Source organism: Paenibacillus solani, assembly GCF_050475945.1.
Classification (GTDB): domain Bacteria; phylum Bacillota; class Bacilli; order Paenibacillales; family Paenibacillaceae; genus Paenibacillus_AQ; species Paenibacillus_AQ solani_A.
The window spans coordinates 865,073-922,743 of the sequence record NZ_JBCMXJ010000005.1; the positions used below are offsets into that span (position 1 = coordinate 865,073).

At 45.4% G+C, this 57,671-nt stretch carries 60 protein-coding genes (2 of these 60 running past the window's edge); 5 read left to right on the plus strand and 55 right to left on the minus strand.

Annotation, left to right across the window (positions count from 1 at the left end; all coding sequences use genetic code 11):
• The 3 genes from ABEQ74_RS05805 to ABEQ74_RS05815 form a co-directional block, all read right to left on the minus strand.
• On the minus strand, positions 1-1,516 hold the 5' portion of the coding sequence (locus ABEQ74_RS05805; RefSeq protein WP_430120332.1) for an ABC transporter substrate-binding protein. It extends 98 nt beyond the left edge of the window; the window shows 1,516 of its 1,614 coding nt (coding positions 1-1,516); the start codon lies at positions 1,514-1,516; the stop codon falls past the left edge of the window.
• Between the two features lie 122 nt (positions 1,517-1,638).
• The gene (locus tag ABEQ74_RS05810) at positions 1,639-3,474 is read right to left on the minus strand and encodes a sensor histidine kinase (RefSeq protein WP_430120334.1); all 1,836 of its coding nucleotides are present in this window, start codon (positions 3,472-3,474) and stop codon (positions 1,639-1,641) included.
• Positions 3,452-4,993, minus strand: a complete 1,542-nt coding sequence (locus tag ABEQ74_RS05815; protein ID WP_430120336.1) for a response regulator transcription factor — start codon at positions 4,991-4,993, stop codon at positions 3,452-3,454. The genes ABEQ74_RS05810 and ABEQ74_RS05815 overlap by 23 nt, the downstream gene beginning before the upstream one ends.
• 174 nt (positions 4,994-5,167) lie before the next feature.
• On the opposite strand from ABEQ74_RS05815, the gene ABEQ74_RS05820 reads away from it, so the two are divergent.
• Together ABEQ74_RS05820 and ABEQ74_RS05825 are read left to right on the plus strand one after the other, a co-directional pair.
• Positions 5,168-6,145 (plus strand): ABC transporter permease, encoded by a 978-nt coding sequence (locus ABEQ74_RS05820; protein WP_430105239.1) that lies wholly within the window; start codon positions 5,168-5,170, stop codon positions 6,143-6,145.
• Positions 6,146-6,164: 19 nt separating this feature from the next.
• A complete protein-coding gene (locus tag ABEQ74_RS05825; RefSeq protein WP_430120338.1) occupies positions 6,165-7,058 on the plus strand; it encodes a carbohydrate ABC transporter permease in 894 nt (297 codons plus the stop codon).
• A gap of 247 nt (positions 7,059-7,305) precedes the next feature.
• On the opposite strand, the gene ABEQ74_RS05830 is transcribed toward ABEQ74_RS05825, so the two are convergent.
• From ABEQ74_RS05830 to ABEQ74_RS05935, 22 genes are all read right to left on the minus strand, one after another.
• On the minus strand, positions 7,306-9,600 hold the full coding sequence (locus ABEQ74_RS05830; RefSeq protein ID WP_430120340.1) for a helicase-related protein: 2,295 nt from the start codon (positions 9,598-9,600) through the stop codon (positions 7,306-7,308).
• Positions 9,600-10,529, minus strand: coding sequence for a hypothetical protein (locus tag ABEQ74_RS05835; protein ID WP_430120342.1), 930 nt, complete (start codon positions 10,527-10,529; stop codon positions 9,600-9,602). The genes ABEQ74_RS05830 and ABEQ74_RS05835 overlap by 1 nt, the downstream gene beginning before the upstream one ends.
• 251 nt (positions 10,530-10,780) lie before the next feature.
• On the minus strand, positions 10,781-13,132 hold the full coding sequence (locus ABEQ74_RS05840; RefSeq protein WP_430120344.1) for a glycoside hydrolase family 95 protein: 2,352 nt from the start codon (positions 13,130-13,132) through the stop codon (positions 10,781-10,783).
• A gap of 141 nt (positions 13,133-13,273) precedes the next feature.
• On the minus strand, positions 13,274-15,883 hold the full coding sequence (locus tag ABEQ74_RS05845; RefSeq protein WP_430120346.1) for a carbohydrate-binding protein: 2,610 nt from the start codon (positions 15,881-15,883) through the stop codon (positions 13,274-13,276).
• A gap of 20 nt (positions 15,884-15,903) precedes the next feature.
• Entirely contained in the window at positions 15,904-17,964 is a 2,061-nt protein-coding gene (locus tag ABEQ74_RS05850; protein ID WP_430120348.1) for an alpha-galactosidase, read from the minus strand.
• 283 nt (positions 17,965-18,247) lie between these two features.
• Positions 18,248-18,610: a hypothetical protein gene (locus ABEQ74_RS05855; protein ID WP_430120350.1), complete on the minus strand. Its 363-nt coding sequence runs from the start codon at positions 18,608-18,610 to the stop codon at positions 18,248-18,250.
• Between the two features lie 412 nt (positions 18,611-19,022).
• Positions 19,023-20,033: an LCP family protein gene (locus ABEQ74_RS05860; RefSeq protein ID WP_430120352.1), complete on the minus strand. Its 1,011-nt coding sequence runs from the start codon at positions 20,031-20,033 to the stop codon at positions 19,023-19,025.
• A gap of 28 nt (positions 20,034-20,061) precedes the next feature.
• The gene (locus ABEQ74_RS05865; RefSeq protein WP_430120353.1) at positions 20,062-20,676 is read right to left on the minus strand and encodes an undecaprenyl-diphosphatase; all 615 of its coding nucleotides are present in this window, start codon (positions 20,674-20,676) and stop codon (positions 20,062-20,064) included.
• Positions 20,677-20,723: 47 nt separating this feature from the next.
• Complete coding sequence (locus ABEQ74_RS05870; protein WP_430120354.1) at positions 20,724-21,848, minus strand: FtsW/RodA/SpoVE family cell cycle protein; 1,125 nt, start codon at positions 21,846-21,848, stop codon at positions 20,724-20,726.
• Between the two features lie 216 nt (positions 21,849-22,064).
• Positions 22,065-22,604 carry a hypothetical protein gene (locus ABEQ74_RS05875; protein WP_430120356.1) on the minus strand — a complete coding sequence of 180 codons (540 nt, stop codon included), beginning with the start codon at positions 22,602-22,604 and terminating at the stop codon, positions 22,065-22,067.
• Between the two features lie 60 nt (positions 22,605-22,664).
• Positions 22,665-24,074 (minus strand): sensor histidine kinase, encoded by a 1,410-nt coding sequence (locus ABEQ74_RS05880; RefSeq protein ID WP_430120358.1) that lies wholly within the window; start codon positions 24,072-24,074, stop codon positions 22,665-22,667.
• Positions 24,075-24,077: 3 nt separating this feature from the next.
• Positions 24,078-24,797, minus strand: a complete 720-nt coding sequence (locus ABEQ74_RS05885) for a response regulator transcription factor (RefSeq protein WP_430120360.1) — start codon at positions 24,795-24,797, stop codon at positions 24,078-24,080.
• 552 nt (positions 24,798-25,349) lie between these two features.
• Positions 25,350-26,036 carry a methyltransferase domain-containing protein gene (locus ABEQ74_RS05890; RefSeq protein WP_430120362.1) on the minus strand — a complete coding sequence of 229 codons (687 nt, stop codon included), beginning with the start codon at positions 26,034-26,036 and terminating at the stop codon, positions 25,350-25,352.
• A 29-nt stretch (positions 26,037-26,065) separates the two neighbouring features.
• The gene (locus ABEQ74_RS05895) at positions 26,066-26,350 is read right to left on the minus strand and encodes a hypothetical protein (protein ID WP_430120364.1); all 285 of its coding nucleotides are present in this window, start codon (positions 26,348-26,350) and stop codon (positions 26,066-26,068) included.
• A 32-nt stretch (positions 26,351-26,382) separates the two neighbouring features.
• On the minus strand, positions 26,383-26,895 hold the full coding sequence (locus ABEQ74_RS05900; RefSeq protein ID WP_430120366.1) for a hypothetical protein: 513 nt from the start codon (positions 26,893-26,895) through the stop codon (positions 26,383-26,385).
• Between the two features lie 18 nt (positions 26,896-26,913).
• Positions 26,914-27,795: an alpha/beta fold hydrolase gene (locus ABEQ74_RS05905; protein WP_430120368.1), complete on the minus strand. Its 882-nt coding sequence runs from the start codon at positions 27,793-27,795 to the stop codon at positions 26,914-26,916.
• A 39-nt stretch (positions 27,796-27,834) separates the two neighbouring features.
• The gene (locus ABEQ74_RS05910; protein ID WP_430120370.1) at positions 27,835-28,305 is read right to left on the minus strand and encodes an HAD family hydrolase; all 471 of its coding nucleotides are present in this window, start codon (positions 28,303-28,305) and stop codon (positions 27,835-27,837) included.
• A 157-nt stretch (positions 28,306-28,462) separates the two neighbouring features.
• Positions 28,463-28,945 carry an NUDIX domain-containing protein gene (locus tag ABEQ74_RS05915; protein ID WP_430120372.1) on the minus strand — a complete coding sequence of 161 codons (483 nt, stop codon included), beginning with the start codon at positions 28,943-28,945 and terminating at the stop codon, positions 28,463-28,465.
• 127 nt (positions 28,946-29,072) lie between these two features.
• Positions 29,073-29,612 carry a YfiT family bacillithiol transferase gene (locus ABEQ74_RS05920; protein WP_430120374.1) on the minus strand — a complete coding sequence of 180 codons (540 nt, stop codon included), beginning with the start codon at positions 29,610-29,612 and terminating at the stop codon, positions 29,073-29,075.
• Between the two features lie 26 nt (positions 29,613-29,638).
• A complete protein-coding gene (locus tag ABEQ74_RS05925) occupies positions 29,639-30,103 on the minus strand; it encodes an NUDIX hydrolase (protein ID WP_430120376.1) in 465 nt (154 codons plus the stop codon).
• Positions 30,104-30,427: 324 nt separating this feature from the next.
• Positions 30,428-30,901, minus strand: coding sequence for a DinB family protein (locus tag ABEQ74_RS05930; protein ID WP_430120377.1), 474 nt, complete (start codon positions 30,899-30,901; stop codon positions 30,428-30,430).
• A 42-nt stretch (positions 30,902-30,943) separates the two neighbouring features.
• On the minus strand, positions 30,944-31,615 hold the full coding sequence (locus ABEQ74_RS05935) for a class I SAM-dependent methyltransferase (protein WP_430120945.1): 672 nt from the start codon (positions 31,613-31,615) through the stop codon (positions 30,944-30,946).
• A 369-nt stretch (positions 31,616-31,984) separates the two neighbouring features.
• On the opposite strand from ABEQ74_RS05935, the gene ABEQ74_RS05940 reads away from it, so the two are divergent.
• A complete protein-coding gene (locus tag ABEQ74_RS05940) occupies positions 31,985-33,193 on the plus strand; it encodes an S-layer homology domain-containing protein (RefSeq protein ID WP_430120379.1) in 1,209 nt (402 codons plus the stop codon).
• Positions 33,194-33,390: 197 nt separating this feature from the next.
• Here the strand turns inward: ABEQ74_RS05940 and ABEQ74_RS05945 are convergent, their stop codons facing one another.
• On the minus strand, positions 33,391-33,834 hold the full coding sequence (locus ABEQ74_RS05945; protein WP_430120381.1) for a GNAT family N-acetyltransferase: 444 nt from the start codon (positions 33,832-33,834) through the stop codon (positions 33,391-33,393).
• Positions 33,835-33,977: 143 nt separating this feature from the next.
• Entirely contained in the window at positions 33,978-34,835 is an 858-nt protein-coding gene (locus ABEQ74_RS05950) for a creatininase family protein (RefSeq protein WP_430120383.1), read from the minus strand.
• Between the two features lie 346 nt (positions 34,836-35,181).
• Between ABEQ74_RS05950 and ABEQ74_RS05955 the strand changes: the two genes are divergently transcribed.
• A complete protein-coding gene (locus tag ABEQ74_RS05955; protein ID WP_430120385.1) occupies positions 35,182-35,442 on the plus strand; it encodes a hypothetical protein in 261 nt (86 codons plus the stop codon).
• Positions 35,443-35,612: 170 nt separating this feature from the next.
• On the opposite strand, the gene ABEQ74_RS05960 is transcribed toward ABEQ74_RS05955, so the two are convergent.
• The 21 genes from ABEQ74_RS05960 to ABEQ74_RS06060 form a co-directional block, all read right to left on the minus strand.
• Positions 35,613-36,302, minus strand: coding sequence for a stalk domain-containing protein (locus ABEQ74_RS05960; protein WP_430120387.1), 690 nt, complete (start codon positions 36,300-36,302; stop codon positions 35,613-35,615).
• A gap of 69 nt (positions 36,303-36,371) precedes the next feature.
• Positions 36,372-37,583, minus strand: a complete 1,212-nt coding sequence (locus ABEQ74_RS05965) for a WD40 repeat domain-containing protein (protein ID WP_430120389.1) — start codon at positions 37,581-37,583, stop codon at positions 36,372-36,374.
• A gap of 177 nt (positions 37,584-37,760) precedes the next feature.
• Positions 37,761-39,296 carry a sensor histidine kinase gene (locus ABEQ74_RS05970; protein WP_430120391.1) on the minus strand — a complete coding sequence of 512 codons (1,536 nt, stop codon included), beginning with the start codon at positions 39,294-39,296 and terminating at the stop codon, positions 37,761-37,763.
• Complete coding sequence (locus tag ABEQ74_RS05975) at positions 39,293-39,991, minus strand: response regulator transcription factor (protein WP_430120393.1); 699 nt, start codon at positions 39,989-39,991, stop codon at positions 39,293-39,295. Before ABEQ74_RS05975 ends, ABEQ74_RS05970 begins: the two co-directional genes overlap by 4 nt.
• 146 nt (positions 39,992-40,137) lie before the next feature.
• Positions 40,138-40,623 carry a histidine phosphatase family protein gene (locus ABEQ74_RS05980; protein WP_430120395.1) on the minus strand — a complete coding sequence of 162 codons (486 nt, stop codon included), beginning with the start codon at positions 40,621-40,623 and terminating at the stop codon, positions 40,138-40,140.
• 75 nt (positions 40,624-40,698) lie between these two features.
• Positions 40,699-41,151: a GNAT family N-acetyltransferase gene (locus ABEQ74_RS05985; RefSeq protein ID WP_430120397.1), complete on the minus strand. Its 453-nt coding sequence runs from the start codon at positions 41,149-41,151 to the stop codon at positions 40,699-40,701.
• A gap of 43 nt (positions 41,152-41,194) precedes the next feature.
• Positions 41,195-41,704 (minus strand): DUF6886 family protein, encoded by a 510-nt coding sequence (locus ABEQ74_RS05990; protein WP_430120399.1) that lies wholly within the window; start codon positions 41,702-41,704, stop codon positions 41,195-41,197.
• 33 nt (positions 41,705-41,737) lie between these two features.
• Entirely contained in the window at positions 41,738-42,181 is a 444-nt protein-coding gene (locus tag ABEQ74_RS05995; RefSeq protein WP_430120401.1) for a GNAT family N-acetyltransferase, read from the minus strand.
• Complete coding sequence (locus ABEQ74_RS06000) at positions 42,178-42,471, minus strand: hypothetical protein (protein WP_430120403.1); 294 nt, start codon at positions 42,469-42,471, stop codon at positions 42,178-42,180. Before ABEQ74_RS06000 ends, ABEQ74_RS05995 begins: the two co-directional genes overlap by 4 nt.
• A gap of 40 nt (positions 42,472-42,511) precedes the next feature.
• Complete coding sequence (locus ABEQ74_RS06005; protein WP_430120405.1) at positions 42,512-43,324, minus strand: class I SAM-dependent methyltransferase; 813 nt, start codon at positions 43,322-43,324, stop codon at positions 42,512-42,514.
• A 41-nt stretch (positions 43,325-43,365) separates the two neighbouring features.
• Complete coding sequence (locus ABEQ74_RS06010; protein ID WP_430120407.1) at positions 43,366-44,133, minus strand: Nif3-like dinuclear metal center hexameric protein; 768 nt, start codon at positions 44,131-44,133, stop codon at positions 43,366-43,368.
• A 72-nt stretch (positions 44,134-44,205) separates the two neighbouring features.
• Complete coding sequence (locus ABEQ74_RS06015; protein ID WP_430120947.1) at positions 44,206-45,108, minus strand: phosphotransferase family protein; 903 nt, start codon at positions 45,106-45,108, stop codon at positions 44,206-44,208.
• A gap of 133 nt (positions 45,109-45,241) precedes the next feature.
• A complete protein-coding gene (locus tag ABEQ74_RS06020; protein ID WP_430120409.1) occupies positions 45,242-45,694 on the minus strand; it encodes a hypothetical protein in 453 nt (150 codons plus the stop codon).
• Positions 45,695-45,799: 105 nt separating this feature from the next.
• A complete protein-coding gene (locus ABEQ74_RS06025; protein WP_430120411.1) occupies positions 45,800-46,345 on the minus strand; it encodes an NUDIX hydrolase in 546 nt (181 codons plus the stop codon).
• Positions 46,346-46,467: 122 nt separating this feature from the next.
• Positions 46,468-47,043, minus strand: coding sequence for a hypothetical protein (locus ABEQ74_RS06030; protein WP_430120413.1), 576 nt, complete (start codon positions 47,041-47,043; stop codon positions 46,468-46,470).
• A gap of 42 nt (positions 47,044-47,085) precedes the next feature.
• Positions 47,086-47,223, minus strand: a complete 138-nt coding sequence (locus ABEQ74_RS06035) for a hypothetical protein (RefSeq protein WP_430120415.1) — start codon at positions 47,221-47,223, stop codon at positions 47,086-47,088.
• 50 nt (positions 47,224-47,273) lie between these two features.
• Positions 47,274-47,732 carry a DUF4830 domain-containing protein gene (locus tag ABEQ74_RS06040; RefSeq protein WP_430120417.1) on the minus strand — a complete coding sequence of 153 codons (459 nt, stop codon included), beginning with the start codon at positions 47,730-47,732 and terminating at the stop codon, positions 47,274-47,276.
• Positions 47,733-47,793: 61 nt separating this feature from the next.
• Complete coding sequence (locus ABEQ74_RS06045) at positions 47,794-48,168, minus strand: VOC family protein (RefSeq protein WP_430120419.1); 375 nt, start codon at positions 48,166-48,168, stop codon at positions 47,794-47,796.
• A gap of 85 nt (positions 48,169-48,253) precedes the next feature.
• A complete protein-coding gene (locus ABEQ74_RS06050; protein ID WP_430120421.1) occupies positions 48,254-48,415 on the minus strand; it encodes a hypothetical protein in 162 nt (53 codons plus the stop codon).
• Between the two features lie 82 nt (positions 48,416-48,497).
• Positions 48,498-49,277 carry a glutamate racemase gene (murI, locus tag ABEQ74_RS06055; protein WP_430120423.1) on the minus strand — a complete coding sequence of 260 codons (780 nt, stop codon included), beginning with the start codon at positions 49,275-49,277 and terminating at the stop codon, positions 48,498-48,500.
• Between the two features lie 248 nt (positions 49,278-49,525).
• Positions 49,526-51,076, minus strand: a complete 1,551-nt coding sequence (locus ABEQ74_RS06060) for a tetratricopeptide repeat protein (RefSeq protein ID WP_430120425.1) — start codon at positions 51,074-51,076, stop codon at positions 49,526-49,528.
• 237 nt (positions 51,077-51,313) lie between these two features.
• On the opposite strand from ABEQ74_RS06060, the gene ABEQ74_RS06065 reads away from it, so the two are divergent.
• Entirely contained in the window at positions 51,314-52,120 is an 807-nt protein-coding gene (locus ABEQ74_RS06065) for a lipase family protein (RefSeq protein ID WP_430120427.1), read from the plus strand.
• A gap of 109 nt (positions 52,121-52,229) precedes the next feature.
• Here ABEQ74_RS06065 and ABEQ74_RS06070 read toward each other — a convergent pair whose 3' ends face one another.
• From ABEQ74_RS06070 to ABEQ74_RS06100, 7 genes are all read right to left on the minus strand, one after another.
• Complete coding sequence (locus ABEQ74_RS06070) at positions 52,230-53,066, minus strand: PIG-L deacetylase family protein (RefSeq protein ID WP_430120429.1); 837 nt, start codon at positions 53,064-53,066, stop codon at positions 52,230-52,232.
• A 39-nt stretch (positions 53,067-53,105) separates the two neighbouring features.
• Positions 53,106-53,483, minus strand: coding sequence for a VOC family protein (locus tag ABEQ74_RS06075; RefSeq protein ID WP_430120431.1), 378 nt, complete (start codon positions 53,481-53,483; stop codon positions 53,106-53,108).
• Between the two features lie 71 nt (positions 53,484-53,554).
• Complete coding sequence (locus ABEQ74_RS06080; RefSeq protein WP_430120433.1) at positions 53,555-53,944, minus strand: DUF6508 domain-containing protein; 390 nt, start codon at positions 53,942-53,944, stop codon at positions 53,555-53,557.
• 27 nt (positions 53,945-53,971) lie between these two features.
• Complete coding sequence (locus ABEQ74_RS06085) at positions 53,972-54,736, minus strand: class I SAM-dependent methyltransferase (RefSeq protein WP_430120435.1); 765 nt, start codon at positions 54,734-54,736, stop codon at positions 53,972-53,974.
• 64 nt (positions 54,737-54,800) lie between these two features.
• Positions 54,801-55,724: a DUF7638 domain-containing protein gene (locus tag ABEQ74_RS06090; RefSeq protein WP_430120437.1), complete on the minus strand. Its 924-nt coding sequence runs from the start codon at positions 55,722-55,724 to the stop codon at positions 54,801-54,803.
• Between the two features lie 241 nt (positions 55,725-55,965).
• Complete coding sequence (locus ABEQ74_RS06095) at positions 55,966-56,442, minus strand: DinB family protein (protein WP_430120439.1); 477 nt, start codon at positions 56,440-56,442, stop codon at positions 55,966-55,968.
• Positions 56,443-56,634: 192 nt separating this feature from the next.
• Positions 56,635-57,671, minus strand: the 3' portion of a protein-coding gene (locus ABEQ74_RS06100; protein ID WP_430120441.1) for a glycoside hydrolase family 3 N-terminal domain-containing protein. Its footprint extends 1,264 nt past the window's final position; 1,037 of the gene's 2,301 nt are visible here — the last part of the coding sequence; its start codon lies off the right edge, out of view; it ends in the stop codon at positions 56,635-56,637.

Below are 57,671 nucleotides of genomic sequence, written 5' to 3' on the forward strand. Positions count from 1 at the left end.
TATACGATTCCACCAGTTGGTCCTCGGACGGTGACAGGGCCATCATCAGGAAATATTTATTGATAGTGTCGTTCACCTTCGTTTCCATAATGGCTTCCGGCGTTCCGCCAGCCGGACCCAGGTTGTCATACGGTGCCGTATCGAACGATGTGTCGGCCAGGTTCTTGATCGCCAGATCCGTGACCGGATCGGTCTGGTAACGGCCCATCAGGTCATAAGGGGTTCCGTCCTCGCCAGGACCATTCTTGATCATCCAGGTCCACTTGCGAATGCCTGTCGTACGGGAGGCTTCGTCCCAATTCTTCTTGAAGGCGTCCAGCACTTCTTGTCTTGGCACATGCTTGCCGTCCTTCATGTCCCAATGCTCGCCTTCTACTCCCCACATCAGCAAATACTGGCCTTCCTCGCTGGCCAGGAAATCCAGCAGCTTCATCGTACGGACCGGATCCTTGTTGGATCGGCTGATGGCTACGCCGTCCCAGCCCAGGGAGCTCTTCGGTCCATAGGTTGCCTCTTCCGGCTTCACGCCCGGAGCTAGCACTTTATATTGGTAGAATTGACGCTCGTCCTCGGTTGCCTTATCAGCGGCCTCGGTTTTGAGGAGCGTATTCGCATTTCCCACATTCCAAAGCGCTTCCGCCGTGGCAAACACGTTTCCGTTGCCCAGCTTCTGCTCGTACTGCTTGGTCTTCATCGTTGCCCATTCCTTGTCCAGCAACCCTTTACGGTACAGGGAATTCAGGAACTTGACCATTTCGAGATACTGCGGATCGCGGACATCCTTCTTCAGCTCGCCGTTGGTCTCGTAATACGGCATCATGCCGTACATTCCTTTGAGGCTGCCGGTCACGCTGCCGATATTCTCGCCGTTGAGTGTCATCGGAATGCTTTCTTTCCCGTCGATCGTTGGATACTTCTCTTTGAACTTGACGAGCTGCTCCTCGAATTCCTCCGCGGTAAAAGGCTCGCCGTTATTTACCTTATCCCCGACGCCCAGCTCCTTCATGATGTCCATGCGCATCATGAATCCGAATACCGGGTACTGCTCCAAGCCGTACCAGTTGGATAAATAATAATTTTTGCCGTCCTCGCTTCGGGTTTTGGTCAACGTGTCCCCATACATTTTTTTGATATTCGGTCCATGCTCTTCAATCAGGTCATTCAGCGGGACGATCGCGCCGGAGGTAATATACTTGTTCATGATATCGCTTCCACGACTCAATAAAATAACATCGGGAAGATCGCCACTGGCCAGCATCAGATTCAGCTTCTCCACCGGATTGCCCGTAGGCTGCTGGATCTCGACGGTGACGCCCGTTTTTTCCGTAATCACTTGCGCAACCGGGTTGGTAAAGGCATCCCCCGTGTTTTGGTCAAACCAGGTTAACGTGATCGGCGCGTTGCTGTCCGCATCCGTTCCACTATCTCCGCCCGATGCCGCCTTCTGGTTGTCGGCGCAAGCCGAAAGCGTTGTCATAACTAGGGCTGCTGCCAGAATCAATTTTAGTTTCTTCATTTGCTGAACCCCTTTCTAAGGTTGTCATATTCAAAAGCTCGAATATATCTATCATTGTAAAAATCAGGAGTTCAATCATCTATAACGCAATCTTACAATTCATGATGCAAAACGTCTTTCATTCAGGGTAGCACCTGCTGCCTGTCCCGTTCGTTTGCTGGATGCCTATCGGAGATTACAGGTATCCGAATGGTCACCGCGGTCCCGATGCCGAGCCGGCTGAAGATGCTGACGCCATATTCCTCCCCGTAGGTCAGCTTGATCCGGTCATCCACATTTTTTACGCCGTATCCAGACAGATTATCCGATTTGTTCAGCGCGCGATCGAGCTGTTCCGGCTTCATCCCGATGCCGTCGTCGATGACCTGGAGTAAAATGTCGTCCCCCTCTTGTCTCAGCTTCACGTTAATGTTGATTCCCAATTCGTCCACAATGGCATGATTGATGCAGTTCTCGATGAACGGCTGCAGAATCAGCTTGATCGTTGTGTTCCCGAATAGCTGCTCATCCAGGTCGTAATGCATATGGAGCTTGTCCCGGAACCGGATCTTCTGGATCGCGACATAATTCTTCACCAGATTGATTTCCTGCTCCAGCAGAATGATGCGTTTCCCTTTATTCAGCGACACCCGATAATACTTGGCCAAATAATTGACCATCTGGTACACCTGCATGGCCCCTTCCTTGATCGCCAGGGAAGAAATGGAGGACAAGGTGTTGTACAGGAAATGGGGGTTGATCTGGGCCTGGAGCGTATTCAGCTCCGACTCCTTCCTTGCGATCTCCTTCACGTACACGTCATGGATCAGGGATTGTATGGTCGAAGCCATCTTATTGAACGCAAAGGACACCTGGCCGATCTCATCATGCCCCATCGGCCTAATCGACAGCCGGAAATCCCCGCGCTCCACCTTCCGGATCTGCTGCAGAAGCACCTCGATGCGCTTGGTCATGACTTTGGTCGTAAAATATAACAGCAGGATGGCAATGCCAATCGCCAGCGCGGAGAACCAGATGACGTTCTTGGTCGCCCGATTCGCATTGACCAGCAGCTCGTCGTAGGGTACGGTGATGACCGTGGACCAGCCGTTGCTGAGCTTTTTATACGTAAAAAAACGCTTCTGGCCGTTAATCTTAACATCGAAAGAACCTGCATCCTGGGTCATCCGCTCCTGAATCGGGAACACATCAAACAGCTGGTTGGATTGGAGATTCTGATCCCCCGTACTGATCACGCTGCCAAACTCGTCGATAATATAAACGCTTTTGTTGTAATTCTCCATTTTGATCATGGAGTAGAATTCGTTTGCGTTAATGTCCATGGTCAAAATCCCGTATGGATGCTGCAGGCTGAAATAACTCAAGGAACGGGCAATGGTGATATACGCATCATCGGACTTGAAATCACTGGAATGGAAGTATACTGTACTGCCGGCGGCATCCAGCACCTGTTCCTCCATCACCGGTGGCAGCTCTTCCGTATATTTGACGTATTGGCCGTCGGAATAGAGGGTATGGTTCCCCGTATATATCGTAATACCCAGAATATTGGCATTCAGGGTCATCAGGGACGGCAGCGTCCGATTGATATATTGGAACGCATCCAGATAATAATACGCCTGCTCATAATCGGTAGACAGATAATTGCGGAGCTGCGCATCCATGTAGAGGATGTTCGACAGCTGATTGTAGTACTCCAGCCGTTTCTCCACGTTGGTGTTAATCTGTGCCAGCGATCCGCCCAAGGCCGTATAGGTATGCTCCGTAATCGTGCTGCGCGTCGAAGAATACGAATAATAGATCAGCAGCGAGAACGGCAGGATGATTACGATGAGAAAGATGAAAAAGAACTTGTGCCGGATCCGCCAGTTGGTGTATGCGCGTAAGTGAGCGAATGGGAGAACCCCTGCCAGACGGCTCCACGGACCGGTCGGGCTAGATGTTTTTGCGGTATTCATTTGGCGTAACTCCTTGGTTTTTTAAGAATAGGGAAATGAAATAGGAAGTGCTCTCATAACCGACCCTTTGGGCAATGTCCTGCACTTTGAGCGAATCGTCCGCCAGCAGCTCCTTAGCTTTGTTCAGCCGGATTCTTGTTAGGTAATCATGAATCGTCATGCCGGTTTTCTCCTTAAAGACGGAACGCAGGTAGTTGGGAGACAGATACACCTGATCGGACAAGCTGTTGATCGTGATGGCCTGGTGATAGGTCTGGTCGATCGTCGTGCGCACCTGGTGCACCAGCCTGGCATTTTTGTCCATGAACCGGTGTTCCAGCGTCTGGATCGCATGCCTGGCGTAATCCATGATGATCGCTTCGATTTCAATCATGGTTCGGCACTGATAGATGGAATGGTAAAGCTCCGCACGCTTGTGGCTCTCCGTGATCGGTTCGTGGATCCCCTCCAGCAGACGCTCCACCAGTCCGATGGCAAAATCGCACACTTCGGTTTTTCGGATTCGCAGCATGACCAGCCGATTGAAGTAATCCCGCAGCTTCTGCGCGGCCTGCTCGGACGCCAGCTGATGAATGTCCTCGAAATAGGCCGTTTCTTGGAAAGGAGGAATTTGCCCGCTCTCCAGCTGCCGCAACACGTCCTTGGCATAGATGACTCTCCCGTTCCCGACGTAAAACATCTCCTCCAGCATCAGCCGCGTCTCCCGGTATACATCCTGGATGCGGGACAGCTCTTCCGGCTCCTCGTTCACGGCCGCTGTCATCGTAAAGCCCAGCGCTTCCTGCATCTGCTTCAGCAAACCCTCCCACGTAAAGCGGCTCAGATGGCTGGCGGCATCCATGAAGATGCCCAGCTCGCCTTCCCGGCAGATGACCAGATCCGCTTCGAGCTTCTTGTCAGCAAGCCACTCTTCCATATGTGTCTGCAGACGCGCCATGCCATCCTCGAGGGATAGCCCCGGCTGTGCTGCGTGCGGAGCATCGAGGCCGAGCAGCGTTAGGGTATACGTTCTCGGCTCCGTATGGCGGGACAGCTTATGGTAGCTGGCAGCGAGGTTTCGGAATCGCTCCTCGTTCTGCTCGAACATCATCTCTCGCACGATATTGGATTTGGTCACGCGAATGGAGCGGTTCTTCATCCGCACTTCCTCACAGCGCTGTTTCACTTTATCGATAACGCTTACAATTTCGCTCAGATCCAGCGGCTTCAATAAATAACCGACGGCTCCCACGTTTAAGGCTGATTTCACATAATTGAATTCATCGTGTCCGGTCAGGAAGACGAACTGAATCCAGTCGAATAACTCACTCACCCGTTTTGCCATATCGAGCCCGTTCATGACGGGCATCTGGACATCCGTCAGTACGATATCGGGCTGAATCACCTCAATCTTCTCAAGGGCATCTCTGCCGTTCAGGGCCGTTCCGGCTACATATATCCCCATCTCTTCCCAACGAATATAATCTCGGATCATCTCTAACTCTAGCTCTTCGTCATCTACGAGAAAAATGCTATACATGCTCATACCCCCTGTGTCGGCTTTATCCCTTCATATTATAGCGATTTCGTTATTTTAACTATGGGAACAAGCAATGTAAGTTATTTTCAAGCATCTTTCGTTACATTGTCATATCGACACTCATTTTTTCCGAGTCTTATAATTTGAGTTAACTTGAGATGCGAGGTGCCCCATATGAAAACTACTACAACCTTACAGACGCGGAGTGACTTGAACTTAAGTCCTCATCGAAAAAGCCGCTGGGCGATGCTGAAGCAGCAGAAGTATCTATTCCTGATGATGCTGCCCGGACTGATCTGGGCCATTGTGTTTGCGTATACACCCATGGTTGGTCTATACATGTCCTTCGTCAATTACCAGCCGACGCTCGGCGGCTTCTGGTCGACCCTGTTTTCGAGCGAGTTCGTCGGCCTGGAATGGTTCCGTTACTTTTTCAACAACGGCGACTTCTGGATCGTCATGCGAAATACGCTGGCCTCCACGCTGATCACGCTTCTCTTCTCCTTTCCGATGCCGATCCTGATCGCCATCGCGATTAATGAGATCAAGAATGTGAAGTTCAAAAAGACGGTGCAAACCGCCTCCTATCTTCCCTATTTCATCTCCTGGGTTATCGCGGCCAACATCATCGTGACCTTGCTCTCCTCGGACGGCGCGATTAACGGCATATTGAAATTCCTCCACATCACCGATGAAAGCGTTTTATTCCTGCAGAACGGCAAGTACTTCTGGTGGATCGTCGCGCTCGGCAATACGTGGAAGGATATGGGCTACAGCTCGATTATGTATTTGGCAGCCATCTCGTCGATCAACCAGGAGCTCTATGAAGCGGCCAAGGTCGACGGCGCCAACCGTTTTAAGCAGATCCGGTACATCACCCTGCCCCATCTGAAGCCAACGATTGTCATTTTGCTGATTCTGGCGCTTGGCGGCATCCTGAACGCGGGCTTCGACCAGCACTTCCTACTCGGCAATGACCTGACGCGGGATTACTCCGACGTCCTGTCCACCTATTCGTTCCGCTATGGTATCCAGAACGGCATGTTCTCCTATGCGGCAGCCGTCGGCATGTTCAGCTCCGTGGTCGCTTTCATTATCGTGGTCATCGTCAACTATACGGCGAAGAAGCTGAACGGGCAGTCCCTATTCTAAACCCTAAGGAGGTACATCCATGTTAAGCAAAAAAACCGTGCCCGAGCGTATCTTCGATGCCTCTTTATACCTGTTCCTGACCGGCATCTTTATCGTCACCTTCTATCCGTTCTGGAACATCCTGGTCATCTCCTTGAACGATGCGACCGATACGATGCGGGGCAATCTGTACTTCTGGCCGCGCGTGCCAACCATCGAGAGCTACCTGACCATCTTCCGGAACCCGGAAATCTGGAGCGCCATCAAGATTACCGTGCTTCGTACCATCGTCGGGACGGCGGCATCCATCTTCTTCATCACGCTGCTCGCCTATCCGCTCAGCAAGCGCAATCTGCTCGGGTGGAAATACTTCTCCTTCTTCTTTGTGTTCACGATGTATTTCGGCGGCGGGCTCATCCCGACGTATATGATCATCAAATCCCTGGGGCTGATCGACTCCTTCTGGGTCTATATCTTCCCTGGGTTAATCGGCGTGTTCCTGATGATTCTGGTGCGCACCTTCATGGAGCAGATCCCCGGCGAGATCGAGGAATCCTCCAAAATCGACGGCGCAAACGACCTGCAGACGTTCTTCCGCATCATCATGCCGCTGTGCGTGCCAGTGCTCGCCACGATCGGCCTGTTCCTGGCCATCGGCCACTGGAACTCCTGGTATGACTCCTATGTGTATACCTACAAGCCGGAGCTCAAGACCCTGCAGGCCGTCCTGGTCAAAATCCTCAACCAGTTCCAGACCGCCGGCATGATGTCCGATGCCCAGCAGCTGGCGCAGGGCTCCAAGCGGATCCCGGTCTCCAGCGAAAGCATCCGGATGGCGGTGACCATGGTCGCTACGCTGCCGATCATTATGGTGTATCCTTTTGTGCAAAGGTATTTTGTGAAGGGGATTATGATGGGGGCGATAAAGAGTTAGGGGTTTGTTGGGAAAGAGGAGAAGCCCTTACCCGGGAGGGTAAGGGCTCTTATTAATGTCAACAAATATATGAATGATGTTGGAAATGAATAGAACAAGAAACATTGTTATAATTTGAGAGTCAGTTTACTCCAAAAAGGAGGGAAAACTTTTTGCCCTTTAACATTATCGTCCTACGAATGGAATGATTTGAAAAGAACTTACTTGTTTATCATATGATTTCTACAATTTTAACATCAATTATATCTTAGTTAGAGATTAATTTTCTTAATAAGTTTAGCTCATAACTATCTAATATTTTCTTGAATTGATCCTCAAGATGATCAAAATTATTAGCTACAGCTTCTCTGGAATACCCCATAACATCGTTCATTCTTGACTCCAATTCTTTGATTGCTGTTATTGGAAATCCCATTTCAGCCAAGTATGATCCAATTTCTGTCTGAACTCCAACTTCGAAGAATCTTATTATTCCATCAATAGCTAAAGAATCTGTTTTAATATTAGATAATTCACAAACGTAAGCTAGGAGATTTCCAAAGATAGCTACAAATTTTGGGACCTTATATTCTACAATGTTTCTTATGTTATAAAATACCCTCATATATGCTGCATCAACTGTTTCAAATGTGTGTTGTTCATTTTTATCCAACTCAAACTTCAGCAGTAAAAAAAATCCGTTTGGCATCGCATATTGCGAAGCTATTATTCCGTAACGCGAAACTTCAAATTCATTAAGAATATCAACTAATTTAAAGTATTCGAGAACTCTATAAATAGTGCGATTAGTAAGAAATGCACGAATACTGGAGCATTGATATACTAAGCTTTCTAAATCAGTTTTACTCAGTTCCCTTAGAGCTTTTATAATTTCTACCTGTTTCAAGCTATCGACTAATCTATTTTTCAATAAAATTGTTGGATCAATGCCTTCATCAGCTATAATTTTATCTCTTAATTCTTTTTTTTGGGCATTGGATATTGTTAAGTCTTCAAATTGAGAATTATCAAGATCAATATATCCCAGTTCTTGATCACTAAAAGTCACAAAATCTAATTTATCATCTTCTTGTTCAAGTTTCTTATAAATTTCAGACTCTAAATAAAAGATACGACCAATAAAATGATGATAATACCTACCTGCCCTACCATTTATATTTTTTATATCGAATGATTTCAACTCTTTATGTCCCTTTGTTTTACCGTAAAAAATAATATTTTTAGCTTTCGTGTTTACACCCTCAGTAATTGATGTTGTAGTAAAAACAAACTTTATATGACTTTCGTTAAATAACTCAAGAATTTCATTTTGTATGTATTTCGGGAAAGATCCATGATGAACCCCTATTTCTTTTTTTAATGAATCAATTATAGACCAACTATTTGAGGTTTGTAGACCATTGTGGCTAAACGAATAACGTCTCTCTAAATGGTAAATAAAATCATTTAATTTTTTGGACTTAGACATAGGACTTGATGTTAAATCCCTAGTTTCACGTGCAAGTTCCGTTACTTTACTTTTTGATTCTGCATATATAATAGTTTGACCCAAATCTTTACTGTTAATATGGGAGATTATGGTTTTCAACTTGCTGATTTTTGAAGTATCAACATACTTTATTTTTTCATTATTTACTTTGAGGATACTTGTCCAGGATTTAATATGTTCTTTTTTTATAAGTTCTGTCTTAATATTAATTGGTACAACAGAGAATTTTTCTATAAATCTCTTAAATCCGTCTCCAATATGGTCAAGATTAATATAAGGGCCTGCTAAATAAAAGTCACTTGTTGATCTTGAAAGCAGATATAAAGTGACTCTAAATACACCATCTCTTTCACTTTCAACTGGATTCTCTCCATTGTCAGCTGTGTTAAAAAAGTTATCTATTTTATATATTTCATCCATAAAGAAAAAATCTAATTGTAAATCTGGATATTCATTTATGAAGCTGAGCATTCTTTCTGGTGTTAAAATAAACATGTTGAATTCTTCCAGTTCAGTATGTGTATTGCTCACTATTTTATATTTAAGTTGCCTTTCTTTTATAAACTTTCTAAACTCAAAAACATTCTCATTCAACAATGAAACTGTTGGGAAAATTAATGCAATATTTCGATAACGATCCAAATTATGATAAATTAGCTCTCGTAAAAGAAATGTTTTACCAAATGATGTCGGTGCACTTACTAAAATCCTCTTATTCTCAAGTGATTGAAATTGTCGCAATACATTCATTTGATTATAATCGAGTCTGTTACCAGTCAACGTAGTATAATATTGATCAATTAGATTATTCTGAAATATAAAACTTACGTTTTCGTCAGAAGCTATATCATCCAATTGTATATCATTCATTATATTATATCCAAAAGTTCTCATTTTTTGAGCAGCAACATATAAGAGTTCCTTCATAAGTGGTGTTTCTTTTTCAGAACTATTTTCTGATATTTCACAAACTATGTCTTTCAAATTATTAAAACTCTCGTCTGACCCATCGTAACTATTTATAGACTCAATTAATCTCAGTTTATTCTCCATTATATCTCCACCATTCTCTTTCTAAGCATCTCCAAATCTCTAATAGGAATAAAGAGGATTAGTATCTGATATTCAACATCTAATAATGCGTCAAATTTATCGTCGAACCTATCAATTAATTTAGCTAATTCATTATTAATGTTTTCATCGATTTTTTCTTCTACTTCATAAATATCTGAAGAAGAATAGGCTATAAGACATGGGAAAACTATTTTAATTTCTTCTTTTTCAAAAAACTCATTCAATAATTGTGCTTTTTCTTCCTCAGAAAGCTTTAGCATTTCCGCCTTCATAGATACATTATTAATTTTCTTAAGTAATTCTAATGCTTTATCTACAGCACTTTTCTCTTTATCAGCTATAAAATATAGCTGTTTAGATGTATATAACATGTTAGTCTTTTGCTCTAAATCAGTTGTAATAGATCGCAAGCAATAACTGATATCCCCCATCTTAGCTTGGCCTAACCACAATTCATTTTCTGTATTGCTTGTAACAATATGAAGCCCATCAAAACCCTTAATCTCTTGATTATCTGTCATTTGTCTATAGATGGCCCTTGTAGCTAACTTATTAACATCTCCTCTAAATAAGGTTATAAGTAAATCAAGTAAAAGCTCACTATAAAGACCATTTGAAGGACCATATCTTTTGGGCAATCTATGTTGTAATGCAAAACATGCAGCTGCTTCAAGATCACTAAGCAACCCAAATTCAAATGAGTCAATAACCTCTTTCTCCGAATATGCATAAAAATAAATATATTTTCTCATATACGATGCTAACAATTCTTCCGCATCTTTTTTATAATCATGTCTATATGGGTGATATATATGCTTTTTTTGTTCAGAATTATATTCATATATAATAAGGTTTCTCATATGAGCTCCAATAAGATCATCAAATATTTCATAGTACTTATTACCCATGAATCCACACCCCCTAATAAATAATTTGAACTAAACCTATGCGTATCAACAATCTAATATCCCAATTCCAACATAATCGAATTATCTTTTTACATATTTCGCCATGAACCACCCTTTACCTTCGGAACGTTTGTTCTATTTCGACAATTGCTACTTTAGTAACTTCACATTGATCTAATTAATGAGTAAGCCCTAGGGAAATTCCCCAGGGCTGATTTAATTTTTTATGTGTCGTCTCACCTATCAAACGATTATTCATTAACTTCCAGATTCTCCTCAACTTCACAAACCACTCCTGCCACAAAACCCACCTCCATCTCCCTTCCCCCATAAAACACACGCACACTCTTATCCTCATTCCCCTTCACCCTCGCCTCAACCAGCTTCCCATCTTCCCAGCTCATATCCACCTCGATATTCCCTTTCGCCTTCAGCCCTTTCACACTGCCTGTCGGCCATATTGCCGGCAATGCCGGCAGAAGATGAATCTCGCCTTCATGGCTTTGCAGCAGCATTTCTGCGATGGCGGCGGTGCCGCCGAAGTTGCCGTCGATGACAAAGATGTTGGCCTCGGCTCCGGCAACGCCGGGTTTGGAGTAGGTGAGCATGTTGTCAAAGCACAGCTCCCCGATCAGGTGGGCGATATGCTGCACGGCCTGGTCCCCGTCATGTAATCGGGCGTAGAAGAGTCCGAACAGTGCTGCGGTAAATTCGATATCCTCCAGGTCGGCCCGGCTGTTCCGATTCTCCAATGTCACACGGGCTGCCGCAGCTAGTTCCGGCGTATGATGCGGGGTGATTTGGCTGCCGGGATACAGGGCAAACAGATGCGACAGATGGCGGTGCTCCGGCTGCGCCTCCTCGTAGTCCTCCAGCCATTCCTGCAGCTGTCCCTTCTTGCCGATCATCAGCGGAGGCAATTGATCCAGCGCTGTCTGCCACTTCTGCTGAAGCTCCTCATCCACGCCCAAGGTCTGTGCTGCCTTCACGCAGAAGGCCAGCAAATCCCGAACCAGGACCTGATCCATGGTCGGGCCCATGGACAGCTGCTGATGCCCATCCTCCGGATTGCCGGTATAAAAGCTGTTCTCCGGCGAATTCGACGGACCTGTCACCAGCCAGCCATACTTCGGATGCACGGTCATGTAATCCATGAAAAAGGCCGCGGCCTCCTTCAGGACGGGATAGGCCAGCTCCTCCAGAAAAGCCTGATCTTGGTTATACGCGTAATGCTCCATCATATGCGTCGCGATCCACAGTCCGCCCGTCACGTTGAGCCCCCAGGAGGTTTCCCACCCCGGTGACGCAAATCCCCAGGCATTGGAGAATACATGGGCCACCCAGCCTTCGGCATCATAATAATGGCGCGCAGCCGAGCGACCGGCCACCGACAGCTGCTGGATGTACCGCATGAGCGGCTCATGGCTCTCGCTCAGGTTCGCGGCCTCCGTCGGAAAATAATTCATCTGGGTGTTCGTATCCAGGTGATAATCGCAGCTCCAGGCCATCTTGTTGGCTTCGCCGTCATTCCATATGCCTTGCAAATGCATGGGCAGGATGGAACCTTGTCGTGATCCACTAATCGTCAAGTACCGGCCATATTGATAAAACAACGCAAACAACGCCGGATCGTCCCAGTTGCCCTGCTTAAACCTGCCGATCCGCTCGTCCGTAGGCAGACTGGCATGCTCGGAGCTTCCCAGCTCCAATCGTACGCGGGCATACAGCGGCTGATAATCCGCTAGATGCTTGGCTCTCAGCGCGTCATATCCTAGCAGCAGAGCCTGCTCCAGCTGCAACGCGCTTTTCTCTCGCCAGCCCTCACCTTCTTGACGGTAATCCGTATTCACCGCAAAATAAATCGCCGCCTCATCCGCCCCGGATACGTTTATGGTGTCAGCCGTGCAACTTACCTGCCCGCCTTCCGCAGCGACCCGAAGCTGGCCTTGGCAGGACACCCCGCACTCCCCATTGCTATGTACGTCTTCCAGCGCCTGTCCCCGGAATTCGATCGTGTCCTTTTCGGTTACGACAGTATGAAAAGGACCATTCTCGCCTCGAATCGAAATGCGGAATGACACGCCTGACGAGCCATGGCTGCTGCGAATCCGGGATACGATCACCTGATCGGCATGGGAAGCAAATACCTCTCGCGTCATCTCCGTTCCATCGATCTCGCAAATAGAACGTGCCACCGCCTCCTGCAGATCCAGTTCCCGATGGAACAGCGGCTCAGCTGCTGCATCTTGTCCCCCGCCTTCGGAAGGCTCCACGTTATGGTCAAACTCCAGAACGACTTGGCATAGTCCCAGATTGGTGCCAAAATTCAATTTTCCCGGCTCCAAGTGCTTCTTGGCCAGTCGATCACCTTCGCGATAATCGCCCTGGAAGAAATACTGCCGCATCCGCTCTAAAACCGCTTTGCTGTTGCTTTGCCCTTGAGCCGGCTCCGGCTGGCCGGACCAATAGGTAGTTTCGGTAATATTCCAGACCTCCCGATGCGGAGCGGATATGACCACATTCCCCATTCGGCCGTTGCCGATCGGCAGCCCTTGCGGCCAGCCCTGAGCTGGTTTTGTATACCACAATTTCATGTCTGTCATCTTGCATTCTCCTCTTCATTTGATTTTCCAGTCTTGAGACAAGCGTTACCCTTACAGCAAAGGCAAGAAATCGCGATTCCCGGATGGAGCCGAGAACCGCGATGAACTTGCAGATGTACATGATGAATCGATGACTTCTTCTTATGGATTAGGGACGATTTTATAAAGCTTGGATTCGGCCGCTTTAAGCGTCACATCCAGCGAAGATCCAGACGCCGTCTGAGATTGGCCGCTCCATACATCCGTCACCGTATAGGACGTCGCCCCTTCCGAAGCGATACCGGCCCGAACGAGATCCACGGTGTGCTGCGCCGCATCTTGCGTATAGTTAAACACGGCTACATAGTGGGTTCCCTGATCGTCCAGCACGAATACGTTTGCTGCCTGCGTGCCCGTGTTGCCTTCTACCGGCCGGAACGCCTTGCCCTTCATCGCAAGCCCGTTTACTTCCGGATTCGTCAGCAGCGTTTCCATATACTGCCTTGCCGTCGCATCCGTTACGTCATCCGAATTCAGGAAGACCGTGCCGGAGATCGCGGCCGCATTGACGCGAGACTGCGCGCCTTCGATCGATCCGCCTTTGGTCAAGTGCATATAGTCCGGATCGGTATAATGGTAGATCGTTCCGTTCTGCCACCAGCCGTACGTGAGATTGTTCAGCTGGTATTCCGTGCTGCCGATGCTGCCGTCGATATCGCAGGAGATGCGGCGGCTGTGCGCATATTGGCTAGGGAACAGCGGCGCGATAGAAGCGCTGATGAACATGGAGCCGTCCAGCACTTCATTCACGTAAGCCATCCCTTGGTTATAGGCCTGGATGCCGGTTTGAACATTGGCGTCATAATGCTTGCCTTCCATTGCCCCATGGCTCAAAAAATCGATTTTGATATATTCAAAGCCCTTGCTCTTGAACTTATTCATGTAATAATCGATCCGCTGCTTCACGCCCGGATGCGTCGGATCCACGGCATAAGCGCCGTCCAGCGTCGGCAGCACGTTTCCGTCCAAATCACGCAGCACGATATCGCCGTATTTATACTTGCCGTTCGTCCCTTCGACTTCCTGCTCCATATTGTTGCCCCAGTACACGAACGGCGAATAATAGATGCCGGCCTTCTGTCCATTGCTATGAATGAGCTGAACCAGATCCGTCAGCTGCTGATCCGTCATGTTATCCCAATAGGAATCGAGATTGATGTAGATATCACCTTCATTGTTGAAGGAATGGTTCTGAATATGGTCTTTAAAATAATTCGAGACGGAAACCGCCTTGTCAAAGCTTAAATCACTGGCATAAGCTCCCCAGCTGTTCCAGCCGACCGGAACGCCTTCAGGAATGTCTTCGCCAAAGGCCAACGGAGGCTGGATCGCTGCATTCACCTTGCCAAACTCCTCCAGCCCGGTCCGGTAGTCCTCGAAAAACCCGAACATGATTTTCGGCGAAGCAATCTGCTTGCCCGTTACCTTTCCATGCGGAATCGTGTCCCACGTGGAGGTGGATGACGTAAATCCGCCATATACGCGCAGTTTGTTCAATTTATCATTCGAGCCGCTCCAATAGATGCCGGTCTTCCACGTATCATGCGTCACCGATCCGATGACGAGGCCGTTCCGGCTCGTATTGTCATAGATGGCCGTCAGCTCCGAGCTGATATACAGACCGTTGTTGAGGCCGGTATTCATCGACTTCGCTTGGTATCTGGACCAAGCATCATTGTCGAAGGGAACGACGAGGACCCGGTTATCGTCATAGCTGCCGATGTCGATGCCGCCTCTCGCTTCCATCGCGATGGGGGCTATGTTCCCCGTAGATATTGCGGAATGATGGGAAGCGACTGTTTCCGTAAGCAAATATGGCCCGTCTTCATAGACGTAATAAATTTGGCTGAGCGATGGCTTTCCCCCATCCTCATTCACGACCGTCACCTTGATGCCCTTGCCGGTGGCATCCTGGAATGGGACCACTTGATTTTTATAGAATTTATGATGTTTATAATCTGTACTTGCAACCATCCGGTCGAGCTGGATCTCGCTGTATAACCCCTTGGCAACCGGTTTGCCGTTCCAATTGTATTGCGACAATCCGGTCGAAGTGTTGTACAGCAGCTCATATGTCGGATTGGATACCTTAATACCGTTGGCATACTCGGTTAAGGTGATGGAGCCATAACTCGTGGCTTTCTTTTGCTTGCCCAAATCGCCAATGCTTCCATCTGGGCCTGATCCGTCATCGCCGGCTGAATCAAATTTCAGCTCAATCTTGTCAAAATCGGGCGAGTATCCGCCTGCATCATCGAACAGAATCGTGTTGCTGCCCTGATTCAAGTAAATTTGAATCTGATAAGTGCCGATCGTGTTCCAATCCGCTGTTTTCGGAAAACTGAAATTCTCCTTCTCCGCTCCGTTCACGGAGATCGAAGCTGCGCGGGAATCCCCGGAGATGTAGAACATGTTCATATTGTATATACCGGCCTTATCGGCCTGAATCCCGTTGAACGTCAGGGTGGAACCGCCGTACAGATTGCCGACTTTTTGCCCGCCCGAACAGAAATCGCAATCGACTGCACCTGCATTGCCGGTAAATGTGTTCTGAGAAGCCTCGGCCTCGTAGGAAAGGATGCCTCCGGCCGTTTGACTCGGCTGCTGCGGTTCTGCCGAAGCAAAGGAGCTGCCTAGCACAGACCCCGCTAACAGAATCGATAAGAATAGCATGAATGGCTTTTGGAAGAATTTAAACGGATGAATACGCACTGAACCTCTCCTCCTTCTATTCATTGATTTCGGCTTAATTTCAGGATTTTCGATTCGGCTGGCGCCAGCTCGACCGTAAGTGTGCCGTTCGCTTGACCCGCCGTTCCTTCCCACACATCCAGGAACGTGTAGGTAGCGTGCGCCTCGAGGCCGCAGCGTTCCAAGGAAACCGTCTTCTGTACGGACTCGGCCCCGTCAAAGTTAAAAACGGCAATATACGTTGTTCCCGGTTCGCTTGGATGGGTCAGTACAAACGTATCCGCAGCCTGTTTCCCGAGATTCCCCTCTACGGGCACAAAGGTTCTACCCAATCGGGCAATCTCAGTGATTGCCTCATTTCCCAGCCAGGTCTTGGCGCGCCATGCCGCTTCCTCATGCCGGAAGTCATCGCCCAGCAGCAGCACCGTTCCCGAGATCACGGACGCGGTCAGACGGCTTCGCCCTTCATGGCGAGGCGTCGAATCCTGATTGAAGCTTTTATAGATCACGGCATGGTCCGGATCGTTAAAGCGGTACAGCGTATCGTTCATCCACCACCCGTGCGTCAGCGAGTTCAGCAAATATTCCGTATCCTTGATCGTTCCGAACACATCGCAGGAAATTCTGCGGCTGTGCGCATAGGAATAAGGGAACAGCGGGGCAATCGACAGGTTGATGAAGAACGGTCTGCCGATCCGCTCCGGGGAGAGTTTATCCGTCAGATACGACAGGCCGTAATTGTATGCAGCGATCCCTGTCGTAATATTCGGGTTGTAATGCTTGCCCTCCAGAGCCCCGTGAGCCATGAAGTCCAGCTTGATATACTCAAATCCTTCGGAGACGAATTTATCCATGAACCAATCGATACGCGCCAGGTTCCCGGGATGCGTAGGATCAATCGCAAGTCCGCCGTCAACATCCGGCAAAATCTCGCCATCCTGGTCGCGAAGCAGGATATCGCCATAGGTATACTTCCCATCGGTGCCCTCCACGGGGTTCCCGAACCCAGCCGGACTTCCCCAGAACGCAAACGGCGTCCAGTATGTACCGGGTTTGTGCCCGTTCTCGCGGACCCTTTTCAAGGCATCCTCCATCTCGGCAGGCGTCAGGCGATCCCAGAACGCATCGAAATTAATGTACAGGGTATTCTCGTTATGAAAGCCCTCGGGCTGAACCTCCCGCTTCAGAAAATCGCTCGTCGCCACATAGAGGTCGTAATCCAGCGTGCTCATGGCGGCCGACCAGCTGTTCCAGCCGATCGGGACGCCGCCGTTCCAGCTCAGTGCAGGCGCTACCTTCGCATTCGATTCCCCATACGCTTCGAGTCCTGTCCGGTAATCTTCATAATCCCCTACCATAACCAGCGGAGATTCGAGGCGCGTTCCTCTTATGTAGCCATGCGGCTGGGAGTCTCGGGTCATAATGTCGGCCGCGCCAGCGTACAGTTCCAGTTCATCCAGCTTGCCTGCGGTTTCCCCTTTCACGCGAATGCCGGTCTTCCACACGTCATGACTGATCGATCCCAGGATCAATCCATGGCGGCTATCCGGCTGGAACAAGGCCGTCACTTCGTAGCTTTCCGTCTCCAGAGGGGCCGTCTCCGTCAGGTAGCGCACCCATTTGTCATTGTCATACGGCACGCGCAGCACATGCAGCGCTTCTCCCGGAACCGTCTCGCTCCCGCTCGATACGCTATCGGTTTTCACCACCGCGATGCGGTTTACCTTTAATTCCTCATGACCGACGATGACGACCCGCGTGATGAAAGATGAAGTTCCCTCATAGACGTAAAAATGCTGTTCCAGGCCTGGGAGCAGATCGGATTCATGCTTAATCACGGCATGGATTCCGGTTCCGAACGAATCTTGGATCTTCTCCGGCTGCCCCATCATATAGTGGCGGTCATAATGTCCCGCATGGTATTCCCGGCCCTGCCATCGAAAACCGCTTCGTACTTCTTGCAGAGCGAATCCCCTGCTGCCTGCGTAGGCGTAACCGCCTTTTTCCAAATCCACCTCAATGGCCACCAGACCATTCGCCAAGCGAATGTGAGTTTCGGCATTCACCCCCACGTTCACCGCCGTTTCACTGCTTCCTAACATCTGTGGATTGCCTCCTTCTGCGTGCATCTGTGCTGCATTCAGGCCGTTTAGCATCAAGCGCCTTTTACAGCTTGCTACCATTATAGAAGCGCGGGTAAAGCGCTTACTATACAACGATCTTCCGATCCATATCGGGATATAACGCATCTGGAGCGACTCATTTGTTAAAATGCAATATGGCCTCATTTCGCTATGAAATCACCTAATTAAAAAGGTTACCCGAGGACAAACGAATCGCCCGGATAACCTCTGTAAATACATAAGCTATATTGAAATAATGCACCTATTCGCGAGCCATGATGAAACACTTGATACCATCAGGACCCGTGAAACTGGCAAATCGGCCAATCCCAGGCTTATCCTGAGTCTCAATGATGGAATGCGCACCAAGCCTCCGAGCATTGATTAAACTTCGTTCACAGTCTTGAATGGTGTAATAAACATTCCATTCAGACCAAGCTGCTCCATTATCGGAAACAACCATACTCAGGCCGCATTCATATTGGCTACGATTCTGAAACAAAATCGTTGCATCCTCATTTCGATTTTCAAGTTTCCAATCGAACAGCTTCGAATAGAATTCTCCCGGTACTGCTGCATTAGTTGATGTAAGTACCAGCCAGCACGGCAGCCCTTCTGTTGTCATATCCGATATCTCGTTATGGGCATCCTAAGTGATCACGGCGCCCATCGGATCCTGAATGGTAGACAAACGCAAATTCATGACGTCAAAAGGTTCTCCAATAATTCATCTGATATCAGTCGGAGGCGGGGTCTTAGCCCCTAAAGCCGCCAGTATAGCAAGCATGTTGACTTCTAATTTCCACTGTCGGACAGGCGATTTCGCGATCTGGTCTACCAGATTGCACTCCAGCAACTCATGACTTCATTTTTGCTAAAGCGCAGAACCAGAAGAATCAAACATCTGTTTTATGTCAACTGCAGGATTGGATCTCTAGTTTACCTAGTTACATCAAGGGTTTGTTTAATTGTTTAAATAGCAAAAGTTGAGATGAAGTTAAATCGGGTCTGACCAACTGAAGGACTCAATGCACGGATCACTCCAGTACCCCAATAGTTTCCCATTTAAACGAAATTTCTGAACGGATACCTGCTTCATCAGCTAGATCTATCAACGCTTGTTGCAAATCCTCTTTGTTTACGTAAACATAGGGACTTTTCCAAATGGATTCCAACTGCAATGAACGAATCTGATTCGGCTTGATTTTCGGGAAATTATAGACCCATTGTTGAAGATCAGATTCAGGAATATCAGACTTCACATTTTCACCGATAATGTCCAATATGTTTCCCCATTGGGAAATCCCTTGAAAATCCCCTAATTTCTCAATGATCTGTTTGATCACTTGCTGCTGTCGATCGTTACGTGCGAAATCGGAGGACTCCCGAGTCCCTTGATTTGATTTACGATACCTGACATAGTCGAGCACTTGTTGACCATTAAGAGTCTGCAAGCCCTTTTTTAAATCGATATGCGTTCCGTCTGCGGAATCGTTATATTTCATATCCATGTCGACATCGATTTGCAGTCCGCCAAGTGCGTCCACGGTCTGCCGTAAGGCATCAAAATTCAACACGACCATATGATCAATCGGAAAACCTAGCAAATCAGAGAAAAAACGTTTTGTATTAGGTATAGCCTCTGACTTATCCTTTATATAGTAATAAGCATAATAATAATTGGATTTATGAGCAGGCAACGATTTAGGTTTTAGCAGCAAATCACGCGGCAGGGACAACAAACTAGCAGATTGGGTTTGTGGATTGAAACTGACAAGCATAAGAACATCTGTATTCATCACCCCACCACCGCCATCCCGACTATCTACACCCGCCAAAAGAAATGTCATAGGTTGAATCGATTCCTTCTTTACATAATCAATCGGATCATCAGTCAGCTTTGGAGCTGCCACACGTTGAATCGCAGCATCCGCCTTATAATATATATACCCCGCATAGATTCCAACTCCAAGTATCAGGGCGCTTATAACAAGGTAAATGCTCATCATAACTTTACGAATTGCTTTTCTCTTCGGTTTGATAGACATAATTTCCTCCACTCAATTCTAATAATATTCAATTTTTGAGTTTAGAAGCTTTTTTATAACTTTTCCAAATATTTTTCTCGATTTTTTCATAAAGATTGATGCCAGCGTTTAAACATTTATGAGCTACAGACCATCGATGAACCATTTGATAAATCATAAATGCACTAATCACACCAATAAATGCTCCCGTGATGACATCGGAAGGATAATGAACACCATTCCAAATTCGGGAGAATGAAATTAAACCTGCCAATACAAGCCAAATTACGCCATCTTTCTTACGAAACAACCATATACCTGTTGCGATTACAAAGGCCCCAATCGAATGATTACTTGGAAATGAAGCGTTAGCGGAATGTTCAATTAATTGGTTAACCGTATGATGGACAAAAGGCCTATCCCTATAAAAAAAGTGAGAAAGTATACTACCAACACTAAATCCAACACAAGCTGACAAGAGAGTTGTTATCACCATTTGCCTGTTCTTATGGATGCGAGTAAACCAATAAACAATAATCCCCATGTAAAAGAGGTATTCCGCTTTTTCTGATAAAAAACGCATAAATGGATTTAATGCGGAGAATGTTACTGCCATTTGATTGATGAATTGAAATACGAGATCATCTGTTTGAGATATGCCCAATGTCTTAACCTGCTTTCTATTTCTGTAATAATAAGGTTGTCTTTAGTTCATTCTATATAGATATCGTTTTTATGAAATTTGACACTTAACACCAAGCCAATTGCAATCATATTACTAAGTAGTGAGCTGCCTCCATAACTTATGAACGGTAAGGAAATACCCGTCAGGGGTACCAAACCGATATGCATGCCTATATTAACGAAAATTTGAAAGACTAACATTCCTATAAGCCCGGTAACAAGATATGCCCCTGCAAGTTCTCTACTATCTTTGACGATATGAACCATACGATATATGAGAAGGAAATATAACAGTAACAGCACCGCAGAACCCAAAAAACCATATTCCTCGCCTATGACCACATAGATCGAATCGGAATACGCATAAGGAACAAACCCTCTACGTAAAAAAGATACGTCACTTCCAGTCAATCCTCCCAAAGCTATCGCATATTGTGCGTTTTTAACATGCCATGATTTATCGGGATCGCTGGCTGGGTCAAGAAAAGTCTGAATTCTTGACATTTGATGAGGCTCTACCATCTTGGATAACAATTCGAAATTGGCATAATATAGCCATAATATTATGCCTACCGTAATGATCATAATACTGATGAACAGAATCATATATAATGAACGGATGTTACCCATCCACAGCATACTAAGCAGTGCACCCACAAAAACTAGAGAAGTGCCTAAATCGGGCTGCTGCATGATTAAGATGATAGGAATCATAAAAATGATACAAATCGGTAATATATCTTGAACAATACGAAGCTGAGCTCCCTCTCGCTTGCCTAATAAATGAGCAATCAGAAGCACTGTAAATAATTTAGCTAATTCAGAAGGTTGAAGCTGAAAACCTCCAATACTTAGCCAACGAACAGCACCGTTAATGTTCTCTCCGGTAAACTCGACAAGAACCAGCATCCCTATGCCAATTCCATAGAGAACGTAAGATATCTTACCTAACAGAACTCTATAATCTAACAATGCGAGAACCAGCATAGGAATGCAAAATGCACCGAATAGATATAACTGACTAATGTGAAGGCCATCTAAATTCGTATCCACTGTAGCTCCATAAATAGCAATCGTACCAATGGCAACAAGACATAATATAATGAACAGCATCGATTTATCCAGTTTTGAAATGATGTGGGTTATAAACATGATGAGTACCTCTATTTTGTTGAATTTCTGTAGGAATACCCCTAAAAATGAACATCACAAATAATCCGATGAGCAAACATACGTCTTTTTTTCATGACGTAGTGCCACGGACTATTGTGTTTTACGATGGCCATCGGAAACAATCAGGTCGGCCCTTATTTTACCGTTCAAAACATAGGACACCTCCCTCTTGTTAACTACAATCCTTGGGAAGGATTACTCAAGATCGAACTTACCGTGATACTCCTTCTTGGATAAGAGCTTCAATTTATCTTCACTCAAGCCATAAATGTCCAGACCATTTCCTGCAGCCCCTAATGACCAGCCAAGCACGAGCTCGGATCGACCATCCTGATCGATATCTGGAAATCCAGCATACTCCAAGCCGTAACCAAAGCCCTTGACTTCCGAGACGATTCGCCACTCCTCATTATCTTGCTTAAATAGCGCCGCTTTCAGCATTTTACCTGTCGCTTTATTCTCTTCATATACAACGACGGCTTCATCGATACCGTCCCCGTCCATATCTCCGAACGAGATATCATTACCGTCTTTTCCCTGCGTAGGAACTAACAATTGAACCTCGTCAGGTAGTAATTTGATAAGTTCATGGTTGATTTTATCTCGCTGAATACTTGCTTCTGATAATGGAGGCTTAATCATATCTACTGGTGTTGCGGGAATCCCACATCCTCCGAGCAACAATAACGTAGTTGATATGAAACCTATTCTAATGAGTTTGTTGAGCATTCTCATTACCAGCTCCTCGATTGTCAAGGTTATTTACTATAATATCTTTGAAAGGGAACGAAGTGGTTATGAAATAGTTAAATTTATTTTTTCTTCTATCGGCAAGTAGATCTGGACTTTCGTACCCTTACCTACCTCACTAATTATGCGTAATTCTCCATGATGTAACTTAATGATCTCATTTGATATGGATAGACCCAGACCACTGCCAGGTGCTTGTGGATCTACTTTGTAAAATTTTTGCAGCACATCCTCTAGATCCTCCTCTGCGATTCCTGAGCCAGTGTCCTCAACGGTAATAACGACTTGTTCTTGAGCTGTATAAGCGTGTACAAGAATTCGACCAGTGGCATCTGTAAATTTGAGTGAATTATCAATTAAATTAATTAGTACTTGCTTCAAACGATTCTCGTCTGCATGAATGTTAGGGAGATTCTCCTCTGCTTGTATTTCGAGTGAGACTCCTTGCCGAGCAGCTCTTGGGGCAAGTTGTCTACCCACACGATGCAATAATTCTGATAGATGGACAGGTGCTGAGTGTATGACAATTCTTCCGTTATCCAGTTTAGAGAAATCTAACAGTTCTTCCACCAAACAAGTTAACCTGTCGCTTTCTGATTCAATAATACCCAATCCTTCTTTAAGGATTTGCTCGTTGTGATTCCCATTCGATTTCAGCGTGATGGCCCATCCTTTAATTGACGTTAATGGCGTTCGCAGTTCATGGGACACGGATGAAATAAAATCATTTTTAAGCTGTTCGCTCTTCAAAATTCTACCTGCCATCATATTTAACGTATCAGCCAAAGAACCCAGCTCATCCTGATAGCGTTTATGTACTCTTATGCTGAAGTCTCCTTCTGTCATCTGATCTGCCGCCTGTTTAAGATCCTTAATTGATCTCGTTATGGTCCGAGACAACAATAGTCCAAGAACGGTAACAATCGCAAGAACAAACAGACCTACACAGATCAGTACGATTGAAATACGATGAACTGTCTGTAGTGTTTCAGTCAAGGAAGTGACAAATCTGACTTCTCCCGCGATGATATCATTGGCTCGTAAGGGAAAAGATACCGCTAATATCGCTTCTTGGGTGGAAGGCTCCTTGCCTCTCCATGTGCCGGGTTGTCCTTGGAGTGCAGTTCGTACATCTAAATACGTAGTCATGTCATTGCCGCCCGGAAGTCCGGTAGAGTCCTGCAAAAGTCGGCCTGAGGAATTAATAATCTGTACTTGCGCATCCGAGTTATGTGCAAACCCCTTTAATAATCGATACGATTGTTTCTCCAGATCTTCATCGGCAAAATATTGCTGAAAAAAAGAAGCAGACAGCTCCGCTTGATTCATCAGAATCCGCTCAACATTATGAAGATAATAATATCTCACGTAAGCCATGATGAAAATCTCAAGAATGAGAACAGTGATACAGATGACCACAAAATAACTTCCTACTAATCTTTTCTGAATACCCACTTCTTAACCGTCCTTCCTGAAGCGATATCCTACTCCCCATACCGTTTCAATCCAATGTGGCTTGGAGCCATCATCTTCAATCTTTTCCCGTAACTTTCGCACATGAACATCTACTGTTTTAGGATCTCCTACATAATCCTCTCCCCATACGAGATTTAATAATTTATTCCGGGATAGTGCTGTATCGGGATGTTCTAGAAAGGTTCTAACTAGTTGAAACTCCTTCGGCGTTAATTCAATAAAGATGTCATGTTTGAACACTTTATTCGAATTCAGATCCATCCGAATTGGACCGGATTGAATCACGGATCTTTGCGGTTTTAGAGCAGTTTCTGTTCGGCGCAATATCGCATTAATTCGTGCTACAAGCTCTAACGGATTAAACGGTTTGACAATATAATCATCAGCTCCGATTTCTAATCCTTTGATCTTGTCCAGATCTTGTCCGCGTGCAGTTAAAAAGACGATGATGACCGCAGGCTCTATCTCTCTTAACTGTCGGCAGATTTCAAATCCATCAGCATCTGGCAGCATAATGTCCAGAACAACAACATCGGGTCGATTCGTAGTGAAGAGTTGTATCGCTTCTCCTCCAAATGCAGCCTCACTCACCACAAATCCGTTATTTATTAAATTTATCGATACAAAACGTCTAATATGTGCATCATCTTCAACAATAAGTACTTGATTACGATTAACGGTATTTATAGCTTCCACCCCCATAACTCGATTTCTAACACGTAAAAACGCAAAAAAAGCCCCCCCTGTAAAGAGACAGCCTTGTACTCAGATCCTTATTCTTACCTGTGTAATTATTACATGTGGATATTACTCTAAATTGATTAACTTGTCAAAAGCTTCTACTGACCAAGGAATCCTGTCAACTGGATTATGTGCGTTTGGGCATATTGTTCCGTAAAAAGCCTGTACATTTTCTTGAAATCCTATTGAAACATTACGTCCACTATTTTGATCACTATTACACACTCGATCGCGAATATAAAAAAACAGCTTCCTAAGAAAACAGATAACTTAAACTCACCCCATTGATCCTTCCAGAAACGTCTGCGGAACAAGGAGATGATATCCGGCGTTAACGAGTATAATACCGACTGCTTTAGATCGTCCACATTATCAAAAATCCGTCTGTAGATCCACTTGTATAACGGAATGTTTAGGATAAATAAAACAACATAAACCACAAGATAGAGTATACTGCACCATCGCCTTTGACTGTAGTATTTTTCACAAGCTTTATTGTTAATACACTGCTATCTAAAAATGCTTCCACCAGATCCCCGCGCACTCCGGCACCGTGGACCATTGATTCGCTCTGATCTTGTCAGTTAACTCTTGACCGAAAAAGAACCCCGTGCTCCGCTGTGCCTCTTCGACCAAATCAAAAACATAATCCGTCCGAATCCACCGATAGTTAAATCCGTATTCCTGCTCTAATCCAGCATAATAATCGGTTAGGAAATGTGGAGGATTGGGCTTCTCCGTTCCGGTTCCCATCGTTTCCAGAATGATCATCGTCCCGCCCGGCCTCAAGACACGCCGCAGCTCCGCCATGACAAGCCTCAGATTCTCATGGCAATCCGCTTCGCCTGAATTGGCCAGATAGCTAATGCTCCAACCCGATACAACCAGATCAACACTCGAGGAATCAACCGGCAGGCTGCGGTGATCTGCAACCACGGTAGTCCAATTGCGAGAATCATAAGCTTCAGATAATTTCTCGTCCAATATATGTAACATCGGCTCGGATATATCGGTACAGATCAAGGATTTCACGTCTGGAGCAAGCAGCAGGGATATCCGCCCTGATCCGGCCCCCAAATCCAGCACATCCAAACCCTCGTACGATCTGATTCCATGAATGATATCGGATAAATCGGGCTGTTTGCTAACCATAGCCTCATAGGCTTTAGCCTGTCGGTCGTAAATTTCATCAATAGACACCACGTATACCCCCTCCTGAATCGGAACAATTAATCTCGCTTTTCCAACTCGCTTATCAGTTTGTCGATCCGATGAAAGTCTTCTTGTGCATCCTTACATATCGCCCTCATCGCTATGCCGGCAACTAGCAGTATGATGGAGATGATCAGAAAAATAATCGTAAGGATGCTGCCTCTCAAGTCATTCGTAAAGTTATATGAAAGGATCTCGGAGAATTGGCTGGTCATAAACGCAATCACCGTTGCAATAAAGAACAATGCGCTCAAGCTAAAAAAGACGATGGAGCATTTTCTTGTCCTATCGAAATAAATCATGTGATCTCTCCTCTCGAAATCCTAATCCACGTCTAATATTTCCCTGGTGTCGCTCGTTTTTTGTTCATAAGTGCTTGTATCAACCTATATAGGAAACACAGCAAAAGCGAGAAAGCCAACATCATGAAATATGTATTCCAATTGAAAAATTGATTGTTCATATGGATCGATAAAATACCCGATGTAATGGACTCAATATGGGACCAATCAACATAACCAAATTTCGATTCGAAAGCATCTGCTTGGATTTCTCTATAAATTTCAAGCCTATGAAGCTGATATACATACCCCGCGATGATGTAACCAACTAGTGCTGTAACGAACAAACTCAATCTCCCTACAGATATTCTCACATCTTGGAACAGCCGAATCCATTGATACACCATCACCAGAAAAAGAATGATTAGCGGAATGAGGAGCATTATGGCAGGATTCCCGTTCCCGGAACTAGTCCCTAGTCGTGGTGTCATTGCATGCCCGAACAGAACTAGAACCAAACTGATAAGCATATTGACGGAAAGACCCGTGAATCGTCTAATCTTCAAAAGTCATCATTCCCTCGCTCAAGCTTCCTTGCAAAACCCTATAATCTCTTCATGAATAACCTCAGGCATCTCATGATTGATGGCATGGCCAGCACCCTTCACGATACGATACAACATCCCATTCGACTCCAGTCTGGCAAGTGACTTCGGATAATAACTCAGCAAATCGTGATTACCAATAACAAACAAAGTCTTGCTGCGGATCGACTGGATGTCGGCTGGCGAGTGGATGGTAACGGTATGCTTCATCATGGAGCGGTTATTGAAATACTTCAGCAGATAGTACCAGTGCTGCATGAGGTCCGGGTTGCTCTCAAATACATCTGTGCGGGTGCCGCACAGCTTGCGGAGCAGTTTGCGTGTATTTCGTTCTGAGGGAAACAGAGCCTCTGGCATGAACGCCTTCATCATTTTGCCCATCACTTCAAACTGACTTCCGGAAATCCCTCCAGCCATACATACCAGCTTTCTTACTCTGTCTGGTCTGGCAATGGCATAATACTGAGCGAGAGCAGCCCCATAGGAAACCCCAGCAATATAGGTAGATTCTATATTCAAAGCCCCAAGGATTTCATCCAACCATTTCGCACGATCAAAGTCTCCAAAATACTTGTCATTCGGTTCGCTTTTTCCTGAGCCGCCGATGTTATCCACAGCGATAACGTGGAAGCTACGGGACAGCTTCTCCATGTTATAAATCCACATCATGGCTGCGTTATCGCCCGTTCCATGCAATAACAAAATTGGCGGTTGATCGGGAGATCCTGCCGTAATAATGTGAGTGTCACCATACGTTGTGGGAATCATCTGTTGTACATGCTCTACTTTCCAATCAGCCAACAATCGGTCATAAGATTCATAGATGAGCTTTTGCCCATCTTCGGATTTGTATCGTTTCAATCCCTTCACACCTCCATGATTATAACTCTTTCGCAAGCGCTAACTCTCATGATGTTCGGCATAAATATGAATCAATTCTTCCAGCTTATGTATAGTTCGATACGGCTTTACTTCTATGGACTCATCCCACTCTCCATCTCTCGTATACCATATGGCCTTAATACCGCACTCTGTTGCCCCGACAATATCGTTATGTGGATGATCTCCGACATACCAAGCCTCTGCTGCTATTACCTTAAGCTGTTCAAGAGCCTTTATATAAATCCGTGGATCTGGTTTTTTGACGCCAGTCTCTTCAGAAATCACAATAGAATCAAAATATCCGCTTATACCAAGTTGATGGATCTTTCCCTCTTGTACTTGTACGGTTCCATTGGTAATAATCCCAAGTTTAAGTCCCTTAGACTTCAAATAACGCAGTACGGAATGCAGCTGATCCATCGGCTGAATACATAGGGGGATCTGTTCCCTGAAAAATGATAAATATTCATCAGCCGTAGGCGGATTCACCCACTGTTAACCGACCCAACGGTTATAATCGAAGCGCTGCTGAGATTGGTTATCACTCAAGACATAGATTGAAAAACCTATGAGAATTACACCTCACTAAATTAGATCCACTTATCGTCTTTCATAAATAGATCGATCTTAGCATTATTCCAAATTCTTATTCCCTGTTCACTTCAAAATGAGCACGCTCTCCATTGGCCTTCATGAATATATGCCTCGGATATTTCACTGCCGTAGGTGGCAGATGCTCCTCTGGAATAAATACGAGTTCCGCCATTTCGTCATTCTCTTGATCTAGCTCACCGCTCGTCACACTGCACTCAAAAACAATCGTCAGGTACTCCACTTGATGACCGTTACTATATGTATACCGGCGTTCCTCTCCGCCATAAACCCCAATGATTCGTTCAGGGATGATATCAAGTCCCGTTTCTTCCTTCGCTTCGCGAATCATTGCCTCTGCCGGTGACTCTCCCAGCTCGATGGCACCCGCCACAAGCCCCCACAGCTCCTCTCGATGCTTCCTGCCGAACAAAATATGATCCACATCATTTCGGATGATTCCTGCAACAGAGGGCATAAATATTAATTGATTCCCGATCTTGTCTCTTAAATCTTTATAGTAATCGGACATTCCCATGGTGGTACAGCTCCTTTGAATTCTTGATGTATGATAGGGTCGAATCTTAGAGCTAAATGCTCCTCTATTAATGTATGCCTAGCATGTATGGCGCTGATTAATGCGTCGGTATCACGTTTTCTCGGGATCACTCCTTATGTAACTTTACGTTTTCACGGTTGAGAATCGAGGTAATCTGCGCGATATGATGCCGGTTATGCCACACGAATCGCTGCAAGGCGATGTCCAGCGTGATGCTGCCGAGCACTTGGGTTCTCATCGTTCTTCTAAAATCCTCGGGCTGGAGTTCTTTAAGCAGTACAAGAAATCGGAAATGAAGTGTTTCCAGAAGTGTAAGCGAACTCTCAACAGGAACCTCTCTGTAGTCACTCAGCTCAGCCCATAAATCCTCCCGATACGAACTTGCGAGGGGATCTTTCTCGGTCAATGCACGTTTAAAACGCAAATATGCGTTCATATCATTATCAGCCATGTGGTGAATAATCTGCCTTATACTCCATCCACCATCCCGGTAAGACTGATCCCATTCGGACGGTGCGAGATTGATAACGATTTGCCGAAGAGCCGGTACAATCGCAGGCACTCGGTGAATATATTGCTGCCTTATTTCCTTGGTGGGTTCTTCATGAGGCATAAACGGGCCGATCGGATAACGGATGGCATCCACTTGATATATCCTCCTAACGTTCGCGATTACATCGAAGCCGAATTCAATGCTGGGTTAAACAACGTAAGCGGGTGTAGCACGCCATTCTTGAGGTTCTCAACGATCTGCCTCATCACCCCTGGATCTCGAAAAACCATGCGATGATCCTTGAATACATCAGAGAGCGGGACCCATCGGCCATCCTTAATCTCGTCAGTTGCCCATCGAGGCGATCCCCCCATCACCTGTCCAGTAAAATGGAACATGATGACATGATCATTCAAACTGCTGAGAAAATGATACACGCCGCTCGTGCCTGTCAATTCGGCTTCATAGCCTGTTTCTTCTCTCACTTCTCTTCTGGCTGCGTCCAGAATAGCCTCTCCCTGCTCGATCCGCCCACCCGGGAAATTCCAAGTGTCACGTACGAGGGGTTTATTCTCTTGGATCAGGAGCACTTGATCCTCCTGGAGAAGAGACACACTCACCACCAGCACAATTTCTTTCTTCATATAATCACATTCCTTTGCGTTTACTTACATAAACGTAAACCCACCTTGGGTGTTAGCCACGAAGCGGGTTCTTAGGAGTCATATCTGCTGCTTAACAACATTCTATCCTGAACACTTCTAATGCGCAATCACACCTGCTTTGCTCCCTCTCCATCCAAGGCAGTGGTATGGTCCAACCAAATTCCCCAAAGTGTAAGTCATACAAACCTATGCCCAGATTCCACCTTTTTGAACTTTCTCATTGTCGAATCCTTTTTTCGAAGACGATAAATCATAAAAAGTCCCCCTTGATCGCCTGGTACGCCATCTAAGGGGGACTGTATATTATATCGATGTTGATTTATATTGAGCTCCTAAACACTGCTTCGCGATATAGAAAATTTGACCCATATGTTCTGAATAATGCGTGGCGCATTGATGCAGAATGTCGAGATTGCTCCGCTCCTTGCCCCTAACCATTTGTACCTGCTCAAAGTCTTCATTCGACATGGACTTCACTGTATCAATAAGATATTGAAACCGGTTCTTGACGATCTGAATGAGATCATCCCTGCTTACAAAGGTCTGGGTCAATTCTTTCTCTCGATTCCGGGTAATATTCTGTTGCAGAATCCCTTTTGTAATCCTCTCTTGAATGTTGCCTTCAATGTGCCTGATCAACGTGGATATGCTTAGACTTGAGTGATTAGGCTGCCAATTGACCTGCTGATCATTTAACTGCACCAATACGTTTAAGGTACGGCTGCGAATATTCTCAAATTTGTCCTCCAGCCACTTTCGGTTGAAATCATGCTCCATTATGCAACACTCCTTCTTCAATAAGATTAAAAATGAATTATTTCACGGCTTCATCGCTCTCCAAATATATTTATGTTCTTTTATGCCCAATTGACCATTAATTTGATGCTCCCTAGTCTTGGCTTCAAGCTCGCCCTTTCGTTCCGGCAAGGTGAAGTCGGGGTTACCCGGCGTATCCGACAAGTACAATGCGAATTCATGCGTATCCGGGAAGTAAGTTATCGCTTCGTTATACTCCTCAATTTCAATATCAACGTAACCTTTCTCGGACAATCGTCTTCTTACGGCAGTCACATCCGTATGTATACCGATAACCGTACCGCCGGAAATCAATAGTCGTGGATGATCTAGAATCGAAGTAGGGCCTCTGCGATCATAGATGAGATCGAACTGTCCGTCTTGAAAAGGCATCGCTGTCTTCGTGGTAGCATGAACAAATTCCACATTTCGAATTTCGCTGCTCTCAAGCAATGACTTGGAAATCTTGATCATCTCGGCAGAGTTGTCAAATCCTATGATCTTGCCGGTATGTCTCGACATCTTCATTGTGAACTCGCCATGTCCGCAGCCTGCATCAAGCACCGAGTGAAACCGCGGCAGCATCTCCACTAACTGCTCTTCAAAGACATCTTCTGCCGACCTCCCAACGATCGTGCAGCTTGCCCTTCCTCTGTACCCTCCATTTCTACGTGCGATCATGTCATACCAATCCATTCCCAATGCGTTACCTCCTCCCTGATAGTCTGCAATGCATTCACATCCAAGTTGGCAGAACTGTTGTGACATGATCAAACACAGCCCGTAGGTACTCAAACAACCGATATATCTAATGAATTAAAATATTACCATTTTGTTCCGTAATGTCAACGTTTACATTGAAAAAATTCCCGTCGAAAGTCATCCTGTTCATTTGATTTCTCCGGTTCTCGCCTCCTCAACCAATACGCTTCGGATTTAAGAAAAACGCAAACCAGCTCTCCTTCAATAGGTAAGTAGGACTAAAAAACATTGCTTTTGTCATAATTTGTCGTCTACAATGGAGGAATATTCATCCAATACATCGATACATACAGGAGGATTTTCATGTTTTTAAGAAGGTGGCGTCAACTATTATCTTTAACCCTCATTTTATCGTTTTGCATGACATCCGTGGCAAGCGCGGCGGAATCTAGTCAAGCCAAGTATGCATGGGCCAATGAGTCCATTGACTTCCTCAGATCCCATGGGGTTTTTGAGAACATGGAGTATCGGACAAAAACCTTGGGCAAGATGGTGACCAAAGCTGATCTTACCCTTATGGTACACCGGTTGTTTACCGATTTTCGAGTCGATGCTGATAAGAATATCAACATTCCCGGCGTCCCTAATGGGCACCCATCCTACCAGATTTTTAAGGATGTCTACGGCAGCATACCTTCAGCGCCGAACGGATTAATCGGAGCCGCAGACAGAATCAATTACGACGATGAAACCTTCAAGTACATACCGGAGAAAGTGTTAACACGCTGGGACTTGTTGATTACGCTGAATGCGCTGTTCGATGATATTGGTTATTCCCTGGAGTTATCGGACGGTGAGGATATCGCGAGATTGCGGGCGATTAAAGACCTACCCAAAAGATATTTCAATTCCGACAAACAATATGATAAGTGGAAGTATGCCTATCAGCCATTAGCGCCCGAAATCGGATTGATGCAAGACAAAAAATATGGGCCTTCCTTAGCCTCCGAGCTGGATTACGTCAAAGCCTATGCACTGCTCGGCTTTGCCGAGGCCGGCATCATGAAACCCGACGCCAAAGGGTATTTTCGCCCGAATCAAAAGGTAACGTTAGCAGAAACCGCAGTTATCCTGCATCGAATTTACGACTATTATAGTGGCAGCGACTATGTCCGGGAACCATCGCCGGATGATCTCATTCCGAATGGCACAAGATACTTTATCTATGCGGGTTCCCCATCAGGACACGGAGAAAGTCCGGTTCATGACTTTGCTTTGGTGAATCGCGATGCCCTGCCGGAATTCTATCTGGCCTTGAAGGCTACGGAGAAAATCGACTTGCAGATCAACGTGAACGGGGAGCCATCCTATTATACCTACGAGCAGTTGAGCAACCCTAAGCAGCCTGTTCGAATCTCCTTGAATGGCGCATACTATGCAGAATTCATCCCCATTATCCGAAGCAAGGGTCAAAAAGCAACCGGCGACAATAACAACATTGAAGTTATGTATTATTACGCTGATAAGTTCCAGGACTTTACCCAAGCCATATGGTATGAACCCAAGTTCTAGTTAAGTTAACAAAGGGAGTGCACAACTGTTGCAAACAGTAGGCACTCCCTTTTTATCGTGTTACAAGACATATTCAAGTTTAAAATGTTTGTCGCTGGAGCAATATTCGCCCTTAATGATCCCGGATGATGGCGCCGCCTGTCACTATGATTTTCATATCAGCATCATCCTCTTTCGCATACTTATAGGCTGAGGGTTTACAGCATCAGCTTCGCTACGGATTCACCATCCGACCACGGCATGACACCGATTTCCTCAAACCCCGCTTTGACGTAAAGCTGCCTCGCCTGTTCGTTCTTCGGGTCAAAACTTAACATCAGCACATCCGTCCGGTCAGGTTTATTTCGGATTTCTTCGATTATTAATTGTAAAGCCTGTCTTCCGTAACCCTTCCTCTGATGGTTCCCATCAATCATAAAACGGTAAATCCAATAGTTATTGTCATCAGCATCCAAACCATAAAGCGTGAATCCGATCATCGTCTGATCCTCATAAATGGCCATCGCTTCAAAATGTGCGAGAAACTGAAACTGCGCGATCGAATACAGATTGGAGGCAATAAATTTTTCCTGTTCCGGTTTCGCTTTCAGTTTAATGCATTCGGTCCAATTATCCTTATCAATAGGTTGCAGTCTTATCATGTCAATCTCCTTCAGTCTATCAATCATTAATCCATAACATTGAGCGACTGAACCCCAGAAACGTCATATATCCCTGTAATCAGCCTACTCATCCAAATTGTATCACTATGGGATACCGTTATCTCGGACTAGAATGATTTAGACTAACTTATCCCATCCTCAATGTCCCTCATACGCGTCTGATTGAGGTAATGCCTCATTTCCAGTGAAGCATATTTTGCAAAACCTTCGTAAAAGTCGATTTCGTCGATATTCAAATGGCTGTATGCTGCTGGTGCTCCGAAATATCCCTGTGGCGTCATATTTCTCGCAATCTCGCCCCCGGAATGCCATAACTTCAGATCTTCCAATGATAGATTCGTAGGTTCCAGCTTATCGGCAACTTCCCTATCAACTAGCTTGGGAAAATACTTGAGCATGCCGGCTGTACTGCTCTCCCCTGCATGGATATCTAAGTATTCAGATTCAGGAAGATCTGGCAGGGGGACATCAAAAACCAGGAAGTTCTCGTTTTCTTTGTCCAATCCCAGATCATCCGCAATCCAATTAGAGATGACAGAGCGGATATCAAGACCATAATTCTTTCTCCCTTCCACGATCGCCTCATATAGTGCTGCACCATTTGCTTGATCTCCATGAATATCTACAAGAAACACATGTTGAATTCCCCAACGATGCAAGCATTCGAACATATCGAGTAGTACATATTTGACCGTTACCTTCCTGGAAGTAAAGGATCCGGGGAACGCTCCTGTAACATGGTTGATTCCCCAATAAAATGGAGGTGTGATCAGACATTCAATATGACTCTTGTTCAGTTCTGATCTCATTTTGTTGCATATTAAATGGCTTCCATATACATCTGTTCCGGTAGGAAGATGGGGACCCTGCTGTTCAATTACACCGGATGGGATAAGTGCGATAGCCCCTCTCTCAATACTCTTCTGTACTTCAATCCAATTCATATCAGCCATCGTTCCTGCAAATATCGAATACGCCATGATATCTCCTCCTATCATCATGTCTGTATTGTATTGCGATTTCCAGAAAATTCAAGTCTGTTTTTATCTAGGTGTATGTGTTATTATCAGTACAATTACAAGATACTGTTCGATCCATTTCTTGATCTAATTAGGAAAGACCGTACTTTCGATTATCATCGAATGGTACGGTCTTATTTGAGATACTCCTCTATCATTTTATTCGTTAATTATGATCCAAAGGGCATTTCCCCTTGAACATTGGGGTTGCATCCATGTTTAAAAAACTCCGCTTTTCGCTAGCACTCTTCATCTCACCTTATCATTTACTATAGTGACTCTACTATATGGAAGAGAGGTGATTCGAATGGGGCGTGTCGCTGCTGTCCACCAACCTGACTTAGTATTAATCAGCTGGTCAAGAAACCCTCTTGTTGCAGGCTCCCCGCGTAGAATTACTGCCGCTCGCGTCATTGGCAATGCTTCCCCTTGCCGGGCTGACTTGACGCCAAATGCATTGTTAAGAACTGCCTTAGCCTGTTTACTGGATAATGACGTAGGCTTCAAAATTGTATTCAGTAAAAGAACTTCCAGCATTAGTGGTTACCTGCTATTGCAGCGTAATTAATCCGACACGGTTAGTGTTCGGATTAAATTACCCAGGAAATATATCTTCATGAGTTTCATATAATGAAAAGCTTGCAAGACCATTTGTGTGGTCTTGCAAGCTTTTTCATTTCACAACTACAGTTGCTTTTCTATCTAATCTAAATCATATCAACATCTTTGTATCTCTGTTTATTTCAATTGAGCAACACTTACAGCAACCTTCTCAAGCTGTGCTTTGCTTAAGGAATGATCCGGTGAGCTGATTGTTACAAAGCGGTCCTTAATCTGAAATCCGAGCATGGCCGTATCATCGGGCGTGTACCATTTTGCTTGAACTCCATTAGACAAAGTAACCGGTTTGCTATCATATCCATAAGAGTAGTCTCTTGGGGAAATATATACCGTCATATGTTTGAATAGCATGTTGACGCCATCTTCTGATGCCCCCGTCTTCTGATACATATCTCCTTTTATCATCTGACTTGGAGCGTAAGGTGTCTCAAAACCATCGAACTTGGCGAATGCACTGTTGATTGCTTTTCGCTCAGCATTACTGTATTTTACGCTAGTCAGCTCAATTGCCTCACCGTTTCCAGGATGACTCCCGATTAACACCTGTTTATTTTTCGCATCATATTGTACAGGAACATCCAGCACATCAGCGAGCGCGCGAACTGGCAAGTATGTTGTGTTCTGATAAGTGATAGGGGTTAACTTTTTGCCCGTGTTATAAACATTCCCGGCCACATTGATAACGATGCTGTGGTTAAGATAGGCCGAAATTTTCTCCAGGTTTGCCCCCGCATAGACACCTGCGGCACCCGTTAACGTCATACCCAGCACGGCAATTACTGCAAATGATTTTTTAAATAATTTCATATACTCCATTCCTCTCGTTGTCTCACCAGCTTGAAGTCGGTGAGTAGTATAGTAACGCGAGATATTCGCCTATTTAAAATCAATGACATACGTCGCAATCAAAGCCTCTTGATCGTCAATCGTAATTCCTAATCTTTCTCCAGAGGGACTCCATGTCAGCGGATACACCGGATGGGCAGCAGGATGCACTGCAGAATAATAAGGCGCCATCCAGCTCACCTTGCCGGAAGCCGTATCGAACACATACACTCCGTTCATTCCGCTCTCATTCTCCGAATATACATCGAAAGCAAATCGGGAGGAATCCGGCGACCAGGACAAATAGGATATCAGATTGCCTTTGCCAATTAGAGAGCCTTGCAAATTGCCTGCCGCATCATAGATCAGCAGTTTGCTAACTTGATCCTCACCTGTATTGGTGGCTGTCGAGACGGCAATATACTCTCCATCAGGTGAGATTGTGAAGTTCCATACATTCTCAATGAGAGGGATCGGCTTCGACGCTCCTGGTTCAACGACCTTCAACATCTGGTTCGCATCGGTATAATAGATCCGGCCTTTACTTGAGCCAAATTGATTATAAAATTCAACATTCTCATCTTCAATGTCTGTGGTAGTGTAAGTGCCGTCCGTGGATATGAGTCGTATCTCCCCTTTACCGCTCATGGAGCCTGCTGCGAGAACATAGGTGTCTTCATCCAGCCAACCGCCGATCTCCATATAGTTGTCACCCTTCACCGGTATGGTCTCGCCTGACTTCAGATCCTTCATAAAATTGTCTGCTGTGTATTTATCCCTCCATTTCTGTACAAAGCTGTATTTACCATTTGGCGAAATCTCTTCCTTAACAAGATGTTGATCAGGATGAGCGTCTCCATGATTCGTGACCTCATGCCGCTCACCTGTGCTTATACTTACTTCTTCAGTCGTGTACGCATATTTCGGTTCTTCTGTTTCGGTTGCTTCCTTGACCAATTTGGTCGTGGTAACCTTAACCTCATTCTCCGACAGCCATGTCTCAATGTTGGACGAGGCAATACGGTGTGTCCCATTTACAATGAGTTCCTGACCGGATTTCCCGTTCGTCCCTTCAACAACCGTGAGTTTGCGCTCTCCCGACGTCTTACCTTCGCTTGAGACAGGTGGTTGGCTGGTTTGGTGCCCTCCCGCCCCCGGTTCCACGATCGTCAACCGATCCTGAGACTGGCAAGACGTCAGCGCTGCAGCAATAGCAGCAACAGATAGCAACTTGACTCCATACTTCCTAAATTTATGTTTCATAACAGGTTCCTCCTATGCATATCCCTCAAGGAGCTTTGGCAGCTGCAACTAATGAGTCTTGGCATACCTCCTATTCCCTGTTGAACTCAGTATAGAATGCGAATATCTCGATACGATATCGAGCTTGTAACGAACTTGTAAACAAATAAGCAATCCTGAAAAAAGAAAGCCCAGACCTTATTCCAAGTCTGAACTTTCTTCTGCAGAAATAACCTCTGACGATTGTGGCCGATTCATCGGCAAGGTAATCAGAAAGGTAGAACCGCCAGGACCCGATTCCGCCAGCTGTACAAAACCATGCTGTTTCTCCGCCAGATTTCGAACCAGGGATAACCCCAGCCCCGTTCCTCCGTGAACCCTGGAGCGGTCGCTGCTCACGGTATAGAATGGATCGAAGATGCGTTCTCTGGCATCATCCGAAATACCAATTCCAGTATCGCTTATTGTAATGACCATCCGATCGTGTCCAAGCTCATCCTGTCTCACTTCGTTTGAGAGCGTGACGGTCCCGCCGGGGATATTGTATTTGATTCCATTATCCAGAAGATTCAGTACCATATGCATCAAATTCTCCGGATCGGCCCATACCCTGCCATCTGTTAAGAATGATTGAATTGTAATATTAGCCTGTGCAGCCTTGGCCTCCAATCGGGCTGTCGCTTCTTGAAGAATTGGTAGAATCTCTATGTGCTTCGCATGTGTTTCGAATTCGTAGATATCCATGGAGGATAACTGAAGCGCCTTTTCTACCAGTTGATATAGACGCTGTGCTTCCTTGCTGATCTGTCCTCTGGCTTCCTCAAGGAGAACTGGATCATCCTTATACATTTCTAGCAAATCCGCGTATGCCAGTATGGAAGTCAGTGGCGTTTTCAATTCATGGCTTATATTTCCGATAAACTGCTTCTGCTGTTGTTCCAGCTCCTGCAGTCGGTCGATGGCATCCAGCAGCTTCTGCTTCTCCTCCGTGAGTTGGCTCAACGATGAGGATATGTTTCCGCTCATCTCATATATACCTTGCGCCAGCTCGCCGAGCTCATCCTTACGCTTTACCGTCGGCTCACTAAGATATACGCCTTCGCCAATCCTCTGCGCAGCCTGGTTCAGCCTGCTGATGATATGCACCTGACGCCAAACATACAGAAAACCGATGAGGAAGCCTGCGGCCAGTACGCTAATTCCCGTCACGATGAACAGGTTTTGGATACGTTCATAGAAAGTGTGCTGCTCAGCCAGCGAAGCGTGAAATTGAATGGTTCCGATCAGCTTATCCATATATCGAAGCGGTGCAAGATAGAGCAGCTGGTCACCCTCGGTAATATAGGCAGAACGACCTTGTGCGGTATAAACAAGTGCGTCATTTACATCCATTTTTGGCTGAAAAGGCAGCGAAGTCCCTACGAATGTGCCATCCAGCATATATAGAGTCACCGGCATGCCGCTCTCGGTTCCAAGATCAACGGCTAGCCGTTGACCGACATTTTCCATAAAGTCATCCGGCTGCATATGCGGATTCGTTAATAACTCCTGGTGAACCCTGAGATTGGCTGCTTCTTCTTCATGGGCGAAGGATTGCTCCAAGCGGACTCGTTGATCCTCCCGAATCCCAGCAAGGACTAGTGTACTTAATACAACAACAACGGCAATCAGCAGCAGGGCAAGAAGAAGTGCGACTTTCCACTTTAACCCGAAACGCACTCTTCTACTACTCATGTGGGGATCTCCGTGCTCTTATATCCAATGCCATAAACGGTCTGGATCACTTCATGGTAAGTCCCCAGCTTCTTACGCAATCTTTGGACATGAATATCGACCGTACGCGTGCCGCCGACAAAATCCATATCCCATACCTGTTCAAGCAGAGCTTCCCGCGAGTATACCCGCTCCGGATTCCGGGCCAGAAGGGCCATAAGATCGAATTCCTTGGGCGTCAGTTCAAGCAGCCTGTCTCCGGCATGTATTGTGCGACTCCATAAATTAATCGTAAGGCCGGATATCCGAATGACATGCTGGTCTGGAACTTGCTGCTGCACGTCAGCTTCAGTCTTGCGGCTCCTTCGGGACAGTGCCTTGACTCTGGCAATCACTTCCCGGATATCAAAGGGCTTCGTCATATAATCATCCGCACCAAGCTCCAGCCCGAGCACCTTATCTACAATATCGTCCTTCACAGTCAGTAGCAAAATGGTGGGGCGTTGACGATCCTCAAGCCTGCGGCAAACATCATATCCGCTAAGCTTCGGCATCATCACATCGAGGACCATCACGTCAGGATTAAATGTTTTCACCATCTCCAGCGCTTCCTGTCCATCCCCTGCCGTTTCAACCGTATATCCTTCCCTTCGCAGCGCATAAGCCACTGCGCCCGAGATGCTAATCTCATCATCCACCACAAGTACTTTAGTCATCGCAGATAGAACTCCTTTTCTGGCCGATTACAACACTTACTAGTGCAATGATGGTAACGTATTCGGCTCCTTAATTCAACCTGGAGCGGTCGGAGTTACGCTACAACAGAAAAAAGAGAGCCCCCGGGCTCTCTTTCAGTTACACTTTATTTTTCGTAAATATACATGGCGCCATTCCTCGGATTCCTCAATCCCTTGCCCCGGTAACCTTTTTTGAACAACTCCTGCGTCAGTACTTTCATGAAGGCGCCATGGCTAACCACTAAGACATTCCGATTGCTGTAATGCTCCTCAATCCAATCTATAGTATGCCGAGCGCGGTCCACGGTTTCGTTCTTCCTCTCTGCTTGTGAACTGTGTGAAAAAAACCAAGCTATCCGTCCCATTACCATCCACATTTGGCAAGGAAGCTTTAGATTTCCCAAGGTATGAATCGATTGAACCTCAATCTCTCTTAACTGATCGGTTACAATGACAGAACCCGGATAGATCGTTTCCGCAGTCTGAATGGCTCGGGATAAGTCACTGGATATACATACATTCCACTCCGACAATCCATAATCAAAGTCGGTATCTTCAATTTCTGCGTTGTTGTAAGCTCCTACCCAAGAGTTGAACTGAGCGGATGTCATCAAGCTCCCATCATGTTTATGTAAGACTTTAAAATGCCTAACCAATCCAATTTTCATAGAACTCCTTATTTAAGCTTATTCCAATTTTAGATTATAACCTATTTTCACATCATTCCTAAATCCAAGGCTTTGATAGAACAGATGAACTTCCTCGCCTTTTTGCCCTGTTAACAGCATTACTTTATAACAATTCCTCTGCCGTGCAATTTCAATGGCTTGGTTCATAAGGATCCGCCCAAGTCCTTGTCTTCGGTAGTCCGGGTGGGTAACCACGTTTTCGATCAGGGCATAAGGCTTGGCATGGCGAGTTAGATTCTTCAAAATATTCAGCACGCATGTAGCTACCAATTCACCATTTTGTTCAACCACCATGATCTTCATATAATCATCTTTTAGGATCTCATCCCACAACTTCTCAAGTTGATCATCAAACTCTAATTCAGGGTCCTGTTCATGCAGATGCTTATACAATTGAAGCAGTTTGGGAAGTTCATGCCTTTCGATTGAACGAGCAATTAAACTGGACATCTTGTCCCTCCTCTATTTGCATACGCTCATCTTCCTTACGCCTCTACCTGCCTACAGCATTCCTCAAGCGAATCATCGAAAAATTCACTGTAGAAGACAGTACTCGTTCTTTCATTGGCATAAGAGAAGGGGTAACCCTTAACTCAATGTCTTCTTGTAAAATCGATGGTATCAGATCATCCATCCGATCCACTTGAATCGGGGCAACTGATTTCGTTGCAATATAATATCCCGCATTCGCATCAAACAGCTGGAAAGCAGCCGGATCTAAGCTATAACGGTAGATGCACCCTGTTTTGACTCTTTCATACCAACCCGCTTCAATAGCAATCATCCTGCGTGCACGCGACATGCCAAAGAATATGTCTACATCCTCTTCCGTGGTGCTCTCGCCGGCTTCAATACAAATTCTCGGACATTCTCTTGGAAAATAATAATGAGGAGCATGATGTGCATCGATAGCCCATACTTTAGCATGTTCGTCCTTCTGAGTGTATAAGACCCTCGGCTCAAAAATGTGAATATCCGGCTCCTCGCTAAAATGATACAGCACGGCAGTTCCTCCTGATCTGATATCGTGAACATTTTATAAATCTAGTACATGGGTGATCCGTTCATTATTTTGCATTTCTCTAAAACCTAACTTCTTATAAAATTCCCCAGCCCTGGGATTGTCAGTTCTCAATACAAGCTTGCTATAATGGCCTCTTGCTCTATGAATAACTGCCTCTACCAGTCTTTTACCGACTCCTTGTCTCCGAAATCCCTCCAAAACATAGAGTCTGCGAATCCTCCCAATGTCTTCATTAGAGAACGGATCCTGATTCAACCCGCATACACCGATAACTCTATGATCAATTCGGCAATCAAACAAGGCTTCATTGTCTAGTTGAAACCTGTTGATACCTTCATTGTAATCATGAATGAGTCGTTGAATATTCCTGAATCCTTTCTCCGTACTTTCGTTCAAGATTTCGGTAAGGTCGGCTGTAATTAAATGAGTAACTTCGTGAATGATCATCTTGTTCATGGCAACTCATGGTCTGCTATTTTCGCGCTACTGTTCTTAATCTTAAACAGCCTTCTCAATTCTTCTTCAAAAGCTCCCCATAATATCAGAACCGCACCGATGAACATGAGAATCACAGACCCATTTCTTGTTGCCGTCCCTCCCATTTGTTCTAAGGCCGTACCCAGCCTACCAGGTGGTGAAGACCATCCGCCTAATGTTGCGGCGTGAAATGCTGCGGGTATATGCACACTTATGTATAGAATGACTCCACTGAGTAAAAAAAGCCCGCCTGCAATAACCTTTTTCATCGTCTCCCTCCTTAAATACCTTCGCCTTCATAGTAATTTCTTATCGTTTCCGGCCAATATACAGCAAATGAGAAGAGACTCCCAGAATGCTTGGATTCTCTGCTTCTTCATATATCAAATTCATCACTTCTTGAAACTCCTCTTCCCCTTGTGACCGCCAATAATCGAACTGCTCTGCCTTGAAAGACCCAGCTATACTTGACGAGCCAATCAGTTTAATCGTCTCAAAGCCATGTGATTCCATAAACGGCCTAATGTCTTCCAAATTATAATAATATGCACCGGTAAATCTTCCTTCATCGCTATGATTGAATATCCCGGAACTCACAAATTCTTTAATACTGCTAATGGTATTGTTCGGTTTCCAATGTTCAGGAAACAATAATGAAGTCATCAAATGCCGAATTCGAGTCATGAATGCCACAAAGACATAACCGCCCGATTGGGTAACACGAAACAGTTCCTTCACAGCCATAGACCGATCCTGCTCTGACTGCAAATGATATAACGGTCCCATCATCATTGCTGAGTCAAATTGCTCCTCGTGAAATATGCTTAAATCGGTTGCATCGGCACAATGGAAGCCTTGGAATTGCCCATCTAACTTAAGCTCCTTCGCCTTGGCAGCCCCAATCTCAACTAATCTCGGAGTCAGGTCGGTTAAGGTCACCTCATAACCTTGCTTGGCAAGTTCCATCGAGTACTTTCCGGGTCCAGCACCGTTATCCAGGATATGCCCCTTTCCCGACAGCGTATTCAGGATATGATGCAAATTGACAATAAACTCAATAGGCTCCCGATCCAACCGTCCCCATTCATCGAACGAGTTATAATAATTTATCACTTTGTTCATTAGAAGCGCCTCCGTTTAACCAACATGCTATCGCTATCTTGTTATCCCATCATGACTTCAATATGGTCCTCGCAAAGCTCTACGATCTCTACCTCATGAAACCTCTCTTGAAGCTTCTGCGCCAATGATCGAACACCGAAAATCTCGGTAAACGTATGACTACCTACGATTAGATTCAGTCCGATAAATCTGGCATATTGAACAGTATATAGGTTTTTCTCACCTGTAATATAAACATCGCAGTCATGGTTTAATGCCTCTCTTAACTGATTCGTGCCATTACCTGCTCCGGTGATCATGCCGATCCTTTGAATAGCTCTACTACTATTTTTCTGGAAGAATACCTTTTCTCCCAAAGCAGAGGACATGGTTTTTACGAGTTCATCCATTGTGACTGGAGACTCCAACTCTCCGATTCCTATCGAACTGTCCCCCTTAATATTTCGTGAAGGCTGGACAATACGTACCACCCCAAGCTCGCGCAATAACGAATTGCAGGTTCCAAACTCTGCATAATCCAAAGGGAGGTGAATATAGAAATGTGCAATATTATGATGTTGAAGTAAATCCATGCACTGCTCTTTCATTCCGTACACAAAGCTCCATGCATCATGATGCGTGATGATCAGATCGACATTTTGCTTTGCCGCTTGCTGAACCACCTCAGGTGTCAAATTCGTGGAATAACCAATTTTTTTATAGCACTTGGCCGAGAAATAATGATATCCATACTCCTCATCTTCTTCAAACTCATTCAGCAGAGTGCCGAAGAGCGCATAAATATAGGATTTGAAAGCTAATGTATCCATGCTTAATTCCCCCTAGTTTGCATGATTTTCACCTGAAGATAGGGTTCTGCTATCACAGAATAAGTACAGCAATCAACGGGGTCGGATAATATGTTCAACACGAGTGATAAACTCGCCTGCAAATTTCACTTGTTCACTAGCGAAATCCAAATCCCCATAACCTGAAACGCCATAATCGAAATTACCTAGTGTAGACATCAATATACGTGCGGTCAAAGCAAATCCAAAGGCAACCCGGTCAGCAACCACATCGGGATTGTTGATCATATACTGCAGCGTTGGTTCCTGCTCCCCTTTAAATAAAGCCAGGTTGGCCACAAATGATGCCAGATCCCAGTATCGGGGCATCCAGGAGACATCTTCAAAATCCATCCAGATCCAGCCCTTGGGGCTCGGCAATAAATTACGGGCATGCGCGTCTCCATGACTAGGGACTAATAACATAGAATCTGCATGCATTTGTTGGTCTAATTCATTAAACTTATGGATTAAATGTTGTATCCGTACATCTGGATGCTTGCTTAATCGGTTTACCGACTGATGTATCCTACTCCATACCCCCAGAATAGGAATATGCCCGGTATATTGCTCCATAGCAAGAGAGAGTGTATTTACCATATCAACCGCGTCCCGCGGTGAAGGAAATGGTAGCGTGGTTGGAGGTACATATTCCCAGAACGTCATCCAGTGCCCATCCAGCTTATATACTCCTTCCCCCGCGAGATATACAGGTCGTAATCCGGGAACACCCTGCTCGTAAAGATGAGAAGCTACAAGCAATTCTTGTTCAAGTCTCTTGCATATATGATGATCTTGTTGATCTGTAATCGAGAATGTTGCTACCCTGGCAACGATCGGATGGGGAGCCAAATGTATAATGATATTTCCTCCACGGCTTAAGACAAGAGGAGTGACATCAGTCAGCCCGAAATATGCAATAGCAGCGTGCTGCAATTGATAAATAAATCTGTCCATATCAGACAATGCCTCATCTCCTTCTGGAGCATAATAGCATCATCTTATAGCAGGACAACAATCAATTAAAGAGATATAACTGTTAAAATAAAACTTTCTGGATGATTGGAACTTTTTGTATTTTCCACACTTATCATTCTTCTAGCGAATGCACATTGATGGTTTCGTTAGCTTGCGTAAACCAGTCCATACCCAAAGCTTGTACTCCGATATGATCATGGAATTGTCGATCTCCAAACTTCCAGGTTAACGACCACCCATCGCTCCCGTCTATGTCATAACCGATAAGCTCCCTTTCCTTCCCAGTTTCCGTCCCTGTAGGAACAATCCAGAACAAAACCGTATCCACATTCTCAGCCTCTACATTTATGGTCATTGTGTCGATATCTTGAGGAACCACCCACCAATTGTTCTCATACGACAGGTCGGTTGACACCTTTAATATCCTCGCCTGTAAATTCACCTGCTCCTTTTGAGCATCCACCGTGGCTAAAACTTCGGATGGTACAAGTTCTTCGGTAGATGAACACGCAACCTGAAGCAGCATAAGTAGCAGCAATCCAAATCCAATCCACGTATTCCGCATGATTCCTCCCCCAGATGACAGCAAAACCCAACCAACCTAAGATACTCCTATCTAAGTCGGGTCTGCGATGTTTGAGATATTAGATTTCATTATTTTCTGTTGAAACTAAATTGTAACTTCATTTCCCAAATTGTTGATAAAAAACGTCTTTCTTAACTCTTCATCCGTTTCAATAGAAGAACTTATTTGAAGTGGTGTTTGTTCAATCAGCTTACCATTCTCATATGTACATCGGTGATCATAGCAATTCGGATCATGTAAGATGAGCTCTAGCGAACCAGGTATATTAGCCGCAATACCAGCATTCGCCTTGTCAATAATCCATGCGACGGGTTTCCAATCCAGAATTCCTTCATCTGTAGCAACCGGAGTGTCATAGACATAATCTTCGGGTACCTCTGCCAGATATAAGTACATACCACCCGTTATGCCACCGTTGACAGACCAAGTCACTACTCCTTTAAAGCTTAAACTGTATTCCTGTATATGAGTTTCTTCCTCAAGTTCACGTATCATCGAGGCTCGGGGAACTTCGTTTCCCTCCAGCTTGCCTCCCACGCCATTCCAGCACCCCATCCAAGGTGGGCATTTACGATTCAACAATAAAATCTCATCACCACGCCGTACAAAACAAATATTGTATTTGATCATAAGATACTGATTTCCTTTCCACATCGGCTGCAAAAAACTCCATCATCATAGAGAATATTTTTGATCGAGTTCTCTATTTCTTTAGATGTTACACAGTCTAATCCAGTTTGAATATACCAAATTCAAAACTCTCGCGAATAGATTAATGCTCCGCCAGATCCCAGGATGACGAAGTGCCGACCGGACGGCGAAAAACCACATTTGATTCTCCCATCCAGCCGAGTTAAATCGATCATCACTGCTTGTTGGAGATATTCATAGCCAGGCACAAACAGCTGATCCAATACAACGGATGCCCTTGGCCACCAAGGGTAAATAATTTCAAGCGTCCAGCCATCCTTCGTCATATGAATTCCATCTCCAGACTCAAATCCGAATATTGGAATGTTCTGTCCGCTGTGTGGAATCCGGAAACTCAAGGAGTCGGCACTCATATGTGCATCGCTAACATTAGGATCCTGGTCCCTGAATATCCGGCTCCCTGTTAGCGGCTGAGTTATGCTGTAGCCAGAGCTGCTGATCAGAACCAGATTCTCCTCGGCGTCCCAGCCGCATGCGATACACCCGGCAGCCGGAACAATGACTTCATGACTCCAGGGATGTGGAGGCTTCGCAGGTTCTTTGGCCTGGGCTTGGTGCAGTAAATCAATTTCGAACTTCGTTCTGATTTCTTTTTTCGAATGTTTAAATGGATTCATGTTGTTCACTCCGCTACTAAAACATTATCAAAGTTAAGGACGTTATCTCCGCTCTTCCATCCTCCTGTTAAGCTCATCAAGCGAATGCTGCATACGTTCCATTCTTCTGAGCGAAGAATATTGATTCGAAATAATCCCGGCCAAGCCGACAATCAACACAATTACGATGAATACCATCATAAATCATACCGCCTCCCAATTCTTCTAGGATGAATCGAAACAACAGCCTGCTAACGGGGATCATTACTCCCCAGCTCTTTGCGATGAAGCATGGGACTTATCTCCGTCTGATCAATTTCAAGTGTCCCATCCTCTTGTTCAGCCTCATGATTAAATTCCAAATACCCGCCTATGATCTCATCACCTGACTCTAGTATATAACCCACAATCTTGTTGTACGTTACTGTTTTCTCTTGGAGGATGTAACCCGTCTCTATAACCTCTTTATCATAATAAAGGGTCAGGTCAACTTGCCCTGATTCTTCAATATCGTTCAAATGTGATTTAAAAGATTCCAGTGATGAGGCAGCATATTTGAATTCAGAAGCAAATCGATCAATGTTCCAGCCATAATCCTCTAAGTATTTAATATGCTGCTCTTTATACAATTCCGTGACAATATCATCGTTCTGTTCATTACAACCCACAAGGAGCACTAACATAAATATCAATACTAACTTGAGCTTCATTCCATTCCTCAATCCTTTCTCGCATTAGAAATCTCTGTCTCGAAAGAGGAGTCTTTTTCATTTATCCACCAAAAGCGATACGATACCCGTCCACATCTTCAATCGTAAACTCACTGAAATGATCATTTAGATCGGGTCCCTTAGCAATGGAAATCCCTTTAGCATTGAACTCTTCATGCAGCTTCCGGACATCAGTATAACAAAAAGCATCAAAATACAGCCCGCCCTCAACGGATGAATAGGGTCTGACATCGCTGGAATTAACGGCTTGATGCAGAATAAACGTCACCTGATCTCTCGTCATATGAACATGGGGAGTCTCGGGACCGCCCACTAGTTCATATTGAAAGCCCAGCTTCTGATAAAATTGAATGGATTGCTCGATATGTTTAACGAGTAATACCATGGTTGGTCCGGTTAATAGTGCTTTACCCATCCTTCATCCTCCTCATAATTGTTTCCTACTATATATAACGGCTGCGAGTGTCCCAAATGAGTGGGTCTATTAACTACCTATACCTTTATAACCGCAAGCACACATAAAAGGTTTCATTAAACATGACCTGATCTTCGCTATAATTCTCCGTATATTTGTTCAACATTCGAACGCCTACAACATTGAATTCCGGAATTACTACACAATGACAACCGGCGGCTCCGGAAGCATAGAACCCTTTATCCATACCGATCCCCCTATAATAACAAAACCCGTCCTAGATTATTTTTCATCGTAGGTCGGGTCATATGATTGTCAGTTATATTCATTTATTGGCTGTCTATTGCCCTATATATCCTGAGCGCTTCCTTCATCTTCTCGCTGTACTCAGCTGATTGACTTGAATTCAACAACTTCACATGCTGGTGTCCGCTTGAGCTGCGAAGATGATGGTCATCCAATACCTGGATGAGTCTATTCACTGTTCCTCTACTGCCATCGATAATCTGCATATGCTCCGGCAGCAGGTCTGACAGGATTTTCTTATAAAAAGGGTAGTGGGTGCAGCCCAAGACGATGGTTCCATATTCATTCATATCGAAGGCTTCAAACTTTTTGGAAAAATACGCGGACATGATCTGTGCATCAAAATTCAAGGCTTCGCAATATTCTACCAACTCGGACATAGGCAGGGAGTCTACGATATGCTCGCTATCGACTCGTCGAACAAGATCCTTATACTTTGACTCTTTGAGAGTAAGTGGTGTTGCAAGCACCAAGATTCGCTTCCCACTCAAACGACTGATCTCGACAGCAGGCTTTACAGCTGGCTCCATCCCGATGACCGGAATTGGATACATCTTCCTCAGATCAGTAATTGCCATGCTTGTAGCCGTATTGCATGCAACCACAACAGCTTTCACTTCTTCCTGCATGACTGCTTCCATAGCTTGAAATATGTAGGATTTTACGTCTTCTTTAGCTTTGGTCCCATATGGAACATGAAGGGTATCCGCATAAAACAAAAAATCTTCCTTCGGCAATTCTCTCATCGCCGCTGATAACACTGTTAAACCGCCTAAACCTGAATCTAAAAAAGCTATTCTCATTATGTTCACCTATCGTTGTATGTTTTTCTGTCTTGATCAATTCATTTTAGTGTCTTTCATCATTATACTCCACTGCTCAAATTCTCGCATTTGTCATCTGACCCAATGAAAAACATGTATGACAATCTCCCAAAATACAAAACGACCCGGGCTCATACGAATCTGGAGCGGCCGGGTCGTGTGCGATTTCTATATGGTTGCGAGAAGAATACATAAGCTTCTAACGTGCCAGAAAGAAGACTCGTGCTTTACTCAAAGCATTTTAGCAGTGCTAAGGCCTCTTCATGATCGGGTTCCAGAACGAGCGCCTGACGTGTATAGTCGAGTGCCTCTGAATCCAGCCCAAGCTCATAGCAGCAAATCGCCAAGCAGTATAAAACCGTTGGTACCGGCTCGTCTTCATCAATTTCAATGGATTCTTTCAGGAAAAATTTCGCGTCCTCGTACATATCCATCTCGAACAGCACTAACCCCGCGTCCAGCGCCAAATCATAACGCTGCTCCATCACATAGTACGACGACCACATCTTGTAAATGCCTGATCGGATATCCGACATTTCCTCATCATTGGCATCCGGTAGCAGATTCGAAATGCGCTTCGCACTCTGAATGAAAAATTCTGCGTCATACCCACCTAATCGCCAGAAGGACAAAATCTGCTGCATACCCATGCTCTCAATATTCGGATCAATCCATTCCTTCAGGCTGAAGAATTCATCCGGCCCAAAACGTTCAATAAATTGATAATAAGCCAGCCGGGTATTCGCATATTTTGTGGGATCATCCAGCATAAGTATGCTGCCGATATTGATATTCTTATAATGCTGCGTGGGAAAAGTCGTCTGCGCACCTCTGTGATCGAATACATGCAACATCGCATGATAATTTGTTGTTAACGAGAAGCTGCCATGAAATATTAATTCCGGCGGCTCCGCAAACTTCCAATTCTCTATGCGATGATCTCCCTTATCCGCCGTGAGCAGCATAAACCCGGCAGTAGATAACTGATTTAATCGTTCCAGACAGGCGAGTCCCACCTCCGGAAACAGGATATGCGAATCCTCAAGCTCCTCTTGATAATAAGCAATCACGTTCCGATACGGGTAGCTCTCCTCTTCATATCTTGGTTCCCGGCGATGCTCGTAAGTCAGCTTCATTGATTTTAGAAGATCGGCAGTTTGAAGCTTGGTATGCTGCTCAGGATATTCAACGACAACATCGGTTTCATAAATCTTGCCTTCCCCTACGTAGATCAATTCTTGAGGAATATTATCAAAAAAATAGTTAGCCACAATCAGCAGCGGCTGTTTAAGATCCCCAGTACGTATCGTCTTCTTCGATACAACCAAATTCAATTCCGAATCATGCACAACATCAAATCTGGCAAAATCCAAAAGTCCTTGCTCAACATAGGGCTGCATGGCAGGATGTTGGCTCCATGCCGTTACATTCTTAATCGGTAAATCGGTCATCACATAGCGGAAGGGAGGCAGCTTTATACCTGCATAATCCCTCAGCTCACACAGTTTGTGGAGTACATGAAAACCTAACCGGCCGGCTCCCGCTCCCAATTCCAGGATTGTCACGGTTTCAGTTGTGTCACCTTGATCCGCGCGGTCTCGCAGAAATCCAAATATAATCTCGGCATAAGCTGTAGCAATCATGGGGTTGCTTGTAATATATTGCGGGACTTGGTCATTATTCCATGCTTTCATTCCCAAATCTTCGTAGTATGTCCTCTGTAAATCCCAAATAGGCGCTTCACTGAAGCGGAAACGTTGTCCATTAGCGTCTGTCATTCGTATTAACCCTGCTCTCTATGTATCATTAATTAACGCTTGCTTATACATTGGTCAACCTCTGAGGCTATATTAAATCGTACCACATAAATCGCATCTTCCCAAACCCTCACAGAAGAATTTCCGGCGTATCGGCTTCAGTAGATTAAGAAACGAGCTTCTTCGACATGTAGACTCTTAGGCACCTTTCCATCCTCTTCCTAATATAGTGTAAAAGAACAGAAGGGCGGGATGTGCATGGGTACGAGCATGGAACAAGAACAATGGGCCATTTTTCTGGCAGCCATCTGCGGACAGACCTATACGCAGTTCACCAATACGGACGGCTCCTTCGTCCTTCCACTGAATTATTCACTTTACGACACCATTGAAGCTAACTCCTTAATCAGCGTGACCGAACGCTTTGGATTTATTCTGGAATCACAGGACAACATTATTATCGCCTTTCGAGGCACTAGTTCAACGACAAACTGGATCTCGGACGCCATCGCCTCCCAAAAAAACTTCAAATATATAAAGGAGTCTACTCTCACGCATCGTGGATTCACGAACATCTACGCCTCTGCTCGTAGCCAGATTATGTCGGCGCTTAACAGGCTGGCTCCGCATAAGACATTGTTCATTACTGGCCATAGTCTTGGAGGAGCACTCGCAACCTTATGTGCGGTCGATGTCGCCGCCAATACCGAACATCGCCTGCCCTATGTGTTCACCTATGGAGCTCCGCGCGTAGGGGATCCTGATTTTGCCAAGGCCTTCACCAAATATGTTCGCAGCAGCTGCCGCATCGCCAACTTGTTTGATGTTGTAACCCACGCTCCGCCTCATATATACAAGATGCCAAAAAGAGAGAAGACGTACTATTATAGTCATGTTCATACCCTCTGGCCGTTGAACTTTCAAAATGGTTCGGTAAGCAGCAATCATGTAATCGGAAGCTATTATACGGAGCTTGCCCAGCTGCAGCCACAGTTTGCTCTACAATTATGTTCTACAACCCCTGGGTTCTGCCCCGTTACAGAATCACCGATAGAGATCGTGTAAGTGGCATAAATCGGCTGATCAAATGGAACTATGCATGGCAATGCTAAAGAAGCGGAATCCCCTCCAGGGGAACCCGCTTCTTCAATCTCTTTGCAGAGTGATGATTATATTACTTGCGAATATCCGTCAGCATCGGGAATAGCACCTTCATTTCCGCTTCATCCGGTCTTCTGCTATAATTGGCAATTTCGAAAGGCTCTGCATATTGTACGCTATCTGCATAATCCTGACCATAGAACTTTGAGAGTACAGGACGCATTTCATCCGATACACTCAGGAAGCGATTCCAATACTTCAAAATAAAGTTCCGCTTATCCTCCCATGTATTCGGAACGGCATCCAAGAAGCCGCCCTGCCATGGTGCAAATTCATAGAACTGGGAAGCATGGGCGTCACAGGCCAGCAGCTTCTTCTCAATGACCTCTCCTGCATCAATCACAATATCAGGTTTATAGGACGGGCGCGCTGCATAGTCCGGCATTAACAAGAAGATGGGAGACTTCCCTAGAGACGGAACTTCAGGCACAGCATTTGGCACCTTCGCTACAAAATCGGCCGTGTCACGCACGATCTTTCCAACACTGCGATTATCCGCATGACCCGGTCCATCCGCATGGAACGTGATAACAATATCTGCCTCCCAGCTGCGGATATGTCGAATGACTTCCTTGCGCATTTCGATTGATGGCATCAATTCCCCGTCGGGAATGGGCAGAACAACATATTCAAGGACCCCAAGACGTCTAGCTGCTTCTTGAGCTTCTTGTATACGACGATCAACGAGCTGTTGCCCGCTCATTTCATAATGACCACAGCATCCATCGGTTAATGTCAGGAATTTTACCCGATGCCCCCTCTCTGCATAGGCAGCCGAAATCGCTCCCGCGTAGATTTCGGGTTCATCCGGATGCGCTGCTATGACGATCACATTGAGAATATTGGACATATTATAGTTTCTCCTCTCTGGCCGCACTCAAAGGGTAACTTAGATAACTTCTTGAACGATCATCAGGATGTTTCCATCCGGATCTTGGATCGTAACAAACGAAATATCCGGGAATCGTTCCAATTCACCGATAACCTTCACTTTCATAGATTTTAGATAGTCATAAGTCTGGTCTATATCATCCGTTGGAATCGAGAATAACGCTTGTCCTGCAGGCGTAAATTGGCCGGATCGGTGACTGTCCAGCAGGATGAGCAGATTCTCAAGCTGAATGCTGTATATCTTATCATAAGGACCAGATCCAAACGGTATATCCAGAAGCCTTGAATACCACTCTACCGCCTTTTCCATATCGTTAACATGAATAAATACAGACGCTACCTTTTTCTGAATAGGTACTGGGGTATTCGTTGTCATAATTATATTCCTCCGCATGAGATTTATTTTCGTATAAATCATTCTTCTCTCATCGGGATATTCCTTCTTGTTCACTCTCTCAATTCTCTCAATCTTAACAAAATGCTGGCTATATGCCCTTTTCTGCATACTTCGATGAATAACCCTTCATTGAATCGATCCCCGCGAATATAACTGGTCATTAATTTGCGGAGGGTGTCCAAATCGGCATTCATGATGCTGCTCGCAATAGGATGGTCCAGGTCCTTATAGGCCTCATGCTGAGCTAACCATTCATGCCAATTAAATACCAGTAAGAAACCGATATCATCTAATGTTGTGCAGAAGTTCCTGACTTCTTGACTTTGACACATGTAGCCGCTTGCTTCATAACCAAATACCGAATCAGGATCCTGGAAATAATCGAGGTATGAGAGTAATCGGTCCATATCTGTCATGCTTAAGTTTGAGTTATACGTCATACCATCACCTCTTTTGTGTCTATATCACTAATCCAACAAAGACTTCCTGGCCTCATATGTTATCATTTGATCTGCAGTAGCAGGTGTATTCATCCATTTGTAATCTGCCGACTTCGTAATCTCTTCAAACCCGTGCTGCTTCAGCATAAGTTCGAATTCATAAGTTCCAAACCAGCTGAGAGGAAAACGCTGCAGCTCGGTTTGTAACAGCTGGCCTTCCTTCCACTTTTCGTATCTCATAATCGAAACCATCCGCTGTTCAAGCAGATTACATTCCGTACGTCTCTCTTCCAGAATGATGACTTCGTTATCAGGAGTATCCCAGCTTCTAGTAGTGGCATGATTCGCTTCTAAATCAGTAGGGATAAACAAATCCAGAATCAATCGGCCACCAGGCTTCAGGTAAGAATAAAAATGCTTCAATGCTGCGTTTACCTGCTCCCGCCCCTCCACTAATTGGAATGATCCCGCAGGAATAATAATGGCCTCGTATAGATCGGTCAATGAGAAATTATGCATCTCATCTTCAAACAGCCTGGCCGCAAGGCCCAATTCTTCAAGATGTCTTTTGCATGAATCCAGCATGGCAGCCGAATTATCTACGCCATCAATATCAATGCCTGCCTGAAGCAGCGGGATTAACACTCTGCCCGACCCACAGCCTACTTCCAATACTTTGCCCTTCACGCCTTTCAGGCGTTCCTTGTAATACTCCACATCTCCAAATGAGAATCCCAGTGGCTTACTCAGATCATATACTTCCGTACATAGCTCTCCGTACAAACTATACATCGCGTTGACCTCACTTTTTTAAAATTATATTTTATTTCGTATCGAGCTGGCTGAAGTAATCACATTACACTTCCCGTTTCTCATCCGGTCGATAGAGGATCCTTTGGTAGTCCCAATCTTTAGAATCCATATCGCCCAAGTACATTCGTTCATGTTCGGGTACACGTTCATATTTCTCTCTTAGATTCTCCCTGTAAAACTCGGTGGGATTTTCTAAGTATAAATAATATGCATCTCTGCATTCTTCGTGCGCAGATTTCTCCCCATTCAATTTCTTATGGATGTCGATGAGTTCTTTAAACTTCTCCTCAATCTCTGCCGCATACAACGGTTCAGATAATATAACCTCGCCAAGTCCCAGAATGCGAATAGGAATATCGCCATCAAATGTTGTAAATAAAGTCCCGTCTTGAAACCAAGCGCTTGCTTCGTCAATATGACACTGGACGTCTTCAGGCAGGTTGTAGATCATCACTTGACCGTCTTGGTAAACATTCATATGAACCAAATAGTTCGCACCTTCGTACTTCATAAAAATGTGGAAACCGTCACCCTCCACCGTCTGATAGAACATTTCGCTTTTTACATAAAAATCAGTGGGTTGAGGGGAGTGAGCCACTCTTCTGGCTTCCTGCTGCTCCTGTTCTCGCTTCGAAACTTCGTATATATTCACAAATTCCGGATTCAACACACGAATGGTCTGAACAATGTGTTCATAATAGCTGTCTTGATCAAAACTCCAGACCGCTTCCTTGACTTGGAACGCACCCAAGCCATGAATAGAAAGATTTTGATCAACCGGAACGACCGCCGACAGCCAGTTCGAATCGATTTTGTTTCTTAAGCCTTTAAGATCAACAAGCTCCCAGCAATTCGTCATCCCATCTTCATAGATATCTACGTCAATATAAAAGTACTGCCCTCCGTTACAGATAACTCCCGGTATGGAAGTACCCTCAACGATTTTGGATCTTCGAATCTTCTTCACAAACATCACCTTCCCATTGTTGTTCATCTAGATGAATAATAGCGTAACATCCGCAGCGGATTGCTGTATTTATTTGTAGATCTACCCATGTATTATGAAGGCATTAATTACATCATATAAGAGAGCAACAGGAAGAACCATACCATATATGTTTTATAAATATTCTTTACTCAAAAAGGACTCCCTGGTCCATGAGAATCATGGTAGCAGGAAGTCCTTGCTTACAGGATGCAGCTTGGAATTACCCTCTCAAAAAAGCAATGTAATCCGTAATTATCCCTTTGTGTCCCAAATGCCGAAACATGGTTGTGATATTGCCTCTATGATATGTTCCATGATTTACGACCTGCTGGAGAATCTCTGAAATCGAATTCTGAAATGACTCACCTGCAGTGTTGTCATAAGTTACAATCTTTCCCATATCGTCAACCGTTGCTAAATATTCGCGGTGCCGGGTTTGAAGCTGGCTCATGTAATGGCGGGCCACTTCCATATTCGCGAATGGTCTCGCAGTAAGCGGCGGCGGACTTTCCTCCTTGATCCGGGCAAACCAAACTTCTTCCGCAGCCGCAAGGTGACCGAAGACTGCCGCGATGGAGTGGAAGCCCAGATTTACTTCATGGTGAAAAACGTCTTCCGGCAAAGATTGCATATGATTAAAAACTCTTTCATTCGCCCAAATGCTGTAGTCGTACATATGAAGAAACGGTTCGTTCATCCTACCACTCCTCACTTGGATTCCTTACTCGGAAAGTCTCGGGCTACCAGATACGCTCTTTTGAGCCTTATCCTCACTAGAAAATCATACCATACTACTGGCAAAATGTGGTCACTGGAATTCAACGAGATGCGAAGTCTTATTCCTCTAATGAACCAGCAACAATCTCTCCGTCGGACAGACCTTGCGATCCTAGCCTTCCACCCGCAAGTTCGCGACCTCTCCGCTTGTCGAGTCGGGACCCACCTGAATGCGGAACTCGCCTGGCTCCACTACCGGCTTCATGTCAAGGCCGATCAGTTCCAACTGCTCGTTGCATATGGTGAATGTCACTTCCTGCGTCTCCCCTGCCTTCAGGAACACTTTTTGAAACCCTTTCAGCGCCTTCTCCGGACGGGTAACGGATGCGGCCAAATCTGAGACATACAGCTGAACAACCTCCGCGCCGTCCCGTGCCCCGGTATTGGTCACGCTGATCCGGGCCGTGGCTTCCCCGCCAATAGGAATGACAGCCGGTTCAATCTTCAGACTGTCATAGCGAAATTCCGTATAACTTAGCCCGTAGCCGAACGGATATCGCGGCTCCAGATCCGTCTCCAGGTAACGCTTGCCACGCGTCCGTCTGGCATTGTAATTGATCGGCAGCTGACCGACCTCCTTCGGAATGGACAGCGGCAGACGGCCGGACGGGTTAACATCGCCGAACAGCATGTCCGCGATTGCGCTGCCTCCCTCCTGGCCGGGATACCACGCTTCCACGATTGCCGGAATATGCTCGTCGATCCAGGGCTCCGTAATCGGCCGCCCGTTTATATAGACGACGACCACGGGCTTGCCAAGCCTATAGACCTCCTGCAGCAGATCCAACTGCACGCCCATCAGCGTCAGGGTGGAGCGGTCAATGCCTTCCCCGCATTCCATATCGCTCTCGGTATGCCCGGTCACGACCGAAGCACCCGTTCTAAGATCAATGGTACCGTCTCCGAAATCCCGTGCGCTGGAGCCGCCAAGCACCATCACAATGACGTCGGCCTCAGCAGCGCACTCGAGAGCATGAGGGAAGCCCTCGCGGGAATCGCCTTGAATACGGCAGCCCGGCGCATACAGGACGCGCCTGTCCGCCGTATTTCCCAGCCTGCTGCGGATGCCCTCCAACACCGTTACGATCTGCCCCGGCGGCTGAGGAGAGGTATAATCGCCAAGCTGATTGTATGCTGCATGGGCATTGG

Excerpts from the sequence above, each read along its gene's own strand:
- ABEQ74_RS05810 (WP_430120334.1), bottom strand. The coding sequence starts at position 3,474 with ATGAATACCGCAAAAACATCTAGCCCGACCGGTCCGTGGAGCCGTCTG.
- ABEQ74_RS05815 (WP_430120336.1), bottom strand. The coding sequence starts at position 4,993 with ATGTATAGCATTTTTCTCGTAGATGACGAAGAGCTAGAGTTAGAGATG.
- ABEQ74_RS05820 (WP_430105239.1), top strand. The coding sequence starts at position 5,168 with ATGAAAACTACTACAACCTTACAGACGCGGAGTGACTTGAACTTAAGT.
- ABEQ74_RS05825 (WP_430120338.1), top strand. The coding sequence starts at position 6,165 with ATGTTAAGCAAAAAAACCGTGCCCGAGCGTATCTTCGATGCCTCTTTA.
- ABEQ74_RS05830 (WP_430120340.1), bottom strand. The coding sequence starts at position 9,600 with ATGGAGAATAAACTGAGATTAATTGAGTCTATAAATAGTTACGATGGG.
- ABEQ74_RS05835 (WP_430120342.1), bottom strand. The coding sequence starts at position 10,529 with ATGGGTAATAAGTACTATGAAATATTTGATGATCTTATTGGAGCTCAT.
- ABEQ74_RS05840 (WP_430120344.1), bottom strand. The coding sequence starts at position 13,132 with ATGACAGACATGAAATTGTGGTATACAAAACCAGCTCAGGGCTGGCCG.
- ABEQ74_RS05850 (WP_430120348.1), bottom strand. The coding sequence starts at position 17,964 with ATGTTAGGAAGCAGTGAAACGGCGGTGAACGTGGGGGTGAATGCCGAA.
- ABEQ74_RS05855 (WP_430120350.1), bottom strand. The coding sequence starts at position 18,610 with ATGACAACAGAAGGGCTGCCGTGCTGGCTGGTACTTACATCAACTAAT.
- ABEQ74_RS05860 (WP_430120352.1), bottom strand. The coding sequence starts at position 20,033 with ATGTCTATCAAACCGAAGAGAAAAGCAATTCGTAAAGTTATGATGAGC.
- ABEQ74_RS05870 (WP_430120354.1), bottom strand. The coding sequence starts at position 21,848 with ATGTTTATAACCCACATCATTTCAAAACTGGATAAATCGATGCTGTTC.
- ABEQ74_RS05875 (WP_430120356.1), bottom strand. The coding sequence starts at position 22,604 with ATGAGAATGCTCAACAAACTCATTAGAATAGGTTTCATATCAACTACG.
- ABEQ74_RS05885 (WP_430120360.1), bottom strand. The coding sequence starts at position 24,797 with ATGGGGGTGGAAGCTATAAATACCGTTAATCGTAATCAAGTACTTATT.
- ABEQ74_RS05895 (WP_430120364.1), bottom strand. The coding sequence starts at position 26,350 with ATGATTTATTTCGATAGGACAAGAAAATGCTCCATCGTCTTTTTTAGC.
- ABEQ74_RS05915 (WP_430120372.1), bottom strand. The coding sequence starts at position 28,945 with ATGGGAATGTCCGATTACTATAAAGATTTAAGAGACAAGATCGGGAAT.
- ABEQ74_RS05925 (WP_430120376.1), bottom strand. The coding sequence starts at position 30,103 with ATGAAGAAAGAAATTGTGCTGGTGGTGAGTGTGTCTCTTCTCCAGGAG.
- ABEQ74_RS05930 (WP_430120377.1), bottom strand. The coding sequence starts at position 30,901 with ATGGAGCATGATTTCAACCGAAAGTGGCTGGAGGACAAATTTGAGAAT.
- ABEQ74_RS05935 (WP_430120945.1), bottom strand. The coding sequence starts at position 31,615 with ATGGATTGGTATGACATGATCGCACGTAGAAATGGAGGGTACAGAGGA.
- ABEQ74_RS05940 (WP_430120379.1), top strand. The coding sequence starts at position 31,985 with ATGTTTTTAAGAAGGTGGCGTCAACTATTATCTTTAACCCTCATTTTA.
- ABEQ74_RS05945 (WP_430120381.1), bottom strand. The coding sequence starts at position 33,834 with ATGATAAGACTGCAACCTATTGATAAGGATAATTGGACCGAATGCATT.
- ABEQ74_RS05950 (WP_430120383.1), bottom strand. The coding sequence starts at position 34,835 with ATGGCGTATTCGATATTTGCAGGAACGATGGCTGATATGAATTGGATT.
- ABEQ74_RS05955 (WP_430120385.1), top strand. The coding sequence starts at position 35,182 with ATGGGGCGTGTCGCTGCTGTCCACCAACCTGACTTAGTATTAATCAGC.
- ABEQ74_RS05960 (WP_430120387.1), bottom strand. The coding sequence starts at position 36,302 with ATGAAATTATTTAAAAAATCATTTGCAGTAATTGCCGTGCTGGGTATG.
- ABEQ74_RS05965 (WP_430120389.1), bottom strand. The coding sequence starts at position 37,583 with ATGAAACATAAATTTAGGAAGTATGGAGTCAAGTTGCTATCTGTTGCT.
- ABEQ74_RS05970 (WP_430120391.1), bottom strand. The coding sequence starts at position 39,296 with ATGAGTAGTAGAAGAGTGCGTTTCGGGTTAAAGTGGAAAGTCGCACTT.
- ABEQ74_RS05975 (WP_430120393.1), bottom strand. The coding sequence starts at position 39,991 with ATGACTAAAGTACTTGTGGTGGATGATGAGATTAGCATCTCGGGCGCA.
- ABEQ74_RS05980 (WP_430120395.1), bottom strand. The coding sequence starts at position 40,623 with ATGACATCCGCTCAGTTCAACTCTTGGGTAGGAGCTTACAACAACGCA.
- ABEQ74_RS05985 (WP_430120397.1), bottom strand. The coding sequence starts at position 41,151 with ATGTCCAGTTTAATTGCTCGTTCAATCGAAAGGCATGAACTTCCCAAA.
- ABEQ74_RS05995 (WP_430120401.1), bottom strand. The coding sequence starts at position 42,181 with ATGAACAAGATGATCATTCACGAAGTTACTCATTTAATTACAGCCGAC.
- ABEQ74_RS06000 (WP_430120403.1), bottom strand. The coding sequence starts at position 42,471 with ATGAAAAAGGTTATTGCAGGCGGGCTTTTTTTACTCAGTGGAGTCATT.
- ABEQ74_RS06005 (WP_430120405.1), bottom strand. The coding sequence starts at position 43,324 with ATGAACAAAGTGATAAATTATTATAACTCGTTCGATGAATGGGGACGG.
- ABEQ74_RS06010 (WP_430120407.1), bottom strand. The coding sequence starts at position 44,133 with ATGGATACATTAGCTTTCAAATCCTATATTTATGCGCTCTTCGGCACT.
- ABEQ74_RS06015 (WP_430120947.1), bottom strand. The coding sequence starts at position 45,108 with ATGGACAGATTTATTTATCAATTGCAGCACGCTGCTATTGCATATTTC.
- ABEQ74_RS06020 (WP_430120409.1), bottom strand. The coding sequence starts at position 45,694 with ATGCGGAATACGTGGATTGGATTTGGATTGCTGCTACTTATGCTGCTT.
- ABEQ74_RS06025 (WP_430120411.1), bottom strand. The coding sequence starts at position 46,345 with ATGATCAAATACAATATTTGTTTTGTACGGCGTGGTGATGAGATTTTA.
- ABEQ74_RS06030 (WP_430120413.1), bottom strand. The coding sequence starts at position 47,043 with ATGAATCCATTTAAACATTCGAAAAAAGAAATCAGAACGAAGTTCGAA.
- ABEQ74_RS06035 (WP_430120415.1), bottom strand. The coding sequence starts at position 47,223 with ATGATGGTATTCATCGTAATTGTGTTGATTGTCGGCTTGGCCGGGATT.
- ABEQ74_RS06040 (WP_430120417.1), bottom strand. The coding sequence starts at position 47,732 with ATGAAGCTCAAGTTAGTATTGATATTTATGTTAGTGCTCCTTGTGGGT.
- ABEQ74_RS06045 (WP_430120419.1), bottom strand. The coding sequence starts at position 48,168 with ATGGGTAAAGCACTATTAACCGGACCAACCATGGTATTACTCGTTAAA.
- ABEQ74_RS06050 (WP_430120421.1), bottom strand. The coding sequence starts at position 48,415 with ATGGATAAAGGGTTCTATGCTTCCGGAGCCGCCGGTTGTCATTGTGTA.
- murI (WP_430120423.1), bottom strand. The coding sequence starts at position 49,277 with ATGAGAATAGCTTTTTTAGATTCAGGTTTAGGCGGTTTAACAGTGTTA.
- ABEQ74_RS06060 (WP_430120425.1), bottom strand. The coding sequence starts at position 51,076 with ATGACAGACGCTAATGGACAACGTTTCCGCTTCAGTGAAGCGCCTATT.
- ABEQ74_RS06065 (WP_430120427.1), top strand. The coding sequence starts at position 51,314 with ATGGGTACGAGCATGGAACAAGAACAATGGGCCATTTTTCTGGCAGCC.
- ABEQ74_RS06070 (WP_430120429.1), bottom strand. The coding sequence starts at position 53,066 with ATGTCCAATATTCTCAATGTGATCGTCATAGCAGCGCATCCGGATGAA.
- ABEQ74_RS06075 (WP_430120431.1), bottom strand. The coding sequence starts at position 53,483 with ATGACAACGAATACCCCAGTACCTATTCAGAAAAAGGTAGCGTCTGTA.
- ABEQ74_RS06080 (WP_430120433.1), bottom strand. The coding sequence starts at position 53,944 with ATGACGTATAACTCAAACTTAAGCATGACAGATATGGACCGATTACTC.
- ABEQ74_RS06085 (WP_430120435.1), bottom strand. The coding sequence starts at position 54,736 with ATGTATAGTTTGTACGGAGAGCTATGTACGGAAGTATATGATCTGAGT.
- ABEQ74_RS06095 (WP_430120439.1), bottom strand. The coding sequence starts at position 56,442 with ATGAACGAACCGTTTCTTCATATGTACGACTACAGCATTTGGGCGAAT.